This window comes from Zavarzinella formosa DSM 19928, assembly GCF_000255705.1.
In the GTDB taxonomy this organism is placed as follows: domain Bacteria; phylum Planctomycetota; class Planctomycetia; order Gemmatales; family Gemmataceae; genus Zavarzinella; species Zavarzinella formosa.
Genome location: NZ_JH636439.1, coordinates 839,832 through 897,255 on the forward strand (window position 1 = coordinate 839,832; position 57,424 = coordinate 897,255).

General features: G+C 58.0%; 34 protein-coding genes. 16 read left to right on the forward strand and 18 right to left on the reverse strand.

Annotation, left to right across the window (positions count from 1 at the left end; all coding sequences use genetic code 11):
* A partial coding sequence (gene rho / locus BGIM_RS0104450) for a transcription termination factor Rho (protein WP_084759792.1) occupies positions 1-1,295 on the forward strand: 1,295 nt, incomplete at its 5' end.
* Positions 1,296-1,446: 151 nt separating this feature from the next.
* Here the strand turns inward: rho and BGIM_RS48630 are convergent.
* Positions 1,447-2,193, reverse strand: a complete 747-nt coding sequence (locus tag BGIM_RS48630; RefSeq protein ID WP_020468598.1) for a 3-keto-disaccharide hydrolase — start codon at positions 2,191-2,193, stop codon at positions 1,447-1,449.
* A 116-nt stretch (positions 2,194-2,309) separates the two neighbouring features.
* On the opposite strand from BGIM_RS48630, the gene BGIM_RS0104460 reads away from it, so the two are divergent.
* Together BGIM_RS0104460 and BGIM_RS0104470 are read left to right on the forward strand one after the other, a co-directional pair.
* On the forward strand, positions 2,310-3,824 hold the full coding sequence (locus BGIM_RS0104460; protein WP_020468599.1) for a carboxypeptidase M32: 1,515 nt from the start codon (positions 2,310-2,312) through the stop codon (positions 3,822-3,824).
* Positions 3,825-4,090: 266 nt separating this feature from the next.
* Complete coding sequence (locus tag BGIM_RS0104470; protein WP_020468601.1) at positions 4,091-5,095, forward strand: serine/threonine protein kinase; 1,005 nt, start codon at positions 4,091-4,093, stop codon at positions 5,093-5,095.
* Here BGIM_RS0104470 and BGIM_RS0104475 read toward each other — a convergent pair.
* Positions 5,079-5,996: a pseudouridine-5'-phosphate glycosidase gene (locus BGIM_RS0104475; protein ID WP_020468602.1), complete on the reverse strand. Its 918-nt coding sequence runs from the start codon at positions 5,994-5,996 to the stop codon at positions 5,079-5,081. The two genes, BGIM_RS0104470 and BGIM_RS0104475, sit on opposite strands and share 17 nt — an antisense overlap.
* Before the next feature lie 86 nt (positions 5,997-6,082).
* Here BGIM_RS0104475 and BGIM_RS0104480 point away from each other — a divergent pair, with 86 nt between their 5' ends.
* Positions 6,083-7,225 (forward strand): rhomboid family intramembrane serine protease, encoded by a 1,143-nt coding sequence (locus BGIM_RS0104480; RefSeq protein ID WP_020468603.1) that lies wholly within the window; start codon positions 6,083-6,085, stop codon positions 7,223-7,225.
* Positions 7,226-7,329: 104 nt separating this feature from the next.
* Positions 7,330-8,157, forward strand: a complete 828-nt coding sequence (locus BGIM_RS0104485; RefSeq protein WP_238537515.1) for a sugar phosphate isomerase/epimerase family protein — start codon at positions 7,330-7,332, stop codon at positions 8,155-8,157.
* A gap of 66 nt (positions 8,158-8,223) precedes the next feature.
* Here BGIM_RS0104485 and BGIM_RS0104490 read toward each other — a convergent pair whose 3' ends face one another.
* Positions 8,224-10,818: a DUF1549 and DUF1553 domain-containing protein gene (locus tag BGIM_RS0104490; RefSeq protein ID WP_020468605.1), complete on the reverse strand. Its 2,595-nt coding sequence runs from the start codon at positions 10,816-10,818 to the stop codon at positions 8,224-8,226.
* 329 nt (positions 10,819-11,147) lie between these two features.
* Here BGIM_RS0104490 and BGIM_RS48635 point away from each other — a divergent pair, with 329 nt between their 5' ends.
* The gene (locus tag BGIM_RS48635) at positions 11,148-12,494 is read left to right on the forward strand and encodes a serine/threonine-protein kinase (protein WP_020468606.1); all 1,347 of its coding nucleotides are present in this window, start codon (positions 11,148-11,150) and stop codon (positions 12,492-12,494) included.
* Between the two features lie 87 nt (positions 12,495-12,581).
* Here the strand turns inward: BGIM_RS48635 and BGIM_RS0104500 are convergent, their stop codons facing one another.
* From BGIM_RS0104500 to BGIM_RS56905, 3 genes are all read right to left on the reverse strand, one after another.
* The gene (locus BGIM_RS0104500; protein ID WP_020468607.1) at positions 12,582-13,628 is read right to left on the reverse strand and encodes an RluA family pseudouridine synthase; all 1,047 of its coding nucleotides are present in this window, start codon (positions 13,626-13,628) and stop codon (positions 12,582-12,584) included.
* Positions 13,629-13,643: 15 nt separating this feature from the next.
* A complete protein-coding gene (locus tag BGIM_RS0104505; RefSeq protein WP_020468608.1) occupies positions 13,644-15,464 on the reverse strand; it encodes a M6 family metalloprotease domain-containing protein in 1,821 nt (606 codons plus the stop codon).
* A gap of 85 nt (positions 15,465-15,549) precedes the next feature.
* A complete protein-coding gene (locus BGIM_RS56905; RefSeq protein ID WP_020468609.1) occupies positions 15,550-16,938 on the reverse strand; it encodes a hypothetical protein in 1,389 nt (462 codons plus the stop codon).
* Positions 16,939-17,211: 273 nt separating this feature from the next.
* Between BGIM_RS56905 and BGIM_RS48645 the strand changes: the two genes are divergently transcribed.
* The 4 genes from BGIM_RS48645 (at position 17,212) to BGIM_RS48650 (ending at position 23,586) form a co-directional block, all read left to right on the forward strand.
* Complete coding sequence (locus tag BGIM_RS48645) at positions 17,212-17,673, forward strand: DUF2752 domain-containing protein (protein ID WP_020468611.1); 462 nt, start codon at positions 17,212-17,214, stop codon at positions 17,671-17,673.
* A gap of 125 nt (positions 17,674-17,798) precedes the next feature.
* Positions 17,799-20,564: a PA14 domain-containing protein gene (locus tag BGIM_RS0104525; protein WP_157368608.1), complete on the forward strand. Its 2,766-nt coding sequence runs from the start codon at positions 17,799-17,801 to the stop codon at positions 20,562-20,564.
* Between the two features lie 108 nt (positions 20,565-20,672).
* Positions 20,673-22,172 (forward strand): DUF7133 domain-containing protein, encoded by a 1,500-nt coding sequence (locus tag BGIM_RS0104535; RefSeq protein ID WP_020468613.1) that lies wholly within the window; start codon positions 20,673-20,675, stop codon positions 22,170-22,172.
* A gap of 328 nt (positions 22,173-22,500) precedes the next feature.
* Positions 22,501-23,586, forward strand: a complete 1,086-nt coding sequence (locus tag BGIM_RS48650; protein WP_020468614.1) for a sigma-54 interaction domain-containing protein — start codon at positions 22,501-22,503, stop codon at positions 23,584-23,586.
* Between the two features lie 5 nt (positions 23,587-23,591).
* On the opposite strand, the gene BGIM_RS62110 is transcribed toward BGIM_RS48650, so the two are convergent.
* The gene (locus BGIM_RS62110; protein WP_020468615.1) at positions 23,592-24,437 is read right to left on the reverse strand and encodes a carboxypeptidase-like regulatory domain-containing protein; all 846 of its coding nucleotides are present in this window, start codon (positions 24,435-24,437) and stop codon (positions 23,592-23,594) included.
* Between the two features lie 151 nt (positions 24,438-24,588).
* Complete coding sequence (locus tag BGIM_RS0104550; RefSeq protein WP_020468616.1) at positions 24,589-25,404, reverse strand: purine-nucleoside phosphorylase; 816 nt, start codon at positions 25,402-25,404, stop codon at positions 24,589-24,591.
* A gap of 75 nt (positions 25,405-25,479) precedes the next feature.
* On the opposite strand from BGIM_RS0104550, the gene BGIM_RS0104555 reads away from it, so the two are divergent.
* Complete coding sequence (locus BGIM_RS0104555) at positions 25,480-26,475, forward strand: GTPase (protein WP_020468617.1); 996 nt, start codon at positions 25,480-25,482, stop codon at positions 26,473-26,475.
* A 61-nt stretch (positions 26,476-26,536) separates the two neighbouring features.
* Here the strand turns inward: BGIM_RS0104555 and BGIM_RS0104560 are convergent, their stop codons facing one another.
* Entirely contained in the window at positions 26,537-28,339 is a 1,803-nt protein-coding gene (locus tag BGIM_RS0104560; RefSeq protein WP_029629738.1) for a hypothetical protein, read from the reverse strand.
* 48 nt (positions 28,340-28,387) lie between these two features.
* Positions 28,388-29,902 (reverse strand): hypothetical protein, encoded by a 1,515-nt coding sequence (locus BGIM_RS0104565; protein ID WP_029629739.1) that lies wholly within the window; start codon positions 29,900-29,902, stop codon positions 28,388-28,390.
* Positions 29,903-30,201: 299 nt separating this feature from the next.
* Between BGIM_RS0104565 and BGIM_RS48660 the strand changes: the two genes are divergently transcribed.
* Entirely contained in the window at positions 30,202-33,138 is a 2,937-nt protein-coding gene (locus BGIM_RS48660) for a Tex-like N-terminal domain-containing protein (protein ID WP_020468619.1), read from the forward strand.
* Between the two features lie 44 nt (positions 33,139-33,182).
* Positions 33,183-35,147, forward strand: a complete 1,965-nt coding sequence (gene ftsH / locus BGIM_RS0104580) for an ATP-dependent zinc metalloprotease FtsH (RefSeq protein WP_020468620.1) — start codon at positions 33,183-33,185, stop codon at positions 35,145-35,147.
* On the opposite strand, the gene BGIM_RS0104585 is transcribed toward ftsH, so the two are convergent.
* A complete protein-coding gene (locus BGIM_RS0104585; protein ID WP_029629740.1) occupies positions 35,113-36,267 on the reverse strand; it encodes a glycosyltransferase family 4 protein in 1,155 nt (384 codons plus the stop codon). The two genes, ftsH and BGIM_RS0104585, sit on opposite strands and share 35 nt — an antisense overlap.
* Before the next feature lie 348 nt (positions 36,268-36,615).
* Between BGIM_RS0104585 and BGIM_RS0104590 the strand changes: the two genes are divergently transcribed.
* From BGIM_RS0104590 to BGIM_RS0104600, 3 genes are all read left to right on the forward strand, one after another.
* A complete protein-coding gene (locus tag BGIM_RS0104590; protein WP_162136215.1) occupies positions 36,616-40,056 on the forward strand; it encodes an outer membrane protein assembly factor BamB family protein in 3,441 nt (1,146 codons plus the stop codon).
* A gap of 296 nt (positions 40,057-40,352) precedes the next feature.
* Positions 40,353-40,901, forward strand: coding sequence for a hypothetical protein (locus BGIM_RS0104595; protein ID WP_020468623.1), 549 nt, complete (start codon positions 40,353-40,355; stop codon positions 40,899-40,901).
* Entirely contained in the window at positions 40,891-42,777 is a 1,887-nt protein-coding gene (locus tag BGIM_RS0104600; RefSeq protein WP_020468624.1) for a DEAD/DEAH box helicase, read from the forward strand. Before BGIM_RS0104595 ends, BGIM_RS0104600 begins: the two co-directional genes overlap by 11 nt.
* A gap of 39 nt (positions 42,778-42,816) precedes the next feature.
* Here the strand turns inward: BGIM_RS0104600 and BGIM_RS56915 are convergent, their stop codons facing one another.
* The 7 genes from BGIM_RS56915 to BGIM_RS66395 form a co-directional block, all read right to left on the reverse strand.
* Complete coding sequence (locus tag BGIM_RS56915; RefSeq protein WP_020468625.1) at positions 42,817-43,320, reverse strand: NYN domain-containing protein; 504 nt, start codon at positions 43,318-43,320, stop codon at positions 42,817-42,819.
* 125 nt (positions 43,321-43,445) lie between these two features.
* On the reverse strand, positions 43,446-44,441 hold the full coding sequence (locus BGIM_RS0104610; RefSeq protein WP_020468626.1) for an NAD-dependent epimerase/dehydratase family protein: 996 nt from the start codon (positions 44,439-44,441) through the stop codon (positions 43,446-43,448).
* Positions 44,438-46,126, reverse strand: a complete 1,689-nt coding sequence (locus BGIM_RS0104615) for a fatty acid CoA ligase family protein (RefSeq protein ID WP_020468627.1) — start codon at positions 46,124-46,126, stop codon at positions 44,438-44,440. Before BGIM_RS0104615 ends, BGIM_RS0104610 begins: the two co-directional genes overlap by 4 nt.
* Positions 46,123-46,998 (reverse strand): alpha/beta fold hydrolase, encoded by an 876-nt coding sequence (locus BGIM_RS0104620; RefSeq protein WP_020468628.1) that lies wholly within the window; start codon positions 46,996-46,998, stop codon positions 46,123-46,125. The genes BGIM_RS0104615 and BGIM_RS0104620 overlap by 4 nt, the downstream gene beginning before the upstream one ends.
* The gene (locus BGIM_RS0104625; protein ID WP_020468629.1) at positions 46,995-48,107 is read right to left on the reverse strand and encodes a 3-oxoacyl-ACP synthase III; all 1,113 of its coding nucleotides are present in this window, start codon (positions 48,105-48,107) and stop codon (positions 46,995-46,997) included. Before BGIM_RS0104625 ends, BGIM_RS0104620 begins: the two co-directional genes overlap by 4 nt.
* A gap of 32 nt (positions 48,108-48,139) precedes the next feature.
* Positions 48,140-54,274 carry a type I polyketide synthase gene (locus BGIM_RS0104630; protein WP_020468630.1) on the reverse strand — a complete coding sequence of 2,045 codons (6,135 nt, stop codon included), beginning with the start codon at positions 54,272-54,274 and terminating at the stop codon, positions 48,140-48,142.
* A gap of 6 nt (positions 54,275-54,280) precedes the next feature.
* Positions 54,281-57,424 (reverse strand): SDR family NAD(P)-dependent oxidoreductase (locus tag BGIM_RS66395; RefSeq protein ID WP_157368788.1); only part of this gene is annotated, 3,144 nt, incomplete at its 5' end.

The following is a 57,424-nucleotide window of genomic DNA, read 5'->3' on the forward strand; positions in this document are numbered from 1 at the left end:
CCGAACAGGCGCCGCCCCGGCCATCTGGCGGACCGGCTTCCCGGCTGGACGATCTTTATCGGCTCACCATGCCGAAACTGTTCTTGCTCGCAGAGAGCGAGGGCATTGCCGAACACACCGGGATGACCCGGGCGCAACTCATCGTTGGGATTGTTCGCAAGCAAATCGAACGCGGCGAAGTTGTCCGCGGTTCCGGCACCCTCGAAGTGTTGCCGGACGGTTATGGCTTCCTGCGAAGCCAGGCTCACAGCTATTTGGCGAGCCCCGAGGACATTTATGTGTCCCCGAGCCAGATTCGCCGAATGGGATTGAAGACCGGCTTGGTGGTTGAAGGGCCGATACGCCTTCCCATCGAAGGGCAAGACAACTTCGCCCTGATGCAAGTGGAACTGGTCAACGGCGCTTCTCCGGAAGAGGCCGCCAGCATCACTTCCTTCGACGACCTGACCCCGCTACACCCGAACGCCCGCTTTGTGTTGGAAACGTCCGGCGAAGAAATGTCCGGCCGTGTGGTGGACATGGTGACCCCCATTGGCAAGGGCCAGCGCGGGTTGATCGTGTCGCCGCCGCGAGCCGGGAAAACCGTGTTCCTTCAACGGATGGCCCTGTCCATCATGAAGAACACGCCGGATTGTTATGTGATCGTTCTGCTCATTGACGAACGGCCCGAAGAAGTGACGGACATGCAGCGGGTCGTCGTCGGCCCGAACGTCGAGGTCGTCGCCAGCACATTCGACGAACCGCCGGATCAGCACATTCACGTCAGTGAAATCGTGCTGGAAAAGGCGAAACGTCTTGTGGAACGCAAGCGGGATGTGGTGATCTTGCTTGACTCGATCACCCGTCTGGCCCGCGCTCACAACACCGAAGCCCCCGGCGGCGGTAAGCTGCTCTCCGGCGGTCTCGACTCCAACGCCATGCAGAAGCCGAAACGCTTCTTCGGGGCGGCCCGAAACTTGGAAGAAGGCGGCTCGCTGACAATCATCGCCACGGCGTTGATCGACACCGGTAGCCGGATGGACGACGTGATCTTCGAGGAATTCAAGGGGACCGGCAACATGGAGTTGCACCTTGACCGCCGCCTCGTGGACAAGCGGGTCTGGCCCGCCATTGACGTCAACCGTTCCGGGACGCGGAAAGAAGAATTGCTGGTTCACCCGGAAGAACTAGACCGGGTCCGGCTGCTCCGTCGTGTGCTGGCCGACATGAGCCCGGTCGAAGCGATGGAAATGCTGGTTTCCCGCATGCGACGCACCAAGAGCAACGTCGAATTCTTGACGGGAATGAATCTCTGATTTGTCGGTTCTGCGAAGATGAACCACAAAGACGCAAAGGTCACACAAAGCCTCACAAAGAAATCGGAAGAAATAATTCTTCTCTGATCTTCTTTGTGAAACTTTGTGTGACCTTTGCGTCTTTGTGGTTCGTCTTCGCTTTACAGGAAGATTACTTCTTCTTTGCTTCCTTCGGGATCGGGTCAGATTCCGGGGTGAGTTCTTTGGCATCGGTCAGCGTCTTCAACTTCACGTCTTTGAATTGCACGGTCATTTCGCCCATGCCGGCGTGGATTTGGAAGGCCAGAATGCCTTCGGCGGCCCGCTTGTCTTTTTGGAAGTCAATCGTTTCGGCAAAGACTTTTCCGTTGATCGTCTGGGTCAGATGGTTGCCCTTGGCGACGATCACGTATTCGTTCCAGTCGTTCACTTTGATGGCCTTGAGCAATTCGGCCGGATCCGTCACGGGCAGTTCGTACTTGGCGCCGGTCGGGTCAACCCACACCTTTGCGCCGCGGTTCGTCATCACGCCACGGCCACGTTCTTCGTAGAGAATGCCGAAGAAGCCCATGCCCTTCGAGCCGTCGATATCGGCTTGGTAGCCGCCGACCACGAAATCTTCCGGCTTTCCGACGACCTTTGAGCGGTACTGAATCCCCGAGTTGCCGCCGACGATCTTGAACTTCACGTTCAATTCAAAGTCCTTGACCACGCCGTCCCAAATCAGGAAGCTGTTCCCCTTGGGCAGCTTGCCGTCCTTCGTGTAGCCGGTGATGGCGCCGTCCTTCACGGACCAGAGTTCGGGGAACCCTTTCCAGCCGGTGAGATCCTTGCCGTTGAACAGTTCCTTCCAGTCGTCGGCCATCAGAGGAGATTGCATGGCGAGGAACGCGGCCACGAGCATCACAAATCGACGCATCGGAGAGACCCTTCAGATTAAAGTGCGGGCGATGGAGTGTCAGGTTGGGGATATGACCCTTTCTTCATGATGGCTACCATGTCTGATGACATCGAACACTTTCGGAGATTGACGGGATGACCACGGAAGCCGCCTACCAGGAATTGTTGACCATCAGCCGGGAAGCATCGCTGCTTGGTTCCTGCGGGGCGTTGTTGGGCTGGGACGAGCGGACTTACCTCCCGCCGAAGGGGGCCGAATTTCGCGGGGATCAGATGGCGCTGCTCGCCCGACTGACCCATGAAATGAACACTTCTCCGAAGATTGGCGACTTGCTGGGCACGCTGGAGGCGGCCGGTTGGAACAAGCACGACGATGCCGTGATCGCCGGAAATATCCGCGAGATTCGCCGGGGATACAACCGGGCCGTGAAACTGCCCAAGAGCCTCGTTGAAGAATTGGCCCGGATCACAACACGATCACAAGGTGTCTGGCAGGAGGCCCGGCGAACAAACGATTTTCCGGCGTTTCGCCCGTGGCTGGAGCAAATTGTCTCCCTGAAGAAGCAGGAAGCGGACGCCGTTGGTTATATCGCCCACCCCTACAATGCGCTGCTCGATGAATATGAACCGGGCGCGACGGCCGCCGGGGTGACAACGATTTTTGCCGGATTGGCCAAAGAGTTGGTTCCGCTGATCGAGGCCATCCGCAATTCATCTATGAAAGCGAATCCGGAGATATTAAGCGGTGATTTTCCGGTCAACCTTCAGGAAACCTTCTCGCGTGAAGCGGCCACTGCCATTGGTTTCGATTTTGAAGCGGGGCGATTGGACACAACCACCCATCCGTTTTGTTCCGGGATCGGGCCGGGAGATTGCCGGATCACCACCCGTTATAACCCGCGATTTTTCAACGAAGCTCTCTTCGGAGTATTGCACGAGGCCGGGCATGGCATTTACGAGCAAGGGTTAAAAGCGGAAGCTTTCGGAACACCCGCCGGGAGTTTTTGTTCTTTGGGCATCCATGAGTCTCAATCGCGGTTTTGGGAAAACCAAGTTGGCCGAAGTCCGGAGTTTTGGGAACACTGGTTCCCCAAGGCCAAGGAAGTATTTCCCACGGCCTTGAAGGATGTTCGACCCGAGTCATTCCATCTGGCGATCAATGAAGTGAAGCCTTCGTTCATCCGGGTGGAAGCGGACGAGGCGACCTACAACTTGCACATCATTTTGCGGTTTGAATTGGAACGCGACCTCCTGACGGGACAACTCCCGGTGGCCGATCTTCCCGCCGCGTGGAATGAACGATTTCGAGCCATGTTTGGTCTCACGCCTCCGGATGATCGACTCGGCTGTTTGCAAGACATCCACTGGAGCATGGGGGGCATCGGTTACTTCCCCACATATACGCTTGGGAATCTGTACGCCGCTCAGTTCATGCAACGGGTGCGAACCGATTTTCCGACCCTCGACGACGATTTCCGCAAGGGGAATTATCTCGAATTGAAGGGGTGGCTGAACCGGGAAATTCACCGTCATGGCCGGACTTATTTGCCTGGCGACCTGTGCGAACGCATCACCGGCCAATCGCTGAGTTTCATGCCGTTTGTCGAGTACCTGCGCGAGAAAATGGGCCGGATGTATCGATTGTCCTGAATATGCCGGCCGGGACCATGTTGAACGGAGGAAGTTTGACGGTCCCGGCGGGTTCACCGGATCTTCCGCTTCTAAGGTTGAAAAGGTTTGAATGGATTGCGTCGCCGGGATGGTTTCCATGAACTCCGCCGGTTCTTCGGAAGAGGCCGGTCAGAGGGTTTTGATTACCAATCAAATCGTCAGATCAGTCGTTGGACACATCAAAGTTTCTGTGGCCTGATGTATATGTAAACTCGGCAATGACGGTACATCCCAGAGAGTCAACGATGCGAGCCGGGACTTCGCGGACCGGCACGGATGCAGATTTGGAATTGGATTCCCAAGACGTGACTTCGACAGCCGTGCTGTCTAGTGCGGAAACGCTGCCAGACATCCGGCTTGAAGTCTCCTTGCCTCCTATCGGGGGCTATCTCGGCCGCTGTCGTCTTCAGGCCCATATGGCGGCCGGGAGCAATAGTGCTGTCTTCCTCGGGGAATTGTGGGACCTCCGCATTCCGGTTGCCGTGAAGGTGCTTGCCCCTCGGGATCCATCCTTTCGTGCCTCGCTTGCCGTCCACCTGCGGAACGAGTTTGAAGTCCTCTGCAAGCTGTCGCACGCCTGCATCGCCCGCCTGTGGGATTATCGGGACGATCACGAACAACCGCACCTTGCCACGGAATATGTTCACAGCCTGACACTTGACCAACTCCGCATCAAACACGGTGGTCGGGTGAGTGTGAAACTTGCCCTCCGCATCGCCCTGAAGATTGTGGACGGATTGTCCTCGGCCTGGAGGCTGGGATTTGCGCACCGAGACGTGAAACCGGAGAATATCCTGTTCACGCCGGATGGCAACGTCAAGATCATCGACTGGGGGCTGGCGGGAGAGGTGGGCAGGGAACTACCCTCCACGCTCATCGCGGAACCAACCCGGTTCATCGGCACGCCTGCTTATATGGCCCCCGAATCGGCGCGGACGAACCGGGCTTTTGACCATCGGACGGACATCTACAGCCTTGGGGCGACGATTTATCATCTCGTCACCGGGAAATTGGCCTTTGAGCATGTGATGGCCACAAAGATGATCCTCGCCCATCTTCACGAACCGCTGACACCGGCCTTCGACCATGTGCAGGAACCGGGAATGCTTCGATTGTCCGAAGTGCTTTCCCGAATGATGGCGAAGAACCCGAATGATCGCTACCAAGATCCCGACGAGCTTCGGGATGATCTGACGCGGGCCCTGTCTGAAGACTCTGGTGGAAATTCCAAATTCATTCGGATTCGCTGAGGGCCGTCGCCACAAGGGCCGCCAGCCGGGCATTGGCGACAATCAACGCCTGGTTCGCTCGCAAGGTCTTTCCCGCGGACAGTTCAGCGATTCGCTTCAACAAGAATGGTGTGACGCTTGCCCCCGTCACTTGCTTTTCTGTTGCTTCCCGCTCGGCAATCTCACACCAACCTTGAAATTCATCTCCATCAATCGCCACCTCCGTCGGCAACGATTGCGCGAGGACCGCCCCGCCCCCGCCAAGTTTTCGATGAGCCATGAACAGGCGGGCGGCCATCGCCGGATCATCCACTCGGGCCGGAACCGGCAAGTTCACGTTGCTCAGGTAAAAGCCCGGCAGAAGGTCTGTTTGATAGCCAACAACGGGGACGGAGAGGGTTTCCAAAATCTCCAAGGTTCGCGGCAAATCGAGAATGCTTTTCGCCCCGGCGCACACGACAAGAACCGGTGTTCGGGCCAGTTCCACAAGATCGGCGGAGATGTCGAAATCTTGGCCGGAATCCCGGTGGGCCCCGCCAATTCCACCGGTGGCGAAGATTGAAATACCCGCCTGACGGGCCAGAAACATGGTCGCGGCCACCGTGGTTGCCGCGTGAAGACCTTTGGCCATCGCGGTTGGCAGATCGCGCCGACTGGCCTTGAGAATTCCAGCGGTCGTGGCAAATTCCCGGAGTTGATGTTCAAAGAGCCCAATGGTCGGCACGCCATTCCACACGGCAATGGTGGCCGGGGTGACTCCTGCGGCTCGGATGGCATCTTCGGATTCCATTGCGGTTGCCAGATTGGTTGGCCACGGCAAACCATGCGAAATCAGCGTGGATTCCAAGGCGACGACCGGCCGCCCCGTTTCGAGGGCCGTGCGGACTGTCGGGTGAATTGCCAGCCAATCGGGAAAAACCATCGCGTTTGCTCCGCATCCATCGACAATCGGCCGGGTCGGCTGATAATGGCCAAGTGGCACGTCGCGTTGGCCCTTGTGTGGATATCATGCCGGAAATTGCCGAATCGTCACTCCGGGAAACGCTCCTGCGAGCCATCGCCGAACAAGGCGCCGAACCTTGGCTGCCCCGCTTGCATGCGGAAAAGCACTCCTTGGACCTGGAGTCGCTGTATTCCCCGTTGAATGATCTCCGGATCGCCAATCTGATTCAATTGACGGAATGGCAGCAGGGGCATGGCCAGGGTTATCAGATCACCGAGCTTGGCCGGGAAGTGTTGCGCGACCCGGTGTTTCTCCTCCAAATGCACAAGGGGCTTTCCCGCTCAACCATTCCAGTGGTCGAACCGTTGGAAACGGTTGTGAGTTCCAACGCGACCCCGCTCGAACGGGGTGACGCAGCCCGCGAGGCTATTTACGGATTTCGATCCACTCCGATCATCTATGTCATTCTGGCCGTCAACATCGTTGCTTTTCTCATCACCTTGATCTTTTCCGTCCGGGAAGGAACCCCGGTCATGCGATTTCTCGACCGGGGGGATGTGGTGGTGATGGCCAAGCTCGGCGCGGCCGGAATGCCCGAGTTGGCGAAGGGGGAATGGTATCGACTGGTCACCTGTTGTTTTCTGCATTTCGGCTTGCTTCACATCACGCTGAACATGACCTCGTTGTATCTCTCCCGGCGAATTGAAAACGTCTGGGGTTCCGGGCGGTTGCTGATCCTGTATGTCATTTGTGGCATCTGTGGCAGCGTCACATCCATGCTTTATGAACCGGGCTCCCCTGACCGGCCGTTATATCTTGCCGGTGCGTCCGGTGCGTTGTGGGGGATCATGACCTCGCATTTGTGCTGGCTGTATCTGAACCGGAGACATTTCGCCCCGGCCGAAGTCCAGCGGTGGATGGCCTCGATTTCCTACACACTGTTGCTGAACATCGGTATCAGCATGCTCCCGAATGTCAGCATGGCGGCCCACTTGGGGGGCGGCATCGCGGGGTTGATCGCCACGCCGTTGCTTCAAATTCACCGATTTGGCGCCCCCGCCCGGCGGTTGTCGGCCGGGGTGTTGCTGGCTTTGCTTCCGTCGCTGTTTCTCACCACGCTGGCGATGGCGATTGAACGAGATTCCCGGTTGAAGGTCTTCGTGGAAGCTGAAAAGAAGCAAGCAGAACCTCCGGTGACTCCTTGGTGACTCCCTGACGGTTGAATCTCATCCGCTTGTCGAATCAGTCGTCGAAACCAAAATACCGGAACGTCTCTTCCCACCTATTGCTGGAGTCATCCATGAAGACTGGCATGAATCTTCTTCTCTGGACGGGGCACGTCACGGAGGAACTCTATCCTGTCATCGCCGACATCAAAGCCACGGGCTTCGACGGAGTGGAAATCCCGATTTTTGACGGCGATCCTGCCCATTACTCGAAGATCAAGAAGGAACTCGACAATCAGGGGCTGGAATGCACCACCGTCACCGTGGTCGGCCCGGACCATAGTCCGATCAGCCCGGATGCGAAAGTCCGCGAGGCGGCTCTTAATCGCTTGAAATGGGCCATCGATTGTAATCACGCCTTGGGAGCGTGGAACATGGTGGGGCCATTCCATTCCCCGCTTGGGGTCTTCTCCGGGGTGCCGCCGACTGAAGACGAACGAAAGCGGGCCGCCGATGTGCTAAGGGCGGCCGCCGAGTATGCCGCCCAGGCGAAAGTGCAATTGTGCGTGGAGTATCTCAATCGGTTCGAGTGCTATTTCCTGACGACCGCCGCCGACGCGGTGGCCCTCGTCAACCGGGTGAATCACCCGAGCCTCAAGACGATGTATGACACCTTCCACGCCCACATTGAGGAAAAGAGCCAGGCGGCCCCGATCTATCAAACGGCCCCGGTGTTGGGGCACGTCCACATCAGCGAGAATGATCGGGGCACGCCGGGAACCGGGCAGGTGAATTGGGCAGAAGCATTCGCCACGCTCAAAAAGATCGGCTACGACGGTTGGATGGTGATCGAAGCCTTTGGCCGGGCCTTGCCCGACTTGGCCGCCGCCACGAAGGTCTGGCGGGATTTGTTCCCGACGCCGAAACACGTTTATGCCGACGGATTGAAGTGGATTAAGCAAAACTGGAAGTGAAAAAAGAAGGCCGAGCTTTTAAGCTCGGCCTTCTTTCTTATCCGTCAATCGGAACTGATCTGCGAATCAATGTCGGAACAAAAACTCTCGCGTGTTCAACACGGCCCACATCACATCTTCCCAAGCCTTCCGTTTGTCCATGCCCTTGGCGACGTGAGCCATCGCCGGGGAGCGTTCCGCATCTGTCGGATAGCGGGACAGGGCGGCGAGGTACAGGCCGTCGAGGATTTCCTTTTCATTCTTCTTTTCGGCCAGCAACTTCCCGAGGCGATTGCCGGGGTTTCGCAACTTCTCATTGATCGTTGGCCCGTTGATGAGTTGCAGGGCTTGGGCCAGGTTGCTGTCGCTTTCCCGTTCGCATTCGCAAGCGAGTTCACGGGCCGGTTGGCCGAAGGTCTTCAGGAACGGATGGTTCACTTCGCCGTCCGGCAATTGGATAGCCCGCGTCCCCATCGGCAACCCGGCGAACTTCTCGGGAATCTGCGTCACATCGCACAGGGCGTCTAACAATTGTTCGGCACTGAGCAACTTGGTGACAGCGTGCGAGAAATACTTCACATCGTCCTTGTTGGAATCATTCGGCGTCGCGGAGAGTTGATAGGTCCGGGACAGCATGATCGTGCGGACGAGATGCCGCAGGTCGTACTTGTGGTCCGTGAAATCCTTGGCCAATGAGTTCAACAGTTCATCGTTGCTCGACGGATTCGATTCGCGGAAGTCATCGACAGGGTCAACAATGCCCTTGCCGACGACGTGATACCACACACGATTCACAATCGACTTGGCGAAGAACGGATTGCTCGGGGAGGTCAGCCACTCGGCAAACACTTCGCGGCGATCAGTTCCGGCCGGAATGGTCGGGGTGGCCCCCTTGAGGAACTTCGGAGCCATCACTTTGCCCGAACGGGGTTGGGTCACTTCGCCGTCACGGCTGGCAAACACCACCTCGGCCGTCGCATCTTGCGGGGTCTTGCCGGGGTTAACCGAGTCTTTCTTCACCTTCACGCGGGCAAACCACGCGGCCGTCGAATAGTAATCGTCCTGCGTGATCGCCTCGAACGGGTGGTTATGGCACTTGGCACATTGCATCCGCACGCCGAAGAAGAGCTGGGCGGTCGTTTCAGCCAAGCTTTGCGGGTCTTTGGCGATCCGGTAATAGTTCGCCGGGGGATTGTTGAAGGTGTTGCCGTTTGAGGTCAGCATTTCATTGATGATGCTGTCCATCGACGTGTTTTTGTTCAGGTGGTCGCGGAGCCATTGCTGGAAGCCGTGAACGCCCTTCACTTGAATGCTCTTGCGGTTGCTGCGGAACACATCGGACCACTTCAAGGCCCAGAAATCCGAGAATTCCGGGCGTTGCAAAAGTTGGTCGATCAATTTGGCCCGCTTGTCCGGCGATTTGTCCCCAATGAAGACGGCCACTTCTTCCGGCTTGGGAAGCAGACCGCAGACATCAAGGTAAGCCCGGCGAAGGAAGTCTTCGTCCGTGCAGAGTTCGCTCGGTTGGATAGTCATCAGCTTCAGCTTGGCGAACACGGACTTGTCCACGAAATTGGCTTCCGGGGGATTCGACCACACGAAGCCGTCTTTCGGTTCCAAGTAGGTGATGCGAATGGAAACCATTTCTTCCAAGTAGCGGGCCAAGACGGCGATTTCACCGGCTTGTTTAAACTCCACGAAGCCATTCGGCGTCACATCGCCGATGGCCGGGTCGCTGCTGGTGAACACTGTCAACCGGGTGACATCGCGGATGGAACCATCGCTAAAGTGGCCCAAGGCCGAGAGTTGTTGCCATTTGGCTGGCGCGGTGAACACGCGATTGCCGGGCAGAACTTCCAGCTTTTTGAGGACGGGTTGGGTGGCCGCGTCGTCGGGCATTCCCTGAGCCATCCAGTTTGAAATCACTTCGACGGCTAAGGTATCGGCCCCGAAGCGGGCTCCCCCTTCGTGCGGCACACGGCCGAGACCCTTTTGAAGCATTAAGCTCGCCATCGGATTTTGCTTGTCCGTCCGGCGACCCCAGACATCTCGCGTCAATTGTTGGAAATCGAGAACAGGATCAAACCCGCGAAGACTGAGGCGAAAACCGTTCTTGCCACTGGGGGTGCCGTGGCAGGCACCCGCATTGCAACCACCGACGTTCAAGCCCGCGATCACATCGTTTCGGAAACTCACCTGCTCAATCGTGCCAACCTTTTCCACGATCAACGGCACAGAAGTGGTCTTGCCGCCGACGGCCACTTCCAAGCTGCCCGAGCCGTCCTTTCGGCCACGCACAAAGCCGTCGGCAATTTCAACCAACCCCGGCGTGGTCGCCTTGATGTCGGCGAAGGGGGTCAGGTCGCGAATCGTGCCGTCGGCATATTTGCCGGTCACCAAGAGTTGTTGCATTCCGCGGGGGCCGACCAGCGAAATTTGCTTCGGCTGGACCTCAATGGCAGTCGGCTGGCCGATCAGTTTCAGGCGGTCCTTGGATTGGTTCGGATTCGCGGCTTGCAAAGAGGCCGTGAGGAACAAAAGGCAAGCAAGGAAACCAGACACGCGGGGAGCGCACATGAAGATGGCCTTTCGGTGGGAGGCAATCAAAGCCGTCGGACGGCAGGCGGGCAGGAGATCAACGGCGGGACGACGGGAAAAGGGGGAGGCCGAGCCCCGTCGCATTTCCTCCTAATTTACCTTCTTCACCGGGAAATGCGAAGAGAAATATGAAAATTCCGCGCAACCTTGGGATGTGGATTGAACTGATGTGGACAAAATAGTTCCTGTTGGGCAAGAATTTTGGAGATGTAACGAACAAGTAATACGGCAAGACGATTACTCGCATGGATCGTCTGAATAATAGCCGGGGATTCACGAACTATCGTAACTTGGGTGGGCGGCGGGTGTTTGAAACCCTACGTTGATCGGCTCGCGCAAGTTTGACGCGAAAGTACGTTTACCAAGGATTGTGACTGATCAAGGAATGATCAGTCTGGAGAACCACTGACGAAATGACGCAGAACGCGCCACATATCGATGCTCAAACCTTCGTGGAACATTTGGTCCGCAGCGGGCTTTTGGAACCGGAAGCCATGGCCCGCTTCAATGCCGAAGGCCCCGAGACCGAAGACGGACTGGAACTCGCCCGGTTTCTAGTCCGCAAGGGAATGCTCACTAAATTTCAAGCAGAAAGGTTGTTGTCCGGCCGTTCCGATGGGTTTCAACTGGGCCAGTATCGAATTCTGGACGAATTGGGACGCGGCGGCATGGGCCGGGTGTACAAAGCCCTTCACTTGACGATGGGACGGATTGTCGCCCTCAAAGTGCTGGCTCCGAATCTGACCAAAACGGACATGGCCCGTGAACTGTTTCGCCGGGAAGTCCGGGCGGCCGCCAAACTGAATCATCCGAACATCGTCGCCGCCTTCGACGCCAATCAGGCCGGGGAATCGTGTTTTCTGGTAATGGAGTTTGTCGACGGGCCGAACCTTTCGGAACTCGTCAAACGTCGCGGACCGTTGCCGACGGATCAATCCTGCGAATTCATCCGGCAGACCGCCACGGGACTGGCCAATGCCCATGCGATGGGATTGATCCATCGGGACATCAAACCGGCAAATTTGTTGGTTCAAACCACGGCCGCCGGGCCGGTCATCAAGATTTTGGATTTTGGCCTGGCTCATATTGTGGCCCCTGACAAACCATCGGATTTGTCAGATGCCAATGGCGAGTTCATGGTGATGGGGACGCCGGATTATGTGTCGCCCGAGCAGGCCCGAAACAAGAGCAGTGTCGATGTCCGTTCGGACTTGTATTCGCTCGGCTGCACGTTTTACTATTTGCTCACGGGGGCCGTGCCTTTCCCCGGCGGCAGCGCCCTCGAAAAAATCGTGCGGCACTATTCGGACGAGCCGACCGACATCCGGACCTTGCGGCCGGAAATTCCGGAACAACTTGCCGTGATTGTTCATCGGTTGCTGGCCAAGAAGCCGGATGAGCGGTTTGCCGACGCTCATGATCTCATCAATGCCCTGAATCGACTGGCGCTCGCTCATTCCGACTGGCAGCCTCCCTCGACGGATAATTCAAAACGGGATTCAGGATTGAATGTCGGCGTGCGAGAAGATGATCCGTGGGCAAACCTCGCGGATGATTCCATCGCCAACACATTGCCAAACGTGGGCTCGGCCACCCGTGAAACCTCGACAAGCCGCCCGAGTCGGTTTGTAAAATCAGATCGGGAGCGTCATCGTCGAGGCAAGATGAACTGGGTTTGGATCGGATTGCTGATCGTTTGTGTGATCAGCGTCTTCTTGGGTGTGGTATCTGCTCTGAAGTTTTTCATCGCACATCAGTGAACAATCAGGCCGGGAAGCCATGTTCAGCCAAGAATCGAAGAGTGTTTTGATTCTTAGCTGAACATGGCTTCCCGGTTTCTTTTGTTTTCAGTCCCACATTTCCAGTTCAGCTTCTCCCTCTTGATCATCCTCGACTACGACTTTCCAAGAAGCCAGCAGTCGTTTCATGTCCGAGGGCATTGGGGATTCCCAAGTCATCGTGTCACCGGTGATTGGGTGGGTCAGTCCCAATCGGGTGGCGTGGAGCATCGGTCGATTAGCACCGGAGTCGTCCGGGTGCGGGGAACCATTTAATGGTCGATCGTAAACTGTTTCCCCGCACAACGGCGTCCCGGCTTCTCCCAAATGAATCCGCACCTGATGTGTGCGGCCGGTTTCCAACCGGCATTCCACCAAGGCGAACTTTTCCCATTGTTCCAGCACACTGACGTTGGTCGCGGCGTGTTGGCCTTCCATGCCTTCGGCACTGCCGCGACGCCCGTCGCCACGGTCACGGGCGATGGTCGATTCGATCTTCCCGCCTTTGGCCGTGCCACGCACAAGGGCGAGGTAGCGACGGTCAATTTTGTGCGTCTTGAATTGCTCGTTCAGATGAGTCTCGGCCATCCTGGTGCGGGCAAAGACCACCAAGCCGGTTGTCTCCTTGTCGATCCGGTGAACGGAAAGCACCGGCTTGCCCGGCCGGCCGAGGATCACCGGCAATAGTTCGGCAAGGGTGAGGGGAAGATAGGTCCGGCCGCGCGGGCCAAATTCGGCGGCCTCTTCCTCGTTCCGCATCGTTGTCAGACCCGCCGGCTTGTCCACAATCACGATAGAGTCATCCGAGTAGATCAGCGATGGCATCGGGCCATCGTACTTCGGCAGTTCCGGGAGTTTCTTCTTCGTCTGGGGCGCCGGTTTGGGTTTTGCCTTCGGATTTGGCTTGGGCACCCCTTCCACAAACATCGTCACTTCGACTTGTTTGCCGAGTTTCAAGCGGGCGGCTGGATCATTCACGGGCTGGCTTGCCACGCGCACGGCCCCCTTTTCGATCAACTCCTTGGTCTTCGACCACGGCAGCAATAAACGAGTTTTGAGAAAAGCCGCCAGCGTTTGGTTGGCATCCTGACGGCCGACAATGAAAATCTTCACCATGATCCGGGAATCCTGTTAATTGAACTCGTAACCGATCAGGAATGTGATTTTCCCGTCCGGGCGCTTCGTGATATTCGTGAGATGAACCGGCAAACCGCCGCCGAGCATTGAACGGCTCGACGGTGTTGTGTACGGTGTGAACGACTGGTTGGCCGGGCTGGGGAACGGCACGGAATTCAGGAACACCCGCGGTCCCGCCGGGCCTTCCACACCGTGGGCTTCCTCCAAGATCGGCTTGTTTTGCACGACCCGCCAGATCAACAACCCCTCGGCGGCCAAGTCAGAGTCGAAACCCTTGCGGCGTCGGTTTTCCAAGAGGAAATACTCGCTGCCGTCCGGTCGTACGAGGATTTTGAAACACTCCGTCGGGGAGTCCTCGATCGGACCCAAAATCAACTTTTGCCGCACGGTGGGGTCGATGACCGCCGGTTTGATCCACTCCAATTGTTCCTTGCACCATGCCGAGAAGTGCTGCGGTCTTCCGTTGCCAATTTGATTCGACATCGCGCACCAAATGCCCACTCCCTCGGAACCCGGGTTTTCCGGCCGGGCGTACAGGTCCGGCAGGCCGAGCATGTGGCCGAACTCATGGCACATGGTGCTGATGTTCGACATCTTCGTTGCCCCGGCTTGCATGATGAAATAGGGCAACCGTTTTCCGTCGTAAGTGATGTTGGCGCGGTGGGGCCAGTAAATGTTGCCGCGATTTCTGGTGGCCCCGTCCCCGGCGTACAAGAAAAAGACGCCGTCAAAGTTTTTGAGGGTGTCTTTGCCGTCTCTTGCAACAAGTTTGTCGAGTGTTTCTTTCAGCAATTCCGTCTTGGTGTTGGCATTGGTTCCCTGCCCGTAATCCATTCGGTTCTTGGGCATGACTACCCACTCAAACACTTTGCCCTCAACCTTCAGCTTGCCGAAGGATTGTTCGCGGTAATAGTCGTTGAGGCTTCCGTAAACCTTTTGCCCGGTCGCGTTGGTCTGTGTGAAAGTGCCCTTGGTGAACAGCGAATCTTCCCAGTCCTTGGCGGTGACTTTCGGGTTGTGTTTCACGTCCTGAAAATCGATGCCGATGATGGCGATCCGGTAAGTGTCTTTTTTCCAGTATCCCGCAAGGCGGTCATCCCAATTCTGGCCTTTGCGCTCAACCCGTGTCTCCTCGGCGGCGAGGGTGGCCTTGGCTTCCACTTCACGCCCGTTTCGGTTGAACAACAATTTCACCTCATCCCCGGCCTTGTGTTCGGCCAACAGATCGGCAAGACGGCTTTGCATCGTGATGCCGTTGCCGTCAACTTTCAGCAGGATGTCTCCCTCTTTGAGACCCGCCTTGGAGGCCGGGGAGGCGGGAGTGATTTGGTCAATGGTCGCCCCCATGCCGTCGTCGCGGTCTGCCAAACGAACGCCCAAAATGATCCGGGCGGCTCCGAGTTTCATCGGTTTGCTTGTGCCGCCAAGTTTGGCGGTCAGTTCCTTTAAGCCGTCCGGTCGTTTCACGGTGATCTTGACCGTTTCATCCGGTTCGCGGGAGTGGAGCAGGCTGCGGAACAACTCGGGTGTCAGGTCGGAGCGGTCATCGAGTTTGGTAATGATGTCTCCGACCAGCAGTCCGGCCTTTTGACCCGGCGAGGCCGGTTGGATATCCCGCACCACCAATTGATTTGGCGAAGCAGTTTCCACATGCACGCCAAGGAAGCCTGGCTGGTTGACGGCGGTTGTTGATCCCCGCTTTACAGTGGTTGTCCGGGCGGTGGCTGGCGTCTTGAAGTCTTCGGAGGATTGTTGAGAAAATCCGGACAGGCTGGCCGCCATCAAAATGAGAAGTGTGTAAACGAAAATTCGCATAAGAGGCGCCACCGAGGTTGAAGACATCTGTTTAGTCTACCAAACCCCGGAAACACACCAAAGGATCTGAAATCCGAAAAAATCATCAGGCAAAGACAACTTTCGAGAAGTTGGTGGTTTTCCGGAAGTCATCCCATGAGAGAGTGATGAGTCCGTCGTTGCCCTTTGGCATGTAAGGGTTGTTGTCCACCCGTTTGCCCGTCTGGGTGTCCACGCCTTGCGGATTGTAAAGCTGGATCCACTTGCGACCCGTCGGATCGACAATCACCTGACGAATCGAATAGGAAATCCCGGCTGTGATGCCAGTGCTGTTGACTTGGTTGACAGGGCCGGAATAAGCCACCGCCACGCCGGCGTGCTTCTGGCTCAACAGCAACTGCACGGTCGCGAAATCGAGTTGAGAACCAGACTTGGTGGAGACTGTCCGGCCGGTGAACTGACGGAGGGCGTCTGCGGGATCAAATAGTTTGCCCTTGCTGTCGGTGTTCATCTTGGTCCACTGGGCATCGGTGTAATACTGTGTTGGGTTGATTCCAAAACTCTGCAATCGGGCGCGGAACAACAGAATTGGCCAGAATTCGGCCGTTGAAGTGGCGATGGGCGATGGGTCGTTGTCGGTCCAAGTGCCATCGAATTCGACCTTCACCGTCTTGTTATCTCCCTTCAATGTCACTTGATATTGCCGTCCGCCGAGCGACTTGATCGAATTGCGGATGTCCGTGGCGCTAAGGGCTGAAAAGACCGCCAACATGCCGGTTTGGTTGAAGTCGCCTTTCTTCACCGGCTGGGGCTGGGCGGTGTCCGAATTGCTGATCGCCGCCGCAGTCGAGAAATCATCTTGGTAAACATCGAAATTGGCGGCGCTGTTCGAGAGGCCGGTGCCAAATCCGCTGCCGTCAAGCTGGTCGGTTCCCGCGCCGCCGGAGAGGGTGTCGCGTCCGTCGCCGCCACTGATGCGGTCGTTTCCGGCTTCTCCGTACAGGTGATCGTTGCCGGGGTCGCCGGTGATCCAGTCGTCGCCGACCCCGCCATAAATCACGTCATTTCCTTCGCCGCCCACCAACCAGTCATTTCCGGCGTTGCCCCGGATCGTGTCGTTGCCGGGGTCGCCATAAATGGTGTCGCGGTTCGACCCGCCGGTGATTTGGTCGTTTCCGTTGCCGCCCCATATTTGAGTGGGGATGTTCAAGGCGGATACGTTGACGACATCATTCCCGCCTTGGGCTCGCACCACCAAGGATTGCAAAGACTTGAGCGGGATGGTGTCCGTGAACCGGCGGCCGTCGCGGATCGTCACGCCGGAAAAACTCACCTGACCACTCTGCACCCGTGCCACGATGGTGTCCGAAGACTCGGTGCCTTCGATAGTCAGCGTTGTGCCGGAGAGAACCCCCGTCATGGCGGCCGGGACTTCCCGGCCTTCGAGAGGTTCCAGTCGCAGCGCTGATCGACGGATAGAAGTCTGTTTCGCCATCGCGATCGACCTTCCCTGAGCAGAGATGCGCGATCCATTCCCCGGCACGCGCCGAAGCGGGAATATCGCGTGGAGTCTATCTCGTTTCTTCGCGACTCTGTCAATCAGGAAAACAATGTCGGATTTCTCCGATTATCACGAGTTCTCCGAATGGGAAATTGCCGGGATTGACGGGCCTCCGCAAGTTGCCCTGCTCGCGTTCGCCAGTTTGCCACAAGCCCGAAGCCTCCGAATTCGTTAGAATCTTCCACATCTTTCGGAGTCTCTCAAATCGTGAATGTCACCTCCCCGCCACAAAATCCCCGCCTTTCCGTCCGGAAAGGGCTGCTCTTCGGATCATTGTTTCTGATTCTGGCCGGCGGGATGGTTGTCATCACCGTTTTTCCGCCGACAGAGACGCCTTGGTATCCCAAATGCACCTTTAAGGAGGTGACTGGCTATCACTGCCCCGGTTGCGGCACGGCTCGGGCCATCCATTCGTTGTGCAACGGCCGGATTTTGCAGGCCATCGTTTACAACCCGTTCACGGTGGTGGCGGTTTGTTACCTCATCGCGGAACCAATCAACGCGGCCATCGCCCGTTGGCGTCGGCGTCCCAAGTTCGCACTCACCACTTGGATGGTTTGGACGTTTGTGTGTTTGTTGATGATCTTTGGGGTTCTCCGCAACATTCCCAGCCCGCCATTCACATATCTCGCTCCGCATGAAATCACTCCGGTCGTGCGGGAAGATTGATTTTCCGAACTTCGCGCTTGCGGCCGGAATGTCTTCCGACGATAAGATGAGTTCGACGTTAATTGCCTGCCGATATGATCCCACCCAAGCCCTCGCTCTCGTCTCCCAAGATTCAGAGGATGTTCATGAAATCCCGTTTTCCAAGGCAAACCCGACTGATGTTGGGAATGTTTGGCTTGCTTCTGATCGCCCCCGGTTCGGCTAATGCGGCCCATCCGATTGTGGCCGGTTTTGAGCGGTTTCACTCAAGCCCGAAAGCCGATCCGCTGCCCGGCGGGCAACTCCTCCTTGGCGAATTAAACTGTACCAGTTGCCACGCATCGAGCGATCCCTTGCTTGCCAAAAAGCAGGCTCCAATCCTTGATGGAATCAGCACGCGCGTCAAGCCTGCGTATCTGAAACGCTATCTCGCCGATCCGCAGGCGGAAAAGCCGGGCACGACGATGCCGCATGTGCTGGCCAATGACCCCGACAAAGAACAAAAGGTCGCGGCTCTGGCCGCCCTGCTGGCCTCCACGGGGCCGACGAAGCAACTTCGTCCCGACCTGAAGGCCGTGATTCGCGGTCGTGATCTGTTCGCCAAAGTGGGATGCGCTTCTTGTCACGGCTTGCGAGATATTAACGGGGAACCGGCCAAAAACACGTTTCCCCATGCCGTGCCGTTGGGCAATCTTTCGGGCAAGTATTCGATTCCCGGTCTGACGACTTTCTTGAACAATCCGCTGGCGATTCGCCCCTCCGGCCGGATGCCCCACCTTTTGAAAACTCCGGAAGCCTCCGATGTCGCCCATTACTTGTTGCAGGGAGCGAAAGTCTCCATGCCAACGGGAAAAGGGACGACCGCATACAGCTATTTCGAGGGAGATTGGAATAATATTCCCGACTTTGCCAAACTGAAGCCAAAGGCGACCGGAACCGGTGTCGCGTTTGACATCAGCCCGGCGAAAAGGGCGGGTAATTTTGGTTTGCGGTTTGTGGGCTACATCAATATTGAAGCCGCCGGGGAATATACCCTGACGACGACCAGCGACGACGGCAGCAACCTCTACGTTGACGACAAACTCATCGTGAACAACGACGGGGTTCATCCGCCACAATCGAAGTCCGGTTCAAAGGAACTCATCAAGGGAATCCACAAGATCACCGTGGATTTCTTCCAAGGCGGCGGCGGCGCCGAACTGGATGTGGAGATCGAGGGGCGCAACCTTGGCCGACAACCGCTGGCCCCGCTCATGGGAGCGACGGAGGCCGATGTGGCGAAAAAAGCGGAAGCCGCGAAGACTGTTGAAAAAGACGAAGATGCCATTCCCATCGACAAGGAATTGGTTGCCAAGGGCAAGACGCTGTTCGCCTCGGAAGGATGCGCGAACTGCCATCAACTGAAATTCGACGGCAAATTGATTGCCTCAACCAAAACGGTTACCGCGCTGGACAAACTCAAGGGGGCCGGCGGTTGTCTCGATGGGACAGCGAAGGATGTTCCCGCGTACTCTCTTTCTGACATTCAAAAGAAAGCCTTGCTCGCCGCATTGCCGAAGCCGGTCCCGGAAAAGACGGATGCCGCCTCCAAAATCAGCCAAACCATGCTGACATTCAATTGTTATGCCTGCCACGTCCGGGACAAGGTTGGCGGCGTGATCGAGGCGACTAACACGATCTTCCAGACCACCCAACCAGAAATGGGGGACGAAGGCCGGGTGCCCCCGCCGCTAGATGGCGTCGGCGCCAAGTTGAACCCCGCTTATGTGGCCCAAATCCTCAACGCCGGGGCGCATGACCGGCCATATATGCACACACGGATGCCGGGTTTTGGTACGCCCAACGTCGGCCATCTGACGACCATTTTTGACGCGACAGACAAGCTGCCCGAAATCCCGCCGGTCAAATTTGCAGAGAGTGACACGAAGATCAAGGCGGCCGGCCGCCAAATGGTTGGCGCCCAGGCGTTTGGTTGCATCAAGTGCCACACATTTGCGGGCAACAAGGCCGAGGGAGTGCAGGGCATTGACATGACCCTGATGACCAAACGGTTGAAGCGAGACTGGTTCCACGCCTATTGCATCGACCCGCAAAAAATCCGGCCGGGAACCCGTATGCCAACGGCTTGGCCGAACGGCGTCAGCACGTTGCCGAGCATTCTGGACGGCAAGGCTTCCACGCAAGTCGAGGCGATCTTGACATACCTCGCGTCGGACAAACCCGCCATTCCGGCGGGGCTTGGCAAGAAGTTCATTCCCCTCGTTCCGACGACAGAGGCGATCATCTATCGCAATTTCATTCAGGGCGCGGGCGCGAGGGGGATCGGAGTTGGCTATCCCGAAAAATTGAATATTGCCTTCGATGCCAACGAAATGCGATTGGCGATGATCTGGCAGGGGGGATTCATTGATGCCGCCCGGCACTGGACGGATCGCGGCGTCGGTTTCGAGGGGCCGCTGGGCGACAACATTCTGCCGCTGCCAGCCGGGCCGACGTTTGCAACGCTGGAACGAACGGACACCGCCTGGCCTGCGAAAGCCCCGAAGGAACTGGGTTACAAGTTTCTTGGCTACACATTGTCGCCGGATGAGCGGCCGACGTTTAAGTATGCCTTCAATGACATCGCCATCACCGATTTCTCCAATCCCGTCCCGCAAGAGATGGGAACGGCTAATTTGAAGCGAACGCTGACGCTTGAGTCAGCGAAGCCGGCGGAGCAATTGTTCTTCCGGGCGGCTGTCGGCAACAAGATCGAAGCGGGGGAAGCCGGTTGGTTCAAGATGGATGGTTACAAGATCAAAGTGGAAACCCCGGGAGCCGCGATCCGCACGGTGAACGGCAAACAGGAACTGGTCGTTCCGGTCAATCTCAAGGACGGCAAGGCCGTGATCGTCGTTGTATATTCGTGGTGACCGAAGATGGTTCGGGCCTTCTGGCCCGAACCGCTTTGTCGAAGCTGTTTGTTTCAACGTTGCAAGTGACTTGATCCAACATCATCCTTTGAACCGAGAATTGAAATCATGTTCGCATATCGTTGGTTGGTTGCCGGCGTCGTCGCCCTGGGGGCGCTGGGCTCGGCCCATGCTCAGCCCAAGAAGACAGATGCCGTCAAGGAAGACGACTTTTACAAGCTCGTCCCGTATGAACTCCCCGGCGGCGAGGTGCTGGAGGCCGGGGCCATTGAAATCCTCCCGGGTAACAAGGTCGCGGTGGGAACCCGTCGCGGCGAAGTCTGGATCATCGAGAACGCCTACGCCAAAGACCCGGCTGATTCAAAGTTCACTCGTTTTGCCCACGGCATGCACGAAATCCTTGGCCTCGCTTACAAGGACGGCAAGGATGGCTGGCTGTACGTAACACAACGCCCGGATGTCACCCGGATCAAGGACACGAACGGGGACGGCAAGGCCGATGTGTTTGAGGTCGTCACCGAAGGCTGGGAAGTCAACGGGGATTATCACGAGTACGCCTTTGGCTCGCGGTTCGACAAGAACGGCAATATCTGGTTCACGCTTTGCCTGACCGGATCGTTTGACAGCAACAGTAAATTCCGCGGGTGGGCCGGGAAGATCACGCCGGAAGGGAAATTTATTCCGACCACCAGCGGCGTCCGCTCCCCCGGCGGCATCGCCTTCAATGCCGAGGGGGAGGTTTTTTACACGGACAATCAAGGACCGTGGAACGGAACGTGTGGCCTGAAGCACATCAAAGAAGGCGCGTTTGTCGGCCACCCCGGTGGTTTCAAATGGTACAAGGAACCGGAAGCGAAGTATCTCGGCGAGGCTCCGCTCGTCCCCAAGTCCAAAAGCCGGATGATGACCGAGGCCAAGAAGATCCCGCAATTGAACCCGACTTGCGTGATGTTCCCCTACGGCAAGATGGGGCAGTCTGCCAGCGGGTTGGATTGCGACCTCACCGGCGGCAAGTTCGGTCCCTTTGAGAAGCAATTGTTTGTCGGCGATCAGACGCACAGCACCATCATGCGGGTCTTCTTGGAAAAAATCGACGGCCACTATCAGGGAGCCTGTTTTCCATTCCGGGCCGGAATGGGATCGGGAATCGTCCCTGTGCGATTCGGCGCTGATGGTTCGCTAATCGCCGGCGGCACCAACCGGGGTTGGGGTTCTCGGGGGCCGAAGCCTTTCTCCCTTGAACGACTCGTTTGGACGGGCAAGGTTCCTTTTGAAATCCATGAGATGCGCGCCAAGCCGGATGGTTTTGAACTTACCTTCACCAAACCCGTGGATCCCGTGACGGCCGGGAAAATTGAGTCCTACAGCGTGAAGACGTTCACCTACATTTATCAAGCCGATTACGGCAGCCCGGAAGTGGATCAGACCACGCCGAAACTCACCAAGGTTGAGGTGGGCAAGGACGGTAAAAGCGTCCGGCTGCATATTGATGGCCTGCAAGAGGGGCACCTTCATGATGTGACGGTGTCGGGCATCCGATCAAGCGAAGGAGAGTCGGTTTTGCATCCTCAAGCGTATTACACGCTGAATTACCTCCCTGCCAAGTAACCTCGGAACGATTTGTGTTCTCCCTCGAACCTCGCATGGACCTTTGTTCCATGCGAGGTTTTTTGATGCCCATTCGTTGTTCAACCGATGGCGACACATTCATCATTTTATGCGCGTAATAAAGGCAATAATGACTATTGTTGGGGCATGTTATGCATGTATGTGCCCGTTTTTCTGGCAGAAAACTAACCGTGAGGTTTTTGTTCTCATGAATAATGCAAGAAATGTCTAAAATCTCCGCATAACATGTTGATTTGAGAAGCAGAGGCGTTTACCCTGATTACAGTGGAAACAATCTTCTCCCGTCGAACAAGGAGCGGGCTCGGGGATGGCACGCAATGATACGGAAGAGCCGTTGTTGCCCGACATCGTGGGAAATTCTTCCGCGATGCGCGAGGTCTACCGACTCACCCGACTCGCCGCGCCGACCAACGCCAGTGTTCTGCTGATTGGCGAAACCGGCACCGGGAAGGAAGTGATCGCCAGGGCGGTCCATAAACGTAGCAACCGTTCCACGGGTCCATACATCCGGGTGAACTGCGGGGCCTTGCACGAGAACTTGCTGGAAAGCGAACTGTTCGGGCACGTCAAAGGAGCCTTCACCGGAGCCATCGAAAACAAGACCGGCCGTTTTGAGGCGGCACATGGCGGGACCATCTTTCTTGATGAAATCTCCAGCATGTCCGCCAAGCTTCAAGTCAAATTGCTTCGTGTGCTTCAGGAACGGGAATTCGAGCGTCTGGGTGATGCCAAAACGATCCGCGTTGATGTTCGGGTCGTGGCCGCCACCAACGAATCTTTGGAAGATGAGATCGAGGCCGGTCGGTTTCGGGAAGATTTGTATTATCGGCTGAATGTGGTCCCGATTCCTCTACCTCCCCTCCGAGAGCGGCGGGATGACATCCCGTTGCTTGCCCAACACTTTTTGCGGCGGCATTCCGAGTTGAACCGGCGTGATGTGTTTGAACTGACGCCGGAAGTGTTGCAATCACTGCTCAGTCACGATTGGCCGGGGAATGTCAGAGAGTTGGAAAATACCATCGAACGCTTTGTGGTGTTGAGCGAAGGAAAGAAAATTTCCTCCGACTTGCTGAAGTTTGGCCGGCCAAAGTACTCCCTGCGAAGCCTCAAGCCTCGCGTGGACGATGTTCCCTCCCTTGTGAGGAAACTGGTGGAAGTGGGAACCCGGCACGGTTTGCCAGCCGGGGCCCAGTTATACGATTTCTTGGTGGGTGGCGTCGAACGCGAACTGATCGAGCAGGTGATGCTCCAGTGCGACGGTGTCAAGGTGACGGCTGCCGAACGGTTGGGCATTAACCGAAACACCCTGCACAAGAAATTGGAGCAATACGGGGCGATGCTGAAGTCCATTCCCGTGGACGACGGCCATTCGTCCAACGGGACGGGAGATTAAGGCGGTCAGTATCCGCCGCCGCTTCCTCCACCCCCGCCTCCTCCACCGCCGCGACGACCTCCGCCTCCACCTTTGCCGCCGCGACCGCCGCCTTTTTTGGGGGCATCCGACGGGCCAGGATTCATGTTTTGCTGCGGCACCAATTCTTTCCGAAACTGTTCAAATTCGGTTTGGGTGCCGACCACGAAAATCTCCTTCGTGCCATCCTTTTTCAACCAGCGAATACCCACCGTTTTCTCGTCCATTTCGCCCAATGTTTGGTCGCCGCCTTCATATCGGGCTCGGTAATTCACGATTGCAACGCGGTCCAGGATCTTGGGTCCGTTGATTTTCACTTCACCATTTCGATCCGCATAGAAGGGGTATGTCCGCTGGCCGCTTTCGACAGGATTGTCGCGGAGGCTGACATCGGCTTTGAGCAATCCGCGGAAGCCGGTCGTCAGAACGATCATCACGTCAAAAGGCGGGTCGGGGTAGACGTCCAAGACAAAATCAGCGGGATGGGCATCGGCTCCACCAAAGAACGGTTTGGGACTGATCTTGATGATGTCCGAATCGCTCACCACTTTGAACTCGTTTTGATATCCCTTGGCGGTGATGCTAATCATCGCTGGTTCGGAACCATTGGGAACAAATTCAACCAACGCCACGCCGGTGTTTCCCGTCGTGGCCGTCGCGGAGTCAGAAGCCGTGTGGTGATGGACCATCTGAACTTCCGCATTGGCAATCGGTTGATGGCTTTCCGCATCCCGTACCATCACCTCCACGGGGCGGGTTCGATACGTCGATTGGCAACCGGTGGTCAACGGAAGGAGTGTGACACAGGAGAGAACAACGATCAACCGACGCATGATGAACGACCCCGGCGGGGTGACGAATGCATGAGGGTGCGTGCATCCGGACGGGGTCATATCTCAGATGGCGAAAAACTGCAAGGTCATTCAGCGAAACAAGATGGGCCAAACTCATTAAGATCTCATTTGGCATGAGAGCGCCAGAAAACTACATTCGCTCAACCACTTTCCGCACCAACACCCGCAGTTTTTTCTCGCATTCGGCCGCCACCGCCAGGATTTCCGGTAGGCTTGTCGGTTCCAAAGCATCCGGCAGGCACATGTCCGTGATGGCGCTAAAGCCAAGTGATTTCATTCCTGAATGGACGGCGACGATCACTTCCGGCACGGTGGACATCCCCACCACATCAGCCCCGATGGTTCGCAGGAAGCGGTATTCGGCTCGCGTTTCCAAGTTGGGGCCGGCGACCGCCACATAAACACCCTGCTGGACGGGCATTTTCTCATCAATGGCGACCTGTTTGGCGAGTTTCAACAACTCGGGATCATACGCATGACACATGTCCGGGAACCGGACGCCGAGGCGATCATCGTTCTTGCCGATCAGCGGGTTATCCCCGATCAGGTTGATGTGATCTTCGATCACCATGATATCCCCCTTTGAATATTGGGGATTCAGGCCGCCACAGGCGTTTGAGACAATCAGCGTGTCACATCCGAGGGCCTTCATCACCCGCACGGGGAATGTCACTTGTTGTAACTTGTAGCCTTCGTAGAAGTGGAAACGCCCCTCCATCGCCACGACGCTTTTGCCGCCAAGTGTGCCGCACACCAATCGGCCGGCATGGGATTGCACGGTGGAAGTCGGGAAATGCGGGATCTGGCCATAGGGGATGGTCGCCTCGGCTTGGATGTCTTCAGCGAGGGCTCCCAAGCCCGTGCCAAGGATAATGCCGACACGTGGCTGGCCCTTCCAAACAGAACGAATGGCCAGGGCGGCTTCTTGAATCTGATAGTAGTTCAACGAGGTTCTCCGCGACGGGGGATACGGTCGGTAGAATAGCGATTTGCCCGGACTTCTTCCAAGAGACATGCGACGATGGCCGTCAATCTTCCCCCGCAATACCACGAAGCCGAGGCCGAATACAAAAAAGGCCGCACCCCGGAGGAGAAACTTGTCGGGCTCCGGAAAATGTGGGTGATCCTGCCCAAGCACAAGGCCAGCGAAAAAGTTCAGGTGATTCTCAAGACGAAAATCAGCGAACTTTCGGACGAGATCGAAGCCGCCAAATCCGGCCCCAAAAAGGTTGCGCCCGGCACATTCAAGATTCCCAAACAAGGCGCCGGACAGATCATCTTTTTGGGCGGCCCCAACGGCGGCAAAAGCAGTCTGTTGCGGAAACTCACGCGGGCCACGCCGGAAGTCGCCCCCTATCCGTTCACGACGCGCGAACCGGTCCCCGGCATGATGGATTGGGAGGATGTTCGTCTGCAATTGATCGACCTTCCTCCGATCACGGCCGACTTTTACGAAACCTATGTGACGGACTTCACCCGCACGGCTGATGCCGCCGCGTTAATCGTTGATTTGGGCGATGACGATGGTCCGTTCGCCGTGGAAACCGTGCTGGAACAACTCAAGGGCCGCAAGAGAATCTTGGTGGACAAACCGCCTGAATCGGACGACGATCCGACGGTGTTCCATGTCAAAACGGTGGTGATCGCCAACAAGATCGATGCCGAGGGGGCGACCGATCGATTGGACATCCTCAAGGAAATGCTCGGCGACCGTTTCCCGATTCACACGGTCTCGACGGAGAAAGGGGATGGCGTCGAGGGCTTGCGGAAATTGTTCTTCGACCGTCTCGGCCTCATCCGCGTGTACGGCAAATTACCCGGCAAACAAGCCGACATGACTTCGCCGTTCACCATCCCGGTCGGCGGGACGGTGATGGATTTTGCGGAGAAAGTTCACAGCGAATTAGCCGAAGGATTGAAGGCCGCGAAGGTGTGGGGCAGCGCCCAGTTCGACGGACAAACCGTGAAACGGGACCATGTTCTTCAAGAACGGGATGTGGTTGAACTGAGTATGTGAAAAAATAGGTCCGGCTTTTCGGCCGGACCTGTTTTGGTCGAAAGTTTTCAGCATTCAACAATTATCGAGACGCGCCCACGCCCAACACTTTCACCCGTGGCTTGAGCGTTTCCAAGGCCACCGGGGACTTCAAATCGTGCTGGCCGATGTTCCCGGCCCGGTCGCTGACTTCCAATCGCACGTAGACGTTGCCGGACAAATGCGAAGGCATGGTCCAACGGTAAAGCCCGGCGTTTTTGTATCCGCTGACAATCACTTCCCACGGGCCATCGGGCTTGGTGGCGTAGGACAGGTTCACCGAGTTGCTGAGAAGGTTTTTATCGCTGGCCGTCCAGGTGATGAGCATGGTTCCCTCGTCGGAACCAGTGCCAAGTGAGGGTTGCATCAGGTTGACGGTTGGCTTGGTGGAATCAATCTCCACCACGCAATCGGGATCTTCACCCGCTTCCGGCGGTTTGCTTCCCGCGCCCGGTCGAATGCGAATGCCATAGTAACCGTCGGCGGGCAGCGTCAATTTGGCCGGAGGCAGGCCCCCCGCGTCGTCCCGCAGGGCGATCCATGTTTTGCCACCATCGCCGGTGGCCCAGAAGTCGATGCGGTTGTTGCCTCTCGCCCCTTCCACTTGATAGTTGATGGTGCAGGTTCGACTATTCAAGATCGTATGCGTCGGCGGTCCCTTGGCCTCGAACACGGGTTCGGGGATCGGCGGGGGCGTCGGTACGACGATATCACGCGGCATTTCGGTCTTCGGAATGTTGGCCGGTTGCGGCACATCGATTGGCTTCATCGCCGAGGTGGTTTGCATTACGGAAGGCGGCGGGGTAACTGATGGCAGATCGATCCGCAAATCTTCCTTGGCCGAAACGCTTGGCGGCAAGACCGCCGGCACGTCGGGAATTTTGATGTCCGTGTTCTGATTGCCGTTGCGGATCACCGGCAAGTCGTTGCTTCGCAGCGGTGGAACTTCAGGAATCGGCGGGAGTTCCCGAGGCCCGTTGTAAATCACAGGCGACTTGACCGATTCGGGAGCCTTCAACGGCGTTGGCGGCTTGATCGGTTCCTGATAGTCAACCGCCCGGATGGGCGGCAGCGAGTCAATCATCGGCGGTCTGATGTCCATCGCCGGTGATTTGATGTCCGGGGTCGGATCGGTGTTGGGGATCAACGCCGGGTCCGGTTTTCCTTGGGAGACAGTGGATTTGGCGCCAAATCCGAAGTTCGCGGTCGGGTCGCCCAAATCAAGGTCGCGGTTGGTGCTGTTCCCGGCGCGGTCGGCCGCGAAGACACGAATCTTGCTCTCAAAAACACCGGCGTTTGGCACGCGGAAAACCGTTGGCGTGTCGGCGGCGGCCACCGTCAACGGTTGCCAAGACTGGTCCGGTGCGAGATACATCACGCGAAGCGACGCCCAGTCCGGATTTTGATCGCGGACGTGAACTTGGAGAAATTTCTCGCCTTTCAGCGGGATCGGTTGCGCCGACACTTCCGGCGGAGTCGTGTCTACGACGACAATGCGATGCGGCGGAACGGCATCCAGGTTGGCCGGCTCGGATTTCCCTCGGCGGTCCACCGTCACGAAGGTGAAGGCATATGTCCCGTCGGCCGTGGCTTTGAAGTCGAAGGCCCCGGCCGTCGGCGGCAGGGTTTGCACGCATTGCCAGTTGCCGTTGAGGGGCCGGACGTACAGTTTCACCTCGGCCACCTGCGGCCGGGTTCGTTCATCGATCTGCACCGGCAGTCGCAGGGTCGCATTCTTGGTGTGGATCGGCGGCGGGCTTTGAGCCGACAGCGGGCCGGTCAGGGCCAAACCGACAACGACGGCGACAGCCCAGCGGTTCCAACGACGTTTGATGATCGCAATCACGTTCCAATCCCCCGATGATCGCCGGCGGTAGCCGGAGCGTGGTTTCCGTTATTTCGCCCCGACGCGGAATTCAATGGTCTTCGCGCTTTCCCGACCCGTTGGCTTGTCCATGATGCGAATCGAGAGGGCATATTTGCCGGGGGCGAGACTGGACGGCACGCAGAAGCGGTAAGCCCGGTAATAATCCTGGGGCGGCGTGGAGACGTTTTCAGGTTCTTCGCGGGGATCGGCTTTCCACACGGCCGTTTCCGAGGCGTCGAGAAGTTCCAAATGGCTGCCCAACGCCACCGAACATCCTCCGCGAGGGTCGGCGACGCATGAGAAGTTGGAAAGTTCCGCGTACAGATAAACCATGTCCCCCGGCCGAAATTCGTGAGCGGCGGCGAAAGGGTCCACGGAGCCGAATTTGTAAACCTCGCGGCAAAGCAACAACTTGTTGACCTGAAGCGACGCGCGGGCCCGAAGCATCGGCGGCACTCGCGTGATTTGCTCAAGCAGGACATCCATTTCTTCCCGCTTCATTTGCTGCAACTTTCCCTCGGAAATTTGCACCAGCGCGGGCATCATGGAAATCAACACCTGTTGGGTGGCTTGGTCATAAGTCTTCAGAAACTCCAGCGCTTCTTGCGGTTTGTTTTGCTGGAATGCCCGCACGGCTTGGATCAGCGGCGTATCCGAAGGGGCCGGCAGCACCACAGGCGTCGCCGGCGGCGCGATCACCGGCGGCAGCGCCAGCGGGGCGGCCGCCGGCGGAAAGATCACCGGCGTGGCGGCGGGAATCTCGTCTTTAATCAGCGAAGGAGCAATGAACGGAGCCGGTCCGCGAACAAAATTCGGAGCGGGAATCACCGGGCCGGGAGTTTCGTTGTTGGCGGTCGGCAGAATTGTTTCCACCGGGGGCGGCGTGTCGATGACCGGCGAAGACTGAGTCTGATGAATCGACGAACCGATGATACTATTGTTCAACGGAGCCGGTGGCAGGATGACAGCCGAGGGTTCCCGGCGTGATTGCGTCGGGGCGGCAGGCGGTGTTTCGGGCTGGATGATTCGACGCGGCAATTCCATTGGAATCACCGGCGGGGAATCAATGATCGGCAGCGGCCCGCGGGTTACCGGCCGGGGCCCGCGAATCACTCCGTCAGGATCGGCAATTGGTTCCGGTGTCGGCGAACTGATCTCGGCCTTCGGACGAAGACGAGGCGCGGCAATGAGCGGCGGCGCGGCGACTGACGGTTCCTCGACATTGGCGCGATGCTCGACGGTTTTTAAATTTTCATTTGCTTTCGGCGCGTCCTCTGCCGGAGCGGGGACCATTTCCCCTGGCAAAGGCTTGGCCAGTTGACGCGGAACACCCATCGGCGTGGGTTCCGGCCTGGCGGCCGCGAATTGTTCTTCCGGGGGAGCCGGTGGCCCGAAGGGAACAAACCCGCTTTGTCGGGGGGGAATCCACCCTGGCGGTGTGAGGGGGGCCATCGCCGTCTGCTGTTGCGGCGACAGCGCGGAGCAGGCCGGCAGGAACAGCGTTCCGATGGCAAAGCCGGAGTAGAGTCGTCGTCCGGTCATCCATGACCTCGTTCGGGCGGTCCATCGCATGGCAGGTTTCCCCAAGTGCCACTCGCAATACCCGAGCGAAAAATGCCGTCAAGGCGGACTTGAGTCAATCTGGCATGACCGGAAAAAAAATCCAACAAGATCGAACCCGCGATTTGACAAACTTGTCCGGCTGTTGGCCGATTGAGAAACCGATCTGTCTTCCCTTGGCCCCCTCTCATTGCGGCCGTATCATACTCAACTCTGTTGGAACCCTGATTTGATGACCTGCCCCGCTACAGAATTGCCGGGGGCCCCGAAGTGACCGAACCATGCCGAACGCGACGGACTCCCACATGCTCGACCTTTCCCGCATCGCCCAGGATTTGCAACTCCGCAAGACACAGGTCGAAACCGCCGTTCAATTGCTTGACGAGGGGAACAGCCCTTCGTTCATTGCACGGTATCGGAAGGAGAAGTCCGGCGGGCTGGATGAGGACCGTCTGCGAATGATCAAAGAGCGGGTTGCCGAAATTCGGCAACTGGCCGACCGCAAGAACACCATCCTCAAAACGATCGATTCGCAGGGGAAACTGACCGACGACCTGCGGGCCGGGATTCAAGCGGCCGAGACCAACAAACGGTTGGATGATCTCTTCCTCCCTTTCAAGCCCAAGAAGCGTTCGGCGGCCAGTGACGCCCGCGAGAAGGGTCTTGAGGAACTGGCCAAGGCCATCTGGAATCGCGATCCGGCCGTCGCCAATCTGAACGAAATCCTCGTCGGGATGGTGAATCCCGAAAAGAATCTGAATACCCCCGATGAGATTCTGGGTGGTGCGAAACTCATACTCACGGAAATGATCGCTGAGAATGCGGACGTCCGCGCTCCGGTCCGGTTCGCCTTGTGGGAAACGGGCCGCGTTGTTTCCAAAAAGGCCGAGCCAAAACCGGAAAAACACGAGCCGAAACCGGAAGCCGCTCCAACGCCCGCTCCCGCCGCGGAAACACCTCCTGTCGCTCCGGCGACGGAAGACGTTCCGGCGGTTACGCCGCCGACTTCTGAAACTCCGGTGACGCCCGCCCCCGAATCAACCCCGGCGGCCAAATCTCCGAAGCCGAAAAAGGAAGATCGCAAAGATGACAAAAAGGGCGAGGAATACAAGGACTACTACGAATTCACCGAAGGTTTGAAGGCCATCCCGCCACACCGGATTTTGGCCGTCAACCGGGGCGAGCGCGAACATGCCCTCTCTGTGAAGCTTGATTGGGATGTCAACCGGGTCAATCAAGCCGCCCGCTCGAATCTGAAGTTTGACGGCCACCCGCACAAAGAATTGCTTGAGTCTCTCATTGACGGCGCCGTGACGGGTTATGTGCTTCCGTCGTTGGAAAAAGAAATTCGCAAGGAATTGACCGAAGAATCGCTCAGCCATGCCGTCGAAATCTTCGCGCGAAATTTCAAGAGTCTGCTGCTGACGCCGCCGCTGCGGAACCGTCGTGTGCTCGCCATTGATCCAGGCACGAAGTCCGGCACAAAAGCGGTGGCCCTTGATGAAAAGGGCGTCTTGTTGGAAGAGACGACTCTGCATCCGCTTCCTCCGCAGAACAAAGTCGGCGAAGCCAAGGTGGCTCTTGCCGGATTGATCCGCAAGCACAATCTTTCATTGGTCGCCATTGGCAATGGCTCTTCCTGCCGGGAGATCGAGGAGTTGGTTTCCGAACTGCTCACGGAACTGGAGCAACCCACGGAAGGCCAGCCTGCCATTACCGATCTGTCATATGTGATCGCCAACGAAGCCGGGGCCGCCGATTATTCGGATAGCCCCTCGGCCCGCGAGGAGTTTCCGAATCTCGACCGCATGACTCGGGGGACGATTTCCATCGGTCGTCGGTTGCAGGATCCGCTCGCGGAGTTGGTGAAAATTGACCCGCAGCATGTCGGCGTCGGGCTTTACCAGCACGACATCAAGCCGAAACATTTGAAAGAATCGATTGACGAAGTCATCGAATCATGCGTCAACGAAGTGGGTGTTGATCTGAACGCCGCGAGCGCGGCCTTGCTCCGGTATGTCTCCGGGTTGAATCCGGCCGTGGCACAAGAAATCGTGCAATACCGCACCGCTAACGGAGCGTTCCGCAATCGCGCCCAACTTTCACAAGTTCCCAATTTCAGCGAAATCCGCCACACGCAATCGAGCGGATTTCTGAAGATCATGGACGGGGATGAACCCCTCGATTCCACATGGTTGCATCCGGAACAGTTCACTCTTGCCCGCCAATTGTTGGCTGAGGCGGGGTTCATCCCGGCCGATTTGCGGGAAGCTGAAAAACTTCCGAAGATCAAGGCAAAACTCGGTGAGACGAATGCCGCCGACGCGGCCACTCGCTTCGGGACGACGGAACCCGCCATCAAGGAGGTCATCGCCACGCTGTCGGAACCATTCGCCGACCCGCGAGATACCCGCACGCCGCCGGTGTTGAAGAAGCGAATGCTTCGGCTCGAAGATCTCAAGCAGGGGCAGGAACTTCGCGGCACCGTTGTCAACGTCGTTCCTTTCGGCGCGTTTGTGGACATCGGCCTGAAGGACACGGGGCTGGTTCACATTAGCCGCATGGCGAATAAATTCATCAAAAACCCTTACGAAGTCGTCGGGGTTGGCGATGTGGTGAGCGTTTGGGTTGTGGAAGTCGATCATGAACGCAAACGAGCCTCGTTGACGATGGTCTCGCCGGGTCAGGAACGCAAACCACAACCCCGGCCTGCTTTTACGGCTCCGACACCGAGGCCGCCTCGTCCCGCTCAAGACCGGCCGACCGGTGATCGTCCGCCGCCTCGCCAGGATCGAAACGACCGCAATGATCGTCCCGCCCCGAACCGATCCGGTCCTCCGGGCGGTCATGACGGTCAACGGCCCAGCCGCGATCAGGGACAAGGCGGCCATCCGAACCAAGGTCGCCCGCCGTTCCGTGGCGGACCGCGTCCGCAAGGGCAGGGGCCTCGTCCCCAGGGTCAGGGCCGACCGCCCTTCCGCGATCAGCGTCCCTCGTCTTCTCCGGCCGGGGAGACTCCCGAAACCACGCCAGTTCCACCGCCTCCGAAGAAGCCACCGGCCAAGCCCAAGTCGCTGCCGAAACTTTCGACGGACGCCCTGACCGGGAAGGCTCCGCTGTTCTCTTTTGGTGAGTTGGAGGCATTCTTCAAACAAAAGGATGCCCCGGCCGAAATACCCCCAAGCGAGAAGCCACCGACCGAACCGCCGGCTTCCTGAGTGCGCGCCGAGACGTTCCATCATCGCCCAGCGAGACTTTTCTGATGCCGCCGACCGGGACACCTCCCCGACCGCCCGAACAACCGAATGGCAATCCCCGACGAGCCGGGAATATGCTCGCGGCGGTTTTCATCCTTTCGGCCGTGCTGTTCGTTTCGTTCTTCGTGTTTGTTCTGTTCACCTCCGGGCCCCGGACCATCGCCTATAACCAATTCCTTGATCTGGCCGAACAGGGCAAGATCGCCAAACTCACGCTGACCGGCGGAAACAAAGTCACCGGGGAAGTCCGCGTTCCGACGGATCCTGCCCTCCAAGATCTCAATCTGACGGCCGGCCGGTTCACCACGATCCTGCCGCACATCGACAATCAGGACGCTTTTGTCCGCAAGATCATCGAACGAGATCTTGCGGAGCATCGGGAGGCCATCCAAAAGAAAGAGGCCAAGCCCGTCGAGGTCGTCACCGAGGAAGATCAGAGTCAATGGGTCGGGCCGTTGGTGTATGGCGTGCTGCCCATCGTGGTGCTGGTGATCTTTTTTGTGTTTTTGTTTCCCAAAATGCGAGACCCGATGGGGGGCGGTTTTGCCTCCAGTTTCGTGAAAAGCACCGCCCGTCGGGTGGACAAGGGCATGTCCCGCACGACCTTCAATGAGGTCGCCGGGATGGACAATGCCAAGCGAGAATTGGTGGAAGTGGTCGAGTTTCTCAAAAACCCGGATAAGTTCATGCGTCTTGGGGCGCAGGTTCCCAAGGGAGTTTTGTTGGTCGGTCCCCCCGGCACAGGCAAAACGCTTCTTGCCCGTGCCGTGGCGGGCGAGGCGGGGGTTCCCTTCTACAGCATCAATGGATCTGAATTTATCCAGATGTTTGTCGGTGTCGGAGCGAGCCGGGTGCGGGACTTGTTTCGCACCGCCAAGGAAACGGCCCCCTGTGTGATCTTTATCGATGAAATCGATGCCGTGGGACGGATGCGCGGCGCGGGGGTGGGCGGCGGTTCGGACGAACGCGAACAGACGCTTAATCAAATCCTCAGCGAAATGGATGGATTCCTTCCCAGCGAGTCCGTGATTGTCGTGGCGGCGACCAACCGGCCGGATGTGCTTGATGCCGCCTTGCTGCGTCCCGGTCGGTTCGACCGGCATATCACGGTTGACCGGCCCACCTGGCAGGGACGGTTTGACATCCTCAAGGTTCATGTGAGGAACAAACCGCTGGCGGATGATGTGGATTTGCAGAAGATCGCCAAGAAGGCGATGGGAATGTCGGGGGCCGAATTGCGAAACCTCGCCAACGAAGCGGCTATCTCGGCCGCCCGCGAAGGCAAGGAACGCATCGACAATCGGGACTTTGACCAAGCGGCCGAGCGTATTCTGCTCGGGGCGAAACGCGAGGGAACCCATACCCCCGAGGAGCGTCGCCGGACGGCCTACCATGAGGCCGGGCATGCTCTTACCGCGTGGCTGGAGCCAAAGGCCGATCCGTTGTGGAAAATCTCCATCCTTGCCCGCGGCCAGGCCGCCGGGGTGACGATGTACGAGCCGAATGAAGACCGGATCGACATGTCGAAAAGTGAATTGTTCGCCCGGCTGGTGACAGCGATGGGAGGACGGGCCGCTGATCGTCTGGTCTTCGGTGAGATGATGGCCGGGGCGGTGGGGGACATCAAGCAGGCCACGCGGATCGCCCGCATGATGGTCACGCAATATGGCATGAGCGACCGGCTCGGCCCCGTGGCTTATCGGGCGGGGGAGGAGCACGTGTTTCTCGGCAAGGAACTGCACGAAACTCGCGATTTCAGCGACGGAACCGCCAAATTAATCGATGAAGAGGTTCATCGGCTGGTGCGCGAAGCCGAGGTCCGGGCGCATGAATTGATCGCTGCCAACCGAGACAAACTGGAACTGCTGACCGCCACATTGCTTGAGCGGGAAGAGATGGATCGGGACGAGGTGGAGAAACTACTCGGGTCGCGGCCTACCGTTTCCCCGTCGGCAGCCAGTCCTCAATAATTTCGTGGAACCGGGTCGGGCATTGCAGTCGCTCAAAAGCCGTCTGCGTCTTTTCGGACAATTCCCGATAGACATCGGGTTCTCGAACCAGAGACGTGACCAATTCCGCAAGACATTGGGCATTTCCCGCCTTGAAAAACCGGACTCCCTCGCCGTCTGACAACGCGCTGGTAAACACCGGGTGCGTGCTGGCAATCACCGGCGTGCGGACGGTCAGGCTTTCCGTGAATGTCATCGGAAACCCCTCCGGAAACTCAGGCCGGGTGGGGACGACAACAAACGTCGCGCGAATCATTTCTTCCATCACACGATCATTCGAGACCAACCCGAGAAATTCGGCCGCCTCCCCAAGAGGAGCGGCTCGTTGCTTTAATTCTTCGATAATTTCCGAGGTTCCGCCAATCACCAGACGGGCGTTGATGCCTTGCTGTCGCAGAAGGATCGCCGCATCGATCAGTTCTGGTACGCCTTTTCTGGCGATCAGATTTCCCGCCATGAACAGACGAACCGGCCCCTTGGGCAACGCTCGCACGGGATATTGGGCGGGGGTTCGGGTGACCACATAATCCCAGGCAACAGCTTTCCGAGGATTCAATCCGGCGTCGATCATCGACTTGGTCGCCGGTTCCCGATGATTGCCAACCCGGACCACATGCGGACGATTCAGCATGCGAACCAGTTCCCGGGTGACTAAGCGGTCATACCGCTTCTCCCGGCGAAAGAAGCCGGCAAACATCACCAAAGTGGACCAGTTCTTGCGGGCCGCCAGTCGCAGGATGCCGACGGCCGGAAGATCATTTGCCCGAAGGAGCAAATGAGTTGGGTTGAATCTGAGAATTTCCTGGCAAATCTGGCTCATCCAGAAAAGCGTTTGCGTCGTATGCGGGACAGGTAGTTTCCTGATTGGCTCGGGGATGGTGACAATCCGGCCAAGCCCATGCTGAGAGCATTGCCTTTCGCCATTTAGAGAGATCACCAGATGCGGATGCGGGGCCATCCAATTATCAAGGTATCCTTGGCTGTAATACATCCCGTAATAGGATTCCGGCTCCCCGGACTCTCTTGATCGTCGCGCCGACGGCAGGTTACCATGCTGGACGACGGCGATCCGCTTCTGCATCCCTAAGAACTCCGCTGGACCGCACGGGCATCGAAGAACATCTTATGAATCAGGATGAAAAATCCCGATACGTCTTGTTGGCAGACTGTTCAGCATATTACATAACTATATCCGTCCTCCCAAACACACCCGCCTTTCTCCCTTTTCATCATGATTCGTCTTTCCGCTTGGCTCCTTGCCATTGTGGTTCTCGCGGGACATACGACGTCATTTGCCGCTGACTGGCCGATGTGGCGGGCCGACTCGCAACGTTCCGCCGCCTCAGCCGCAACTCTGCCGCGAGGTCTTCATCAACAGTGGGTCATTTCGTTGCCCGTGTTGAAACCAGCCTGGCCCGACCAACCCCTCATGCCATTTGACGCGGCCTATGAGCCGGTCATCGTGGGCAATACTTTGTTGCTGGCCTCATCACGCACCGATTCGGTGGCGGCTTACGACACCCGTTCGGGAAAACAGCTTTGGCGATGGCTCTCCGATGGCCCGGTGCGGTTTGCGCCGACCTGTGTCGGGGACAAGGCTTATGTGGTTTCAGACGACGGATATCTTTACTGTCTCTCCATCGCCACCGGGGAAGTGCGGTGGAAGTTCCAGGGAGGTCCGTCTGACCGCAAGATTCTCGGCAATGGCCGGCTGATTTCCATGTGGCCGGCCCGCGGCGCGCCCGTGGTTGCGGATGGCACGGTTTACTTTGCCGCGAGCATCTGGCCCTTTATGGGGGTATTTATTCATGCCGTGAATGCCGAGACCGGCAGACAAGTGTGGACCAACGACGGCGATGGTTCCTTGTATATCAAACAACCGCACTCGGCCGACTCCTTTGCCGGGGTGGCCCCGCAGGGGCCGATGGGGATTCGCGGCGACTATTTGCTCGTGCCGGGAGGTCGTTCGGTGCCTGCGGTGTATGACCGCAAGACAGGCAAGCTTGTTCACTTCATGCTCAATGAGAACTCCAAAAAAGGCGGGGGGCACTCCGTCACCATCGCCGGGGATTATTTCTTTAACGGCCAGGGCATTTTTCATACGGCAACCGGCAAATCCCTTGGTGAAATTTCGCCGCAGGTGGCGGTCGCCGGGTCGGTGGTTTACGCGATGCAGAACGGGGAAATGCGAAGTTATGACCTGGCCAAGTCGGAATTGAAATCTGGCAAGTTAAAACTTTCCCAAACCGGCGCGGTGAAACTACCGGGTGTGACCAACTTTATCATCGCGGGAAATCAATTGGTGGCGGGGTTCAAAGACCGGGTGGTCGGCCTGAACTTGCCATTGCCGACGGATTTGGTGGCCGTGAGTCCGACATTTGAGTGGGAACAGAAAGCGGACGGGACAGTGACTTCGCTGGCGGTGGCCGACGACCGGTTGTTTGTCTCCGTCAAAGAAGGCCGGGTCATTTGCTTCGGCGCCGGTGGCGCCCAAGTGGTTGAATCCGCGCCAACTCCGGAAGACTCACAGAAGATTCAATCGAACGATTTGATATCCGCCATCGTGAACAAGGCCGCCGACACGCAAGGATACGCGGTCGTCTGGCAGGCTGATGCGGCCACTTTGCGGATGTTGATGGACAAAACCACATTGGAAGTGGTTGCATTTCATTCCGATCCGTCGGAGGTTCGGCGTCTGCGACTGAAATTTATCGAATCGAACCACTATGGGGAACGAATCAGTGTGCTGCCCGGCGAACCGGGAACCGCCTTGCTGCCGTCATACTTCTCCAACTGGATCCTTGCGGAAAAAGAACTCTCGGATGAATCACTCATCCGTCTTTATCAATCGGTTCGTCCTTTCGGCGGCCGGCTTGTTTTTGCCACGCCACCGATGAGCGAAAGCCGTCTCAAGAAACTGCAAACCGTTCTCCCCGGTTCCAAGTTCGAGACGGTCGCCAAAGATTTTGTGGAGATCACCCGGGAAGGACCGCTGCCCGGTTCGGCCAACTGGACACACGAACACGCGGACGCCGGGAATACCCGTGTCTCCAAGGATTCGCTGGTGAAAGCTCCGTTGGGGCTGCTTTGGTTCGGCGGCACTTCAAATGAGGGTATTTTGCCGCGGCACGGGCACGGACCACAACCGCAGGTGGTGGACGGCCGCATTATCATCGAGGGGATGGACAAACTCCGGGCCACGGATCTTTACACCGGCCGGTTGCTTTGGGAATCACCGTTGCCGGGTCTCGGCGATTTTTATGATAACCTCTCGCACCAACCGGGGGCGAATTCGAGCGGGACGAATTATATCTCCACATCAGACGGCATCTATGTGAACTACAAGACCAGTTGCTGGAAACTCGATCCGGTGACCGGCAAAAAGCTGATGGAATTTACCCTGCCGAAATTCATCGAAGCCCCGTCTGTTCCGCGTTGGGGGTACATCAATGTCATCGGCGATTACTTGATTGGAGGGGCGGACCCGTTGCTCGAAGCCCAGTTGCTCAAGCAGGAACGCTCGGCTTCCAAATTGCTGAAACTGACAGAGAACGATGATTTCTCCGCAAGTCGTTATCTCGCGGTTCTGGATCGGCATACCGGCAAACTTCTGTGGACGGCGTCGGCCCGCTTTGGCTTCCGGCACAACGCCATCTGCGCGGGCAATGGCAAACTTTTCGTCATCGACCGCCTCTCCGGGGCGCAAGTCTCACGCCGGAAACAGAACGGCGAATCGCCGGTCGCCAATCCCCGAGCCGTGGCTTTTGATTTGAAGACCGGCAAGGAACTATGGGGGGATGAATCGGAAACCTTTGGAACCTGGCTGAGCTACTCCGAAAAATACGACATCCTCGTTGAGGCTGGCCGGGTGGCGAGGGATACCCTCTCGGACGAACCGAAGGGGATGCGGGCTTATCGCGGCACGGATGGCAAAGAACTCTGGTACGAAAAGAACTACGTCGGCCCGGCGATGCTGCACGGTGACACCATTCTTCGGGGACAGGGGGCTTGCGATTTGCTGACAGGCAAGCCGAAGATGCGACGCGACCCGATCACGGATGAATTGGAAGAGTGGGTCTGGAGCCGTAATTACGGGTGCAACACGCCGATGGCTTCCGAACACCTGATGACTTTCCGTTCCGGAGCCGCCGGCTTTTACGATCTTTGTCACGATGGGGGAACCGGGAATTTCGGAGGTTTCCGTAGCAGTTGCACAAACAATCTGGTTGTGGCCGGGGGTGTGCTTTGCGCTCCTGATTATACGCGAACATGCACTTGCAGCTATCAGAACCAGACCTCCATTTGCATGGTTCCGATGCATGATGCCGAGGAATGGACGTTTTACGGCAAAAGCGGCCTCAGAAAGACCGTCAAACGGGTGGGCATCAACTTCGGCGCCCCCGGCGACCGCAAGGCGAACGATGGCACGTTGTGGTTGGAATATCCGTCCGTGGGCGGTGCGTCCCCGGCGGTGCCGGTCCATATCTCCGGACGCAAAATGGAGTATTTCCGCAAGCATCAGACTTCAGTGACGGGTGAGATGCCTTGGGTCGGCTGTTCGGGGGTGCGGAACATCGAATCGTTGGCGGTGAAACTTCTTCCGGACAGCGCCGAGGCCCGTCATTACACAGTGCGGTTGATTTTCGCCGAAGTGGATGACATCAAGTCGGGTGATCGGGTCTTTGACGTGACCGTCCAAGGTCGTCGCCTTTTGGATGACTTCGACATCTTCAAAGCGGCCGGGGGACGGAACAAGGTCATCTCCCGCGAATTCCGCAACATCCGCGTGGAGGATGAACTCCGTCTGTCTTTCCGCAGCGGCACAAAACTCGGGGCCGTTCTAGGCGGGATTGAGATTTTGGAAGATTGATAAAAAACGCAATCATCAAATCCGCTCTGATTCGTTGATTTTGCCGGGGAATCTCGTTCGTCGATCATTTCGGCTTAAGTTCTCCGAATCGCCTTCGCAAACCGTCTCCGGGAACTCCGCAAGTTGTGCCGGTTGTAGGAACCTCACCCGTCGGTTCGTCAAGCCCATGCCATAACCATCCCTCCCCGGTTGGTCAAGGTGGCGGGTATCATGCACACTTCCCGATGAGTAAGGGTCCGCTGACTGGTTTCCCAAAACCAAGAAGCGGAACCACAACCTTGACGAGGCCATTGCGGATGACCGAATTGAAACTGCCCTCATCGATTCATCTTGGCTTCCTGACCGTGTTCCCGGAGGGAGCCGGGTTCCTTGGCGGCTACTTGGTGACCAATTCTTGGGGGCGTCCGGTTGAATTTCGCCTCAGCACCGCCGTCCAGCCGAACAAAGTCCAGCAAATCCTTTATGGCCACACATTGACCGAATATCTTTGCGCCGAGTTGATCGGCAAAACACTCGTCGAAAAAACCGCCACCCCTGTTCAACTTCTCGTCACCGACAATCTCAGCGTGCTGCCTATCCGCACCCGGCTTGACATCCCGACCATCTTGGTCCGGTCCGAGGACGGTGTTTCAGAATCAGGGCTGGATGTGCCGATGATACGGCTGGATCATCAGAGAAGTTCCTTGCCGCTTTGGTGGCGGGAGGATCATCGTGCGGACGACGAACTGATCCGGGCTATTCTTGACCGGGTGGATCCCGCTTTGGAACTGACCGAACCATTCACGCGGATCCGCGAAGCCATGACCGAGGCCCGCAAGATGGGAGCGACCAGCCGTGCCGCGTGAGGATTCGCCGAGCACATTGCGACTTCTTGATGTCGACGATTCAACGGGGGACGACACCCCGACGACCGTCGTCGCCGGAGAGTCGTTTCCGTTTCTCATGAATCCCGAAGCCGTGGAGGTGTTGCCGCTTAATTTCGACGTCAGCCTCGCTGTTGGCGGGCTGCCCAAATTCGAGTGTTCGCTGTCTCCCAACACGCGGGAAGCCCGGTTGCTCAACGATTCGCCGTGGGTTCGCGGCCTTGGCTCGTTGGAAATGCGGGTGCAAACCGAGGGGTGGAAGTTTCCCACGCCGCCGATTGATTTGCCTCCCCGCCCGGTGCTTGACAAGAAACCAGCCGAGGAATTGATTCCAACGGACGAAGTGGTCCCCGATTTGCCGGACCCTGTGCCCGTGCCGCCGAAGAAGCCCCCGGTTCGCAGCAAGCCGGCCGGGGACACGGTCTTGTTCAAGGATCGACTGCTCTATCTGCTGCAACCTCCGATCGATCACTTGATCGGTTGCAAGTCTGTCGGCGTGCCGTTTGAACCGTTCCCGTATCAACTGGAGGGCATCGCCTTCCTGATGCCTCGGCATTCCGCTTTGCTGGCCGACGAAATGGGCTTGGGCAAGACGGCACAGGTGATCCTCGCCATCCGCCTGTTGATTCAAGCAGGCATGGTTCGGAAAGTGTTGATCGTTTGTCCAAAGCCTTTGGTTTACAACTGGGTTCGCGAATTGAAGTTATGGGCATCGGACCTGCCCAACGAAATTTTTGCCGGAGACACCGAACTTCGCCGGGCGACGTGGTTCGTGTCCAATTGCCCGGTGAAAATCACCAATTACGAACTTCTGACACGGGATGCTGAATTCCTGTCCGATGATCGGGCGAGTTTCGATTTGGTGGTGCTTGACGAGGCCCAGCGAATCAAAAACCACGATTCGCGAACGGCCCAAATCGTGCGATCCATCAAGCGGTCCCGAAGCTGGGCCATGAGTGGCACACCGATTGAGAACCGGCCGGAAGATCTCATCAACATCTTTGGATTTGTCGATCCGGGGCGGGTGCCACGAGACACGCCATCAAAGAGAATTCCACAATTGACGGCCGATTGCATTCTGCGACGGACCAAAGACGACGTGCAATCGGACATGCCGCCGAAGTTCCTCCGCGATCTGCCGTTGGAACTGACGCCGCCCCAACGGGAGGCTTACGACCTTGCCGAGAAGGAAGGCGTGATCCGGCTCAACGATCTCGGGGAGACAATTTCCGTCCAGCATGTGTTTCAACTGGTGATGCGGCTCAAGCAAATTTGCAACTTCGACCCTGTCACCGGTTCAAGCGTCAAAATGGAACAATTGCTCGCCGACATGGAGGAAGTGGCCGCGAATGGCCGGAAAGCCATCGTGTTTTCGCAATGGGTGGAACCGCTGGAAGTGCTGGCGAAGGCCCTCGCCCCTTACGGCCCGATGCAGTTCCACGGCAAGATTCCCTCGCCGCAACGACCGGCGATCATCGACCAGTTCAAGAGCGACCCGACCAAACATGTGATTCTGATGAGTTACGGCACCGGCAGCGTGGGCCTGAACCTGCAATTTACCAATTATGTGTTCTTGTTCGACCGCTGGTGGAATCCCGCCATTGAGGATCAGGCGATTAACCGCGCCCATCGGGTGGGGCAGAAGCACCCCGTCACTGTCACACGGTTCTTGGCCGAGAACACAATCGAGGGCCGAATTGCCGATGTGTTGAACGCCAAGCGCAAAATCTTCAACGACCTGCTCGAACAAAACGGGCCTCCACCTTCTCTTGGCCTCTCCGAGGATGAAATCTTCGGGCTGTTCGACATCAAAGCCCGGCCGAAAAAGAACGGCGACTCCGAGGCGAAAGCAGCGTAAGACCGTCTGGCCAAATTGGTTGGGACGCCCGCTTCAAGATCAATTTGAACGGGGTTTTGGTTGGGAGAAGATCTTGAGCAACTCGGCATCTTCAGCCGGATCGATGATGTCTGGCTTGGTGTCTGTGGTGGAAATTGGTTTCAATACCGGAGAGACGGTCAGAACCGTTTCCGTGAAATTTCCGCAGGTGGTCCATCCGCAGTCATTTCGCCAGGCGGAATCTCGAAGCCGATGATCGTTGGAAACCACCGTGAGTTGCTTGGGATTGATTTCCTCGGCCAGCAATTCTTCGATCACGTCATCGGCCGTTTGCCCTCGAGCAATCAACACCTTCACGCCATTGTGCAGGTTGCTCTCCAATGTGCCGACGCTACGCTGGGCGTCAAAGACCACCAAGAAAGAATCAGAAGGGCGATGAGCGAGTTGATCAGCCAGCCAGTCCAGCAATTTGCGACGGGAAGTCAGCCAGCCGGTTTCACCCCCGTTCTTCCGAACCAGCCCGATGGCGTGCATCAGATTGTAACCGTCGATGAGGTACCGCATGGCCTAATCCGAGATGATGTCGTCAAGGTGTGTCGATGGACCCACATTTCATCTTAGCATCAGACAAAGGATCGGATCACCAAAAGAGCATCACTCTTCTTTGTCTCGGAAATGTTTGCCCGGATTTAACCGGCTAATGACTTGAGCCAGTCTGCCATCAGTTCAAAACCCTTGGCTGTCGAAACTTGCGGCGAGTATCCAAAATCACGCCGGGCGGCCGTCAGGTCGAACCAATGGCTGGTTGAGAGCTGCCGGGCGACAAACCGCGTCATGGGCGGTTCGGCGGTTCGGCCGGTCAGTCGGTAGGCGGTTTCGAGAACGGCCCCGGCGGTGAGGGCCAGTCGAGGGGACACGGTTTTAGTCACTTCAGGGAGTGCCGCTACGCGCATCACCCGATTAATGAAGTCCCAAAGTGGCTCGGGTTGTCCTTGCGAAAGGAAATATGCTTTTCCGGCGACCGGCGAGCCAGGCGCCAGTTTTTTAGCCGTTTGCAAATGAGCCATCGCCGCGTTGTCCACGAATGTCGTGTCAACAAGTTTGGAAGCGTGACCAATGCGACGAAGTTTTCCGGCTTTGGCCCGTTCGACCAATCGCGGGATCAAGTGCGGGTCGTCCGGTCCCCAGATGAGATGCGGTCGCAGCGAGACGGTGGCCAGTTCCGGGGAATTGGCGGCCATCACCTCTTGTTCGGCGATGGCCTTCGTGTGCGGATAATGGGCCAAAAAGGTCGCGGGGTAGGGGACTTTTTCATTGATGCCTTCCTGATCCTCTCCGGCGAAAGTGACGCTTGGCGAACTGGTGAACACCAATCTCGGGACGCTCGCGGTTCGGCAGGCCGTGAGGATGTTTCGCGTGCCGGTCACGTTGGTGGCGAAGTAATCCCGCCACGGTCCCCAGACGCCCGCCTTGGCGGCGACGTGAAATACAGTGTCGCAGCCGTCGATTGCTTTTGTCAGTGAGGAAAGGTCCGTCAAGTCACCAGCGTATTGCTCGACACTCAACGCATCCAGTTTTGAGTGACGTTGCCGGGAATAACTGCGAACCGTGTGTCCGTGTTCGCGGAGAAGTTTCACGACGGCGAAGCCAAGAAACCCGCCGCCGCCGGTGACGAGGGCGTTCATCGTGGTCCCCGCTTGAATTGATCGGATGCCCACACCGCGAGTTTCTCCCGGAAGATTTTGGCGTTGTGCCGGATATCGACCGGGAATTTGGGATGCCGCAGAAAGGCCGTGACGGACTTTGTGTGTTCAAACTGCCCGGCCAACTGTTTCAGCTCTTCTTCAATTTGCGGCCACTCTCGAACATCCACGCGAGATTCCAATTCAACACAAATCGTCGGCATCACCGTATCAGGCTGGCCCGGAAAACCATGACGCCGACGGCCAACCAGAGCGGTGCGGAAAACCTTGGGGTGAGTGTTGAAAATCGCTTCGACCGGGATGGTGAACATTGTTTCGCTTGCCGTCACAATCCGATGAGATTTGCGGCCACAAAACCACAAGCGTCCTTCGGCATCAAGATATCCGACATCACCCATGCGGTGCCAGAGTTGCCCGCTGGCGTCCCGCATTTTGGCCAAAGCGGTTGCGGAAGGGCGGCCAAAATACTCTTCGGTCACGACCGGGCCATTGACGGCAATTTCACCAATTTCCCCAACCGGCAGACGATCGGCTTCACTCAACACAGGTATTGGTTCATCCGAAATTCGGATGATGCAAGCTCTCATCCCCGGCGCGGGGAACCCGACACACACGCCTTTGCCAATATCTGTTTTCGCCCGTGTATCGGTTAGGATCATGTCGCTGCCGATGTTGGCCACGGGCAGCGATTCGGTTGCACCGTAGGGGGTGAAGACCTGCACTCCGGGGTTCAACATCTTCGTGAAGCGTTCGATCACACTGGCGGCCACCGGGGCACCGGCCGAAATGACCCGTCGGACGGTGGGGAGTTTCACACTCTTCTCAACCCCATGTCGGCCCACGCGGTTGATGAGGGCCGGGGAGCCAAACATGTTGGTCACTTGGAAATGCTCGACCGTTTTCACGATTTTGCGGGCATCCACTTCGGCCGGTTTGCGCGGGTCCATCTCCGGGATGATGGCCGTCATGCCAAGAGCCGGGGCGAAGAGGGCAAATAGCGGGAACGTGCAAAGGTCGATCTCGCCCGGTTCAATGCCGTAGATTCGCTTAAGCTGCTCCACTTGGGCGGCAAAAATCCGATGTTGATAGACAACTCCTTTGGCCACTCCCGTGCTGCCGCTGGTGAACAGGATGGCGGCCATCTCGTCGGGTTGTGAATCCTTGACGGGAAGCGGCCCAAGTTGGTGTCCGATGGATCGTAACCGGCTGAGTGTGTGTTGACCACCGAGTAGCCGGGAACCTGTCGTGATCGTGTGCCGAAGTGTCTTCTTGGCCCAACCCAACAAACGGCGGGCGAGATGAGCCTTGGGGATGCCGATGAATGCCGCCGGTTCTGCCTCGTCAAGGCATTTGCCCAGATTGCGGATGCCCATGCCGGGGTCGATCAACACCGGAACCGCCCCGACTTTGAAGAGGGCAAACGTGAGCGAGAAAAAGTCAAGCAACGGGGGGACCATCAACGCGGTTCGCATGCCATCGGCGATGCCGAGTGATTTCAAACCTTGGGCGATGCGTCCGCTGTCCTCATCCAGTTCGCGGAAGGTCATCTGCCGGATTTGAATCGAGCCATCGGACTGGAATCTCGGCAGGATGACAGCCGGACGATCCGGCTCCCGTTCGGCCATGACGGAGAGATGAGAGGCGACGTTGACCGTGGCGACGGTCATGGATTCTTTTCCAAAAAGCGAGTAATCAACGGGATGACATCTTCGGCCGCATCTTCCAAAATGTAGTGCCCGCAGTCGGGGTAGCGATGGACTTCCGCGCGGGGGAATCGGCGTTCCCATTCCTTGAGAAAATGCCGGTCGAACACGAAGTCCTTGAGACCCCAGCAAATCAACATCGGCGTCTTGTCGTAACGCCCCATCGACTCGCCGACAGCTTTGACAATGTCGTAACCCTCGTCCGTCGGTTTCAGCGGAATGGTCTGCACGAACTTCAACACAGCCGTGCGGTCGGCCCGGTTTTCGTAAGGCTTCACGTACCATTCGCGGACATCATCGGGAAGCGGGTGGCGCTTCACGCCGATGTTGGCCGCGTGCCGGACGAACACATTATGCCGGCCGATCAGCCAAGCTCCGATGCTGGTGTTGCGCCCCAGCCACAAGCGAAAAGGAAACGTCTTGCGTCGTGGCAGCGGAAAGCCGGCGGTGTTCAAGATCACCAACCGCTTGATGGGAATGTTGTTTTCCATCGCCCATGCCAAGCCGATCATCCCGCCCCAGTCGTGAACCACCAGTGTGACGGGTTCAGTGATCTCCAACGATTTCATTAACGCCGTCAGATCATTGATGCGATCACGGAGGCGGAAGGCATATTGCTCCTCACTCGGCTTGTCCGAGAGGCCACAGCCCATGTGATCGGGTACGATGCAGCGGTATCGCGGGGACAAGGCATCCACCACGTTGCGGTAATAGTAAGACCACGTGGGATTGCCGTGGACCATCAGCACCGGTTCGCCGGCGCCGACATCCAGATAGTGTTGACGAAGTTTCCCCTGCTCGATGAATCGAGAGGGATAGGCAAAGGGAGAGTTCACCAGCGAAGCCCCAGCATCATGCAATTCAACCCGCTGCCGATGCCCATGAAACCCACGCGGTCGCCGGGCTTCAGAAAATCTCGTTCCTCGGCCAGGGCGGCGGTCAGCGGGACGGAGACCGTGCCGATGTTGCCGAGGAATTCAAAGGTCGAAAAATCCTTGCCGGGGGCGATGCCCAGCGTTTTCATCATCGTGTCCCGGTGCATCGTCCCCACTTGGTGACAGATCACCTTGTCCAGACTTTCGGAAGCCCAACCGAGTTTTTCAAGGAAGGACTGCCAGGTCTTAAAACCGAGATCAACGCCGAATTTCAACACAGAACCGGCATCGGTGGACATGAACGGGGAGACAACGTGCCTCATGCCCTTGTTGATCGCAGACTTGAGGATGTTGGCCGGTTCGGTTTGCAACAGCCGGTCAACGGTGGGGGCGACGCTTTCCCAACCCCATCGGCACAATTGATGATGTTGTGGGGCATTCTTTTGCACACCGCCAAGCAGTTGTCGGCGATGCTCGCTGGAAAGTTCCTCGTCAACGACGAGGACCGCCGCCGCCCCGGAGCCGCCGGTGAGTGTGGCCAACCCCTGCCGGAAGTTCTCCATCGACCGATTGTAAACCATCTGGTCGATCATCACTTCGTTGATTTCGCGGGCCGTTTCGCAGGAAACCACCAACCCCGCGCGGGCCTGCCCGAGTTGGATGCGGTTGGCCACCTCGACGATGCCATTCATCATGCCGAGGCAAGCATTGCTCAGGTCATAAACGGCCGCGTCGGACGAGATGCCGAGTTCGGAGGCGACCCGGCAGGCGGTCGCCGGTTCCAGTTGTTCCCGGCAAACGCCGGTGTAGACAAGCACGTCGATTTCGGAAGGCCGGATAAAGCTCTTGGCGAGAGCCTTGCGGGCGGCCATCGTCGCCCCCTGCGAAACCGGAAAATCCTTGTTCCACCAACGGCGTTCGTTGATGCCCGTGAGGGTTTCAAGTTGCCCTTGGGCGATGTTCAGATGTTTGTACATCGGCTCCAGCCGACGCTCCAGTTCGGCCGTGGACACGATCACCGGGGCCAGTTCGTAACCGATCGATTCCAGATAAACGCGGGAGTAACGCATGTCGTTCCGGTTGGGATCGCCGAGGGAGAGACTCAGCCTTGCAGGGTGAAATTCTTCATTTGGTAAATGATACGCCCGTCCACGCTCAAAAGCCCGTCACATTTCAACAGACGGCGGGAATCATCGATCTCGCTGACGTAACTTTGCACTGTCACCTCGGAATCGGTCGGCAAAATCTGCCCGCGATACACCCACTGATGCGGCCGGTCCAAGGCGACCGCCTGCCAGCCATTGGCCGGGGTGCCCCAACGACGATGGGCAAAAACCTTCATGAGTTGAATCATGGATTCTAACCCAAGCGAACCGGGCCACACCGGATCTTGGTGGAAGTGGGCCTTGAAGAACCACGCCGCCGGGTTGACCTTCGCCCGTCCTTCGACGCTGCCAAGGTTTTTCGGCCCCCCTTTATCGGCCAGCCATTCCACCCGGTCCACCATCTTGAGCATCGGATCGGGGAACGGCGATTCGCCGGGAACCGGGCCTTTCCAACCCGCCAGTTCCACGGGGCCGGGAACCATTAACGGTGTGTCCTTCAACCCCACTTGGTTGGCGAGGGCTTCCTTGGCGAAGAAACCGAAATAGGTGTTCCCCCGATAAACTGGCTTTCCTTTGCAGGTCACATCGTAATCGTAATGTTGAATAATCATCCCGCCGGAGGAAGACACGTTGGTGATTTTCACCTTGGTGGTCAGCGTTCCAGCGTCGGGATGGACTTCCGCGAACTGTGTGGCCGAACCCCCCAAATTGCGGAAGGAAATATCCACCGGACTGGTGAGAGCCGAGCCGAGATAACCGGCCAGCCAACCGCAGGGCTGGAGGGCGATTTCCAGCAGGATCGAGAACGGCATCTTGTCGCAACGGTTGGCGGCAAAGTACCACTCATCCGGGGGGACGTCGTATTCGGCGACGATCTCCCCGCCGGCCGCGTGAACCCATTGGGCGCAGTTTTTGATGCTGGTGATGCGATCCAAAAACTTGTACGGCGGGCCGGGCAACCGGGCGATCACCCGTTCTGTGTCGAATATCTTGTAGCGATCCCCGAAGGCTTCCGAGGGCTTGCCGATGGCGAAGGCCATAATCGAGTCATTGTCGAAGATTGGTTTCTTCGGTTTATCAGCATTCGCCCAAGTCGCGTCAAACTTCTCACGAGTCAACCCGGTCATCCGCAGGGACATGTTCGTGATTTCGACGATGGGCTTGCCGTCCGCATACATCAGGGCGTCGCACAGCACATACGCGCTTGGCTCAAAGCCGATTTCCTTCAACGAGACTTCGTAAGTCACCAGTTTGTTGGTGGCGATCACCTGGCCGCGACACTTGAGCCGACTGGTCACACCCGGCAACGGTTCGCAAACGAAGTCGCCCGTCTCGGCGACAAAGCCCATCCGCATCAACAGAACCCGCAGTGTGTGCAGGCAGCATTCATACATCAACGTGCCGGGCATCACCTGATCGTCCACGAAATGGCACGTCAAAAACCAGTCGTCCGGATGAATATCCGCTTCGCCGCGGATTTGTCCTAATCCGTATTTGCCCCCGCCGGGTGTGATTCGTTCTATCCGGTGAACGAGTTTCATCATCCCGCCGGGAAGTTTGACCGGATCTTGCAAGCTCAGACCGGCGAAGGTGGGGCCAAAAGCGGACTCCAAATCTCCCGCCCGCAAAGCATCCACCTGATTGGCCGAGAATGATTCGGCGGCCAAGGGTACAGGCGGACTCCAGTCGGCTGGTTTGACGCCGGGGACTGGTTTCTTGTCCAAGGACGTGTGAACGATCCCTTTGCCGCCGGAAAGTTCCTCGTTTGAAAAGAAGCCGGCGCAACCTTCCCGCATGCTCATCAGCGGCCGACCGTTGACCGTGCTTTCAAAGTGGAAGCGGAACAGATAGGTGTCGCCTTGACGGAAGAAGCTATCCACATGGATGTCATACCGGATCGTGTCGCCAACCACCGGCAGTGGCCCGTGGAAGGTGACCGTGGCATCGAGCAACCGATAACAGGCCAAGCCCCGCGTTTTGAAATCGATCCCTAAAAATCCTGAGAGGAACAAGTCGGCCTGTCCGGATTCAACGGCCACGCAAGTGGGAATTCGCCCATTGTCGAGATACCAACGGTCGGCCGTCACATCATGTTCGGTGACAACGCGGCCATGCGTGAGCGACAGCGGTTCTCCCTCAATCGTGAGAATCCGGTCCACCAGCATGAGGGGGCCGTCCGGCAACCGCACTCGCGTGGGGAAGTTGTCAATCTCCGCAAATTTGCGGCCCAGCACCGCCCCGACTTTGCCACGGGCAAACTCGAAGCATTCTTCTTTGGTGAGCGACCGGGGAACCTCATCCGTCGTCCGCACGGTGATGGGTTCGTCAGCCGTCACCGGAAAACTTCCGTTCGCCAATTGCTGGAGCAGGGCGGTTTGTTGATGAATCGTGTGGGCAAAGGCCTGTTGGGCAAACGTGTCGAATCGCAGAAACGCTTCATGAGCCTGGGCGATGGCCGTTTGGTGGTTGGCCAAGACCGCAAACGCGGAATCGGCATACGGCATCGAAACTGTGGGGGACACTTGCGGCATCGGGACGGCAACCGGCGGGATGAATTTTGGTGCGGGAGTTGATACGGGGATCGGTTTCGGATGAAAACCGACCGGCAGTTTCCTCGTGGGGCCGGAAACGGCGGTTTTGTCCGCTTCAGGGATCAACGGGGCCAAATCCAAATCAACACCTACGGCAAAGGCCGAGGCCAGCAATCCAAACAACTGGTTCAGCGGGTCTTGGCGGGCGACGCAGGCCGCTTTCGCCAAATGCGGATGATCACCGAGAATCGTTCCGATCATCCGCGCGCAGGAATTGCCGGGGCCGATTTCCAAGAAAATTCGCACACCGTCAGCATAAGCGGCTTGAACAGTTTTCGGGAAATCAATGGTGTTCAGCACGGCGGCGGTGATTGCGTCGGCGGCACTGTCCGCATTCAGATCGTAGGCCCGTCCTTCGGCTCCGCTGTAGAACCGCACACCTTCCGGCGGCGTGGTCGGCAAAAAGTGAATGGCCCGATAAGGTTCGTAAACCGGCAACGCCACTTCGCAATGAGCGGTCGTGACGCCGGAGACCGGGATGCTCACGGGATTGCCGAGAGACGCCAGCAATACCTCCACATCGGATCGTTGCCCGCCGATCACACATTCCTCGGGAGTGTTGACGATCAACACATAGGCCCGTGAACCAGCCGGGATCTTTTGCCGCACCGTATCGGCCGGGAGAGCCACCACGCGAATGGCCCAATCGACCTTTTCGTTTGCGGAGAACCCCCATTGTTGCCGGGCTGAATCGCAAGGACCGGCGAGGTCCGTAGTGAAGAGGGTTGAGTGTTGCATTCGCCGGAACATTTCGTCCCGTGTTTGCCAAGCTCCGGTGCCGTACATGCTCGCTGATTCGCCAAGACTGTAACCAATGGCCGCGTTGGGACGGAGGCCGAACGCCCGGAGAACATCACTAACGAGCGTGCCAAGCGAAACTTGGGCAAAGATCAAATCACGCGGTGACAAACCCTCCAGAGAATCGACCCCCCACACCAAATCCGCATGATACTGGCTGCGCAAAAGCTCATGCCGGTCTTGCTGGTTTTGCAGCACGGCCGGGAATAACACCCCGAGTTCCCGGCCCATGTCAGGGAACTGATTACCCGAACCGGGATAGACAAACGCCACTTCGCCTCCGACCGGAGACGGCGAATACCAGAATCGGTCCCGATTTGGCGTCTGTGGTTTGTCGAGTAAATGTCTCGACGCGGACTCGGCGATTTGACGCACTTCGGCCATCGACTCGGCGACGAACGCCAGTCGGGTCGAACCCGATTTGACCTGTTTCTTCCAAATCTCGGCCGACAACTGGCGAACGGAATTCGCCGACGATTGGGCAATTTCTTGAAGAATATACCGGCAATCTTCTGGCGAATTCGCTTGCAGACAAAACAAGCCGATGTCCCGATCCGTCGAGAGTTTCACGGGGCGGGGCGTTTTCACCGGGGGCGGTTCGGTGAGAATGATCGCGGCTTCTTCGCCGCCGATGCCGACGGTTCGCAAGCCCTCTTCGGTGTCCCGGATGCGGAAAGCCGGTCGGCCATTCATCTCGCCAACGGGATCGCCGAAATAGCGACACACATTCACCATGTCCAACAGATCGGCCGCCGCATGGTCCGCTTGATGTTCACGGTTGGGGGAGATGTCTTCCAGTCCGAAGATCGCGGAAATGGTGTCGCCATCACGCTCGGCATCTTCAAGCCGCTTTAGCACGATGGCCGCGCAACCGTCTTCGTTTCCTCCGCGTCGGGGATCGCTGGCCAAGTCAACGGCCCCGACAATCGCACGATCAATTTCGCCCTGAATCAGCGAGGAAGCTCCGAGAAACAACGCCCGCACCCCGCCGTTTTGCTCGTCGCAAATGGCAAAGCTAGGGCCGCCCGCCCGCAAGAAGCGGGCCAGTCGGCTCGGGGCGATACTGGCCAAGGCTCCCATCGTGCGGTTGGCGGTCAACGATGGATGCACGGCGTCCATTTGCGCCGGGTCTTGCAGACCCTTCATCCATCGCAAGTGAAAATTGGTGGTGTTCGGGTCGAGTGTCACGCCGATGAACACGCCGTCCGATGTATGATCAGCCGGAGCGGTTTTGCAATCATCCAAGGCTTCGGAGGCCGTCATCAACATGACGGTTTGTTGCGGCAGTATCTCCTCGGCTTCTTTCGGAGGAATACGGAATTTTTGGATGGGAAAGTCAATTTCCTTGAGAGAATTGGCCGAACGCGATGCCACCCCGATCACCGCCAGTTTGCCGGTCGGCGGCTTTGCGGGAACGCTGGCAGACACCCGCCCTGAATCGTTGCCGATCCATTCTTCGACCAACAGATGAGCGTTGATCCCGCCGAACCCGAACCCGCTGACGGCTGCCTGACGGGGACCATCGCTTGGCCACTCTTCTGCCTGCGAGAGAATTCGCAACGGATCGCCGGTGTATTCGAGTTTCACCGAGGGTTGCCGGAAATTCGCGGTCGGCGGCAATGTCCGGTGTTTCATGGCCAACAGAACCTTGGCCAACGCGGCTGCCCCGGCCCCGGTGAGCAAATGCCCCACCGTGGACTTCACACAGCCGACAACCGCCCGGCCCGGTTGATTCTTTCGGAGTTCTCGCAAACTGCCAAACTCCACGGCATCGCCGGTCGGGGTTCCCGTCGCGTGACATTCAATCAGCGAGACATCACCGGGGTTCCAACCCGTCTTGCGGTAGGCGGTCCGCATCGCGCGCAATTGGCCTTCGCTGGCCGGGAGAAGGACATTGCCCTCAATGTCGTTCGAGAGGCCGACGCCGTGAATGACTCCATGAATGGTGTCGCCGGATTTGATCGCGTCGGAAATGCGTTTGAGGACAAAGGCACCGCCACCTTCGCCCACGACGAGGCCATCTGCCGAGGCATCGAACGGCGAGCATTTGCCTGACAGCGACAACGCTCGCAATTGTGTGAACCCCATTTGCGTGTACAGGCTGTCCGGGCGGGACATGCCCCCAGCCATCATCACATCAGCACGGCCCGACAGGAGTTCGTCGCAAGCCAGTTTGATCGCATAAAGCGAGGATGCGCAGGCCGCGTCAAGGGCGTAGCCCCCCTGTCTGAAACCAAGGGCTTTGGCCGCCAGATGCACCGGCAGGCCGGTTGTGTGGCGATTGAGCCGATTCACCGGCGAAGGGGAATCCAGCCCAAGAACGGGGCCAAACACCTCACGGGCGATGTCGTTGGACTTCTCCGTCGGCAGGGCGATGTTTCCGAGAATCACACCGCCGTTGATTGGTCCGGAAAGCCTGGCAGATCGCCATGCCTCCAGGCACAGATGAAGGGCGACATGGAACACCGGATCAAGTTCCGGCAGGGGCAGACCACGAAGGTCGATGTCTGAGGTGTCCGTCTGGAACGGGCGCAAAAAGTACGCCCGTTTGGAATGCACCCGGTCCGGGGTGGCCGATCGCGGATCGAAGACTTGTTCCGGCGGGATTTTCCATCGGCCGGGCGGCGGTTCGGAGGAAAGATCCTCTCCGTCGCGGACAGCGTTCCAAAAACCTTCGATGGAATCAACGCCAGGAAACAGGCCGCCCCATCCGACGATGGCCACCTTCTCGTTCATCGACATGCGAAATCAGCCTCCGAACCGGGAGCCAAGACCATGCCCGGTGGGTTGTTTGTGGCGGCCCTTGCGGAAGGCTTCGTTCAACGAGGCATCCATCACATGCTCGACATTCATCATTCGAGCCACCAGTCGCCCGTCGCCGTCGATGATGTCGATGTCGGCCCGGATCATCGTGCCGTTGTCACGGGTGATCCGCAGCGCGATCATCACGCCATCATGCGGATACGCCCGTCGATATTGCCGATATTCGCCGACAAAACAGGGCAACGAACCCCGCCGATGTTTGTGATTCGTCCACAAGATCATCATTTGGAACGCGGCATCCATCGCCAGCGGGTCGCCAAGCCAGTGCCCGCGAACGGGCTGATCCATCCAACTCACCGGTTGCGGAGCCGGACGGGAATACGCGATCAAGCCCTCATCCGAAATGCCGTCCACTTTTTCCAAGGCCCGCATTTCGGGGCCGTGGAAGAGATAGTGTTCATATGCCTCGTCGGGCGTATGCGGGTACGGACCCGTTTCGGGCAGGCTGGCCGCCAGTTCACCTTCCGGCAGATTGTTTATTAGCAGGATCTCGGCCCGTGAATGAGTGATGCTCCGGTCGTTCCTTCGGCTGCGAATCTCAACAGGGACGACAAAGCCCTCGTCTCGCCGGATCGTATTTCCGGCCATCACTTGAATGTTGATCGGGGACAGTTCGTTGAGGCTGACGGGCTGGAACACCCGCAAGTCGTTGAATCCGTGGAATCGCAAACCCGGATTGCCGTGGATCGCCGCGTGAGCCAGCCATTCGGCATGGATGGCCAGGGGGAGGACCGCCATGTCGTTGATGACATGAGATCGAAGCACGCCGTGATCGAACAGGCTGATGGTGCGGTCAAACACCACCGACATTTCCGGCGGGCCTGCCACTGATCCGTTGCTGACAATCGCCCCGTTGCCATTGGCCGACGGCTTCTCGGGGGGATGCCCCGAAATCGGCCTCGCGATCACCACCACCTCGGCGGGTTGGTCGGCCCGTCGCAGTTCGTTGACCATCAATTCGCCGCCGTCGGCGTAGGAGATCAATCCGATGCCTTCCTTGAGGAACACTTGGGCGAGAGCGGGCGTGACCATACCCCCTTCCCATGGTCCCCAATTAAAGGCAACCGTGTGGCAGTCCGGTTTCGACCGCCTCAGTTGTTGGGCGGTTTTGTTCAAGACTTCATTGGCGGCGGCGTAGGCCACCTGGCCGGTGCGTCCGAATCGCCCGGTGGATGAGGAAAACAACACGATGGCCCGCAGGGGGTCTTCTTCGGTTGCGTTCAACAGGTTTTTCAGGCCGACCACTTTCGTGGAATAAACCTGTAGAAACTGTTCGTCGGTGAGGTCTTCAATCTTGCGATCCGCGAGGACACCCGCCCCATGAATGATGGCCGAGATCGGGCCAAAACTTCGGCGGACTTCGGAAAGTCCGGCCGCCAGAGCCCCGGCATTTTGCACGTTGGCCATGATGTACTGCACCGTCGCCCCGGACTCGGCAAATCGCTTGAGATTTCGGCGTACCTGTCGTTCGGCGAGCAGTTTCTTGGCTTCATCATTGATTTCGCGAGGAGTGGCCGGCTTTTCACGACGGCTCATCAACGCTTGCTTGATTTGTGCTTCGTCGGCCAGTTTCGCCAGCCATTCCGGTTCATTCGCGGAAAGCGGCGTCCGGCCCAAGATCACCAGTTTCGGCCGGGTGGCCCGGACCAGCGGCAGCAAGGATTCGGCGGTCACTCCTCTGGCCCCGCCGGAAACGACAATCACCGATCCCTCCGGCAGCGGCGGGAACGACGTGTCGGAGCCTTCCGATGGTTGATCGATCACTTCCAAGCCGAAACGGCCATGCGAGGTCAGCCCAACTTCGACGGGCCCGGCCAGCAAAATCTCATCCACCAAAGCGGTGGCCAGATGACGCGCGGAGGCCGGTTCCAGATCAATCGCCTTGCAATTGACCAAGGGCCACTCATGCGAAGCGGTTTTGCTCAACCCCGCGAAAGCCCCTTGGACCGGATCACGGGACGCGGACAGATTGCCGAAACCGAACGCCCCGTCGAGCCGGGTCACGGTGGCAAAGAACGAGCCGCCGTTGCGGGCCGATTCGTTTAATGCTCCGGCCGCCCGCTTCAACCAGCGAAACGCACGCACGGGCAGATCGTCGGGACAGGTTCCATCGGGAGCGATCAGAACCAAACCGGCCAGACCTTTCGGTTCATACGCATAAGGAGAATCGTTCCACGGAATGAACTGCGGCCGACATCCCGCCGCGTCAAATTGCCGGGAGATGGTGGCGGTCAGGCTCGATGGCTCGGCGATCAGCCAAACCGGGGCATAACGGTCGGTGGTGATCCGCTTTCGCGGGTTGGTCGGGTCAAGGGGAACCACGCCCACCAAACTGCGGACGACCGTTGAATGGGTCGCCGATGGCGGTTCCGGATCACCGCGCATGGGCATGGGCGGGGGATCAACCGGCGGCAAAAACACCGACGGCGGGGGAATCACATTCGCCTCGGCCTGCGGAGCCGTGAAACCGGATTTGGAATTCATCTGGTAAGCCGTCAACGGAAGTTCCGGGATCGGCGTGGGCGCCAAATCCTCGAACGGAACCGGCGGCAATTCGATGCTGATTTCGCGATCACTCTCAGGGGACGCCGGAGTGATCGCCACCACGAAAGGGCGGGGGGCCTCCGCGACAGGCAGGATCGGCTGGCCGGCCACACTTGGTAACGGCCCCGCCAACAGACTGGCGATGTCCCGGAGGGTGTGGAGGGTTCCGAGGTGTTCGGGCTTGACGCTGGGGGCGTCGGGGAGTTTTTCCTGGAGGGCCGAGAGGATTTCGACCCGTTTGATGGAGTCGATGCCGAGGTCGGCGTCGAGTTGCATGTCGAGACCGAGCATGTCGGCCGGATAACCCGTCTTCTCCGCCACCACCGACAGAAGCACATCACCCACGGGCGTGCTGGAGGGGGCTGAAGTTGCCAGGGTCGCCGCTGGGGCAGGGACCGCCACCGCAACCGGGGCGGCGGTCGTTCCGAGGAACGACACGATATCCCGGAGGGTGTGGAGAGTGCCTAAATGTTCGGGTTTGACGCTGGGGGCGTCGGGGAGTTTTTCCTGGAGGGCCGAGAGGAT

What these genes read in the sequence shown, in the direction of transcription:
- BGIM_RS48630 (WP_020468598.1), bottom strand. Translation starts at nt 2,193, where the DNA reads ATGCGTCGATTTGTGATGCTCGTGGCCGCGTTCCTCGCCATGCAATCT.
- BGIM_RS0104460 (WP_020468599.1), top strand. Translation starts at nt 2,310, where the DNA reads ATGACCACGGAAGCCGCCTACCAGGAATTGTTGACCATCAGCCGGGAA.
- BGIM_RS0104470 (WP_020468601.1), top strand. Translation starts at nt 4,091, where the DNA reads ATGCGAGCCGGGACTTCGCGGACCGGCACGGATGCAGATTTGGAATTG.
- BGIM_RS0104475 (WP_020468602.1), bottom strand. Translation starts at nt 5,996, where the DNA reads ATGGTTTTTCCCGATTGGCTGGCAATTCACCCGACAGTCCGCACGGCC.
- BGIM_RS0104480 (WP_020468603.1), top strand. Translation starts at nt 6,083, where the DNA reads ATGCCGGAAATTGCCGAATCGTCACTCCGGGAAACGCTCCTGCGAGCC.
- BGIM_RS0104485 (WP_238537515.1), top strand. Translation starts at nt 7,330, where the DNA reads ATGAATCTTCTTCTCTGGACGGGGCACGTCACGGAGGAACTCTATCCT.
- BGIM_RS0104490 (WP_020468605.1), bottom strand. Translation starts at nt 10,818, where the DNA reads ATGCGACGGGGCTCGGCCTCCCCCTTTTCCCGTCGTCCCGCCGTTGAT.
- BGIM_RS48635 (WP_020468606.1), top strand. Translation starts at nt 11,148, where the DNA reads ATGACGCAGAACGCGCCACATATCGATGCTCAAACCTTCGTGGAACAT.
- BGIM_RS0104500 (WP_020468607.1), bottom strand. Translation starts at nt 13,628, where the DNA reads ATGGTGAAGATTTTCATTGTCGGCCGTCAGGATGCCAACCAAACGCTG.
- BGIM_RS0104505 (WP_020468608.1), bottom strand. Translation starts at nt 15,464, where the DNA reads ATGCGAATTTTCGTTTACACACTTCTCATTTTGATGGCGGCCAGCCTG.
- BGIM_RS56905 (WP_020468609.1), bottom strand. Translation starts at nt 16,938, where the DNA reads ATGGCGAAACAGACTTCTATCCGTCGATCAGCGCTGCGACTGGAACCT.
- BGIM_RS0104525 (WP_157368608.1), top strand. Translation starts at nt 17,799, where the DNA reads ATGAAATCCCGTTTTCCAAGGCAAACCCGACTGATGTTGGGAATGTTT.
- BGIM_RS0104535 (WP_020468613.1), top strand. Translation starts at nt 20,673, where the DNA reads ATGTTCGCATATCGTTGGTTGGTTGCCGGCGTCGTCGCCCTGGGGGCG.
- BGIM_RS48650 (WP_020468614.1), top strand. Translation starts at nt 22,501, where the DNA reads ATGGCACGCAATGATACGGAAGAGCCGTTGTTGCCCGACATCGTGGGA.
- BGIM_RS62110 (WP_020468615.1), bottom strand. Translation starts at nt 24,437, where the DNA reads ATGCGTCGGTTGATCGTTGTTCTCTCCTGTGTCACACTCCTTCCGTTG.
- BGIM_RS0104555 (WP_020468617.1), top strand. Translation starts at nt 25,480, where the DNA reads ATGGCCGTCAATCTTCCCCCGCAATACCACGAAGCCGAGGCCGAATAC.
- BGIM_RS0104565 (WP_029629739.1), bottom strand. Translation starts at nt 29,902, where the DNA reads ATGACCGGACGACGACTCTACTCCGGCTTTGCCATCGGAACGCTGTTC.
- BGIM_RS48660 (WP_020468619.1), top strand. Translation starts at nt 30,202, where the DNA reads ATGCCGAACGCGACGGACTCCCACATGCTCGACCTTTCCCGCATCGCC.
- ftsH (WP_020468620.1), top strand. Translation starts at nt 33,183, where the DNA reads ATGCCGCCGACCGGGACACCTCCCCGACCGCCCGAACAACCGAATGGC.
- BGIM_RS0104585 (WP_029629740.1), bottom strand. Translation starts at nt 36,267, where the DNA reads ATGCAGAAGCGGATCGCCGTCGTCCAGCATGGTAACCTGCCGTCGGCG.
- BGIM_RS0104590 (WP_162136215.1), top strand. Translation starts at nt 36,616, where the DNA reads ATGCCATTTGACGCGGCCTATGAGCCGGTCATCGTGGGCAATACTTTG.
- BGIM_RS0104595 (WP_020468623.1), top strand. Translation starts at nt 40,353, where the DNA reads ATGACCGAATTGAAACTGCCCTCATCGATTCATCTTGGCTTCCTGACC.
- BGIM_RS56915 (WP_020468625.1), bottom strand. Translation starts at nt 43,320, where the DNA reads ATGCGGTACCTCATCGACGGTTACAATCTGATGCACGCCATCGGGCTG.
- BGIM_RS0104610 (WP_020468626.1), bottom strand. Translation starts at nt 44,441, where the DNA reads ATGAACGCCCTCGTCACCGGCGGCGGCGGGTTTCTTGGCTTCGCCGTC.
- BGIM_RS0104615 (WP_020468627.1), bottom strand. Translation starts at nt 46,126, where the DNA reads ATGACCGTCGCCACGGTCAACGTCGCCTCTCATCTCTCCGTCATGGCC.
- BGIM_RS0104625 (WP_020468629.1), bottom strand. Translation starts at nt 48,107, where the DNA reads ATGCGTTACTCCCGCGTTTATCTGGAATCGATCGGTTACGAACTGGCC.
- BGIM_RS0104630 (WP_020468630.1), bottom strand. Translation starts at nt 54,274, where the DNA reads ATGTCGATGAACGAGAAGGTGGCCATCGTCGGATGGGGCGGCCTGTTT.